Annotated in this window: 58 protein-coding genes and 2 pseudogenes (2 of these 60 cut by a window edge); 28 read left to right on the forward strand and 32 right to left on the reverse strand. The window is 64.7% G+C overall.

The window, feature by feature from the left end; all coding sequences use genetic code 11:
• The 3 genes from A3AS_RS0110650 to A3AS_RS0110660 form a co-directional block, all read right to left on the reverse strand.
• On the reverse strand, positions 1-267 hold the 5' portion of the coding sequence (locus A3AS_RS0110650; RefSeq protein ID WP_018317578.1) for a PaaI family thioesterase. The gene continues 201 nt to the left of window position 1, outside the view; the window shows 267 of its 468 coding nt (coding positions 1-267); its start codon is at positions 265-267; its stop codon lies off the left edge, out of view.
• Between the two features lie 11 nt (positions 268-278).
• On the reverse strand, positions 279-875 hold the full coding sequence (locus A3AS_RS0110655) for a TetR/AcrR family transcriptional regulator (RefSeq protein ID WP_018317579.1): 597 nt from the start codon (positions 873-875) through the stop codon (positions 279-281).
• 108 nt (positions 876-983) lie between these two features.
• Positions 984-1,955: a hypothetical protein gene (locus A3AS_RS0110660; protein WP_026201877.1), complete on the reverse strand. Its 972-nt coding sequence runs from the start codon at positions 1,953-1,955 to the stop codon at positions 984-986.
• 279 nt (positions 1,956-2,234) lie between these two features.
• On the opposite strand from A3AS_RS0110660, the gene A3AS_RS0110665 reads away from it, so the two are divergent.
• From A3AS_RS0110665 to alr, 3 genes are all read left to right on the forward strand, one after another.
• Positions 2,235-3,485 carry a cyclopropane-fatty-acyl-phospholipid synthase family protein gene (locus A3AS_RS0110665; protein WP_026201878.1) on the forward strand — a complete coding sequence of 417 codons (1,251 nt, stop codon included), beginning with the start codon at positions 2,235-2,237 and terminating at the stop codon, positions 3,483-3,485.
• A gap of 797 nt (positions 3,486-4,282) precedes the next feature.
• Entirely contained in the window at positions 4,283-5,791 is a 1,509-nt protein-coding gene (locus A3AS_RS0110680; RefSeq protein WP_018317583.1) for a replicative DNA helicase, read from the forward strand.
• A 46-nt stretch (positions 5,792-5,837) separates the two neighbouring features.
• Positions 5,838-7,115 (forward strand): alanine racemase, encoded by a 1,278-nt coding sequence (gene alr / locus A3AS_RS0110685; protein ID WP_020508661.1) that lies wholly within the window; start codon positions 5,838-5,840, stop codon positions 7,113-7,115.
• 138 nt (positions 7,116-7,253) lie between these two features.
• Here alr and A3AS_RS0110690 read toward each other — a convergent pair whose 3' ends face one another.
• Positions 7,254-7,475: a cysteine rich repeat-containing protein gene (locus A3AS_RS0110690; RefSeq protein ID WP_018317585.1), complete on the reverse strand. Its 222-nt coding sequence runs from the start codon at positions 7,473-7,475 to the stop codon at positions 7,254-7,256.
• Positions 7,476-7,515: 40 nt separating this feature from the next.
• Between A3AS_RS0110690 and A3AS_RS0110695 the strand changes: the two genes are divergently transcribed.
• Positions 7,516-8,286 carry an exodeoxyribonuclease III gene (locus A3AS_RS0110695; RefSeq protein WP_018317586.1) on the forward strand — a complete coding sequence of 257 codons (771 nt, stop codon included), beginning with the start codon at positions 7,516-7,518 and terminating at the stop codon, positions 8,284-8,286.
• 278 nt (positions 8,287-8,564) lie between these two features.
• On the opposite strand, the gene A3AS_RS0110705 is transcribed toward A3AS_RS0110695, so the two are convergent.
• A complete protein-coding gene (locus tag A3AS_RS0110705; RefSeq protein ID WP_018317588.1) occupies positions 8,565-8,933 on the reverse strand; it encodes a GFA family protein in 369 nt (122 codons plus the stop codon).
• Positions 8,934-9,136: 203 nt separating this feature from the next.
• Positions 9,137-9,913: a potassium channel family protein gene (locus A3AS_RS0110710; RefSeq protein ID WP_026201879.1), complete on the reverse strand. Its 777-nt coding sequence runs from the start codon at positions 9,911-9,913 to the stop codon at positions 9,137-9,139.
• Between the two features lie 463 nt (positions 9,914-10,376).
• Between A3AS_RS0110710 and A3AS_RS0110715 the strand changes: the two genes are divergently transcribed.
• The 16 genes and pseudogenes from A3AS_RS0110715 to A3AS_RS0110785 all read left to right on the forward strand — a co-directional run bounded on the left by A3AS_RS0110715 (position 10,377) and on the right by A3AS_RS0110785 (position 24,569).
• Positions 10,377-11,117, forward strand: coding sequence for a FadR/GntR family transcriptional regulator (locus A3AS_RS0110715; protein WP_018317590.1), 741 nt, complete (start codon positions 10,377-10,379; stop codon positions 11,115-11,117).
• The gene (locus A3AS_RS0110720; protein WP_371260667.1) at positions 11,118-12,071 is read left to right on the forward strand and encodes an NAD(P)-dependent oxidoreductase; all 954 of its coding nucleotides are present in this window, start codon (positions 11,118-11,120) and stop codon (positions 12,069-12,071) included.
• 10 nt (positions 12,072-12,081) lie between these two features.
• On the forward strand, positions 12,082-12,765 hold the full coding sequence (locus A3AS_RS0110725) for an amino acid ABC transporter permease (RefSeq protein WP_018317592.1): 684 nt from the start codon (positions 12,082-12,084) through the stop codon (positions 12,763-12,765).
• A 7-nt stretch (positions 12,766-12,772) separates the two neighbouring features.
• Entirely contained in the window at positions 12,773-13,441 is a 669-nt protein-coding gene (locus A3AS_RS0110730; protein WP_026201880.1) for an amino acid ABC transporter permease, read from the forward strand.
• Between the two features lies 1 nt (position 13,442).
• Positions 13,443-14,198 (forward strand): amino acid ABC transporter ATP-binding protein, encoded by a 756-nt coding sequence (locus A3AS_RS0110735; protein ID WP_026201881.1) that lies wholly within the window; start codon positions 13,443-13,445, stop codon positions 14,196-14,198.
• Positions 14,199-14,218: 20 nt separating this feature from the next.
• On the forward strand, positions 14,219-15,013 hold the full coding sequence (locus A3AS_RS0110740) for a transporter substrate-binding domain-containing protein (RefSeq protein WP_018317595.1): 795 nt from the start codon (positions 14,219-14,221) through the stop codon (positions 15,011-15,013).
• Between the two features lie 67 nt (positions 15,014-15,080).
• Positions 15,081-15,527 (forward strand): ribose 5-phosphate isomerase B, encoded by a 447-nt coding sequence (gene rpiB / locus A3AS_RS0110745; protein ID WP_018317596.1) that lies wholly within the window; start codon positions 15,081-15,083, stop codon positions 15,525-15,527.
• A gap of 13 nt (positions 15,528-15,540) precedes the next feature.
• A pseudogene (locus A3AS_RS49770) lies at positions 15,541-15,804 on the forward strand (PfkB family carbohydrate kinase); the annotation flags it as partial.
• Between the two features lie 74 nt (positions 15,805-15,878).
• Positions 15,879-16,457 (forward strand): PfkB family carbohydrate kinase, encoded by a 579-nt coding sequence (locus A3AS_RS49775; protein WP_256375080.1) that lies wholly within the window; start codon positions 15,879-15,881, stop codon positions 16,455-16,457.
• 57 nt (positions 16,458-16,514) lie between these two features.
• Positions 16,515-17,243, forward strand: coding sequence for a sulfite exporter TauE/SafE family protein (locus tag A3AS_RS0110755; protein ID WP_018317597.1), 729 nt, complete (start codon positions 16,515-16,517; stop codon positions 17,241-17,243).
• 16 nt (positions 17,244-17,259) lie between these two features.
• Positions 17,260-18,708, forward strand: a complete 1,449-nt coding sequence (radA, locus tag A3AS_RS0110760; RefSeq protein WP_018317598.1) for a DNA repair protein RadA — start codon at positions 17,260-17,262, stop codon at positions 18,706-18,708.
• 167 nt (positions 18,709-18,875) lie between these two features.
• Positions 18,876-19,505 carry a CvpA family protein gene (locus A3AS_RS0110765; RefSeq protein ID WP_018317599.1) on the forward strand — a complete coding sequence of 210 codons (630 nt, stop codon included), beginning with the start codon at positions 18,876-18,878 and terminating at the stop codon, positions 19,503-19,505.
• A 27-nt stretch (positions 19,506-19,532) separates the two neighbouring features.
• Entirely contained in the window at positions 19,533-21,056 is a 1,524-nt protein-coding gene (gene purF / locus A3AS_RS0110770) for an amidophosphoribosyltransferase (RefSeq protein WP_018317600.1), read from the forward strand.
• A gap of 154 nt (positions 21,057-21,210) precedes the next feature.
• Entirely contained in the window at positions 21,211-21,951 is a 741-nt protein-coding gene (locus A3AS_RS0110775) for an SDR family NAD(P)-dependent oxidoreductase (RefSeq protein WP_018317601.1), read from the forward strand.
• A gap of 79 nt (positions 21,952-22,030) precedes the next feature.
• Complete coding sequence (locus A3AS_RS0110780; protein WP_018317602.1) at positions 22,031-23,173, forward strand: hypothetical protein; 1,143 nt, start codon at positions 22,031-22,033, stop codon at positions 23,171-23,173.
• A gap of 169 nt (positions 23,174-23,342) precedes the next feature.
• On the forward strand, positions 23,343-24,569 hold the full coding sequence (locus tag A3AS_RS0110785) for an ABC transporter substrate-binding protein (protein ID WP_018317603.1): 1,227 nt from the start codon (positions 23,343-23,345) through the stop codon (positions 24,567-24,569).
• 155 nt (positions 24,570-24,724) lie between these two features.
• Here A3AS_RS0110785 and A3AS_RS0110790 read toward each other — a convergent pair whose 3' ends face one another.
• The 8 genes from A3AS_RS0110790 to A3AS_RS0110825 form a co-directional block, all read right to left on the reverse strand.
• A complete protein-coding gene (locus A3AS_RS0110790; protein ID WP_018317604.1) occupies positions 24,725-25,981 on the reverse strand; it encodes a TCR/Tet family MFS transporter in 1,257 nt (418 codons plus the stop codon).
• A complete protein-coding gene (der, locus tag A3AS_RS0110795) occupies positions 25,978-27,360 on the reverse strand; it encodes a ribosome biogenesis GTPase Der (protein ID WP_018317605.1) in 1,383 nt (460 codons plus the stop codon). The genes A3AS_RS0110790 and der overlap by 4 nt, the downstream gene beginning before the upstream one ends.
• Positions 27,361-27,408: 48 nt before the next feature.
• Positions 27,409-27,957: a hypothetical protein gene (locus A3AS_RS0110800; RefSeq protein ID WP_018317606.1), complete on the reverse strand. Its 549-nt coding sequence runs from the start codon at positions 27,955-27,957 to the stop codon at positions 27,409-27,411.
• Positions 27,958-28,016: 59 nt separating this feature from the next.
• A complete protein-coding gene (locus A3AS_RS0110805; RefSeq protein WP_018317607.1) occupies positions 28,017-28,670 on the reverse strand; it encodes a tetratricopeptide repeat protein in 654 nt (217 codons plus the stop codon).
• 166 nt (positions 28,671-28,836) lie between these two features.
• A complete protein-coding gene (locus A3AS_RS0110810) occupies positions 28,837-30,429 on the reverse strand; it encodes a class I adenylate-forming enzyme family protein (protein ID WP_026201882.1) in 1,593 nt (530 codons plus the stop codon).
• 73 nt (positions 30,430-30,502) lie between these two features.
• Positions 30,503-31,087: an NnrU family protein gene (locus A3AS_RS0110815; protein ID WP_018317609.1), complete on the reverse strand. Its 585-nt coding sequence runs from the start codon at positions 31,085-31,087 to the stop codon at positions 30,503-30,505.
• 70 nt (positions 31,088-31,157) lie between these two features.
• Positions 31,158-31,736 carry a hypothetical protein gene (locus A3AS_RS0110820; protein ID WP_018317610.1) on the reverse strand — a complete coding sequence of 193 codons (579 nt, stop codon included), beginning with the start codon at positions 31,734-31,736 and terminating at the stop codon, positions 31,158-31,160.
• A 98-nt stretch (positions 31,737-31,834) separates the two neighbouring features.
• Positions 31,835-33,457, reverse strand: coding sequence for a peptide chain release factor 3 (locus A3AS_RS0110825; RefSeq protein WP_018317611.1), 1,623 nt, complete (start codon positions 33,455-33,457; stop codon positions 31,835-31,837).
• Positions 33,458-33,623: 166 nt separating this feature from the next.
• Between A3AS_RS0110825 and sugE the strand changes: the two genes are divergently transcribed.
• Complete coding sequence (gene sugE / locus A3AS_RS0110830) at positions 33,624-33,938, forward strand: quaternary ammonium compound efflux SMR transporter SugE (RefSeq protein WP_018317612.1); 315 nt, start codon at positions 33,624-33,626, stop codon at positions 33,936-33,938.
• On the opposite strand, the gene A3AS_RS0110835 is transcribed toward sugE, so the two are convergent.
• From A3AS_RS0110835 to A3AS_RS0110865, 7 genes are all read right to left on the reverse strand, one after another.
• Positions 33,931-34,938 (reverse strand): inorganic phosphate transporter, encoded by a 1,008-nt coding sequence (locus tag A3AS_RS0110835; RefSeq protein ID WP_018317613.1) that lies wholly within the window; start codon positions 34,936-34,938, stop codon positions 33,931-33,933. The genes sugE and A3AS_RS0110835 overlap by 8 nt on opposite strands.
• Positions 34,939-34,949: 11 nt before the next feature.
• Positions 34,950-35,594, reverse strand: a complete 645-nt coding sequence (locus A3AS_RS0110840; protein ID WP_018317614.1) for a DUF47 domain-containing protein — start codon at positions 35,592-35,594, stop codon at positions 34,950-34,952.
• Positions 35,595-35,750: 156 nt separating this feature from the next.
• Entirely contained in the window at positions 35,751-36,719 is a 969-nt protein-coding gene (locus A3AS_RS0110845; protein ID WP_018317615.1) for a branched-chain amino acid ABC transporter permease, read from the reverse strand.
• 1 nt (position 36,720) lies between these two features.
• Complete coding sequence (locus tag A3AS_RS0110850) at positions 36,721-37,584, reverse strand: branched-chain amino acid ABC transporter permease (RefSeq protein ID WP_018317616.1); 864 nt, start codon at positions 37,582-37,584, stop codon at positions 36,721-36,723.
• 76 nt (positions 37,585-37,660) lie between these two features.
• Positions 37,661-38,881: an ABC transporter substrate-binding protein gene (locus A3AS_RS0110855; RefSeq protein WP_026201883.1), complete on the reverse strand. Its 1,221-nt coding sequence runs from the start codon at positions 38,879-38,881 to the stop codon at positions 37,661-37,663.
• 54 nt (positions 38,882-38,935) lie between these two features.
• Positions 38,936-39,682, reverse strand: a complete 747-nt coding sequence (locus A3AS_RS0110860; RefSeq protein ID WP_018317618.1) for an ABC transporter ATP-binding protein — start codon at positions 39,680-39,682, stop codon at positions 38,936-38,938.
• A complete protein-coding gene (locus A3AS_RS0110865; protein ID WP_018317619.1) occupies positions 39,675-40,430 on the reverse strand; it encodes an ABC transporter ATP-binding protein in 756 nt (251 codons plus the stop codon). Before A3AS_RS0110865 ends, A3AS_RS0110860 begins: the two co-directional genes overlap by 8 nt.
• Before the next feature lie 355 nt (positions 40,431-40,785).
• On the opposite strand from A3AS_RS0110865, the gene A3AS_RS0110870 reads away from it, so the two are divergent.
• The gene (locus A3AS_RS0110870) at positions 40,786-41,433 is read left to right on the forward strand and encodes a hypothetical protein (protein ID WP_049814849.1); all 648 of its coding nucleotides are present in this window, start codon (positions 40,786-40,788) and stop codon (positions 41,431-41,433) included.
• 3 nt (positions 41,434-41,436) lie between these two features.
• Here the strand turns inward: A3AS_RS0110870 and A3AS_RS0110875 are convergent, their stop codons facing one another.
• Positions 41,437-41,796 carry an ArsC family reductase gene (locus A3AS_RS0110875; protein ID WP_018317620.1) on the reverse strand — a complete coding sequence of 120 codons (360 nt, stop codon included), beginning with the start codon at positions 41,794-41,796 and terminating at the stop codon, positions 41,437-41,439.
• Positions 41,797-41,900: 104 nt separating this feature from the next.
• On the opposite strand from A3AS_RS0110875, the gene A3AS_RS0110880 reads away from it, so the two are divergent.
• The 3 genes from A3AS_RS0110880 (at position 41,901) to A3AS_RS0110895 (ending at position 43,904) form a co-directional block, all read left to right on the forward strand.
• Complete coding sequence (locus A3AS_RS0110880; protein WP_018317621.1) at positions 41,901-42,272, forward strand: tRNA-binding protein; 372 nt, start codon at positions 41,901-41,903, stop codon at positions 42,270-42,272.
• A gap of 213 nt (positions 42,273-42,485) precedes the next feature.
• On the forward strand, positions 42,486-43,118 hold the full coding sequence (locus tag A3AS_RS0110890) for a TetR/AcrR family transcriptional regulator (protein ID WP_018317623.1): 633 nt from the start codon (positions 42,486-42,488) through the stop codon (positions 43,116-43,118).
• A 3-nt stretch (positions 43,119-43,121) separates the two neighbouring features.
• Positions 43,122-43,904, forward strand: a complete 783-nt coding sequence (locus tag A3AS_RS0110895; protein ID WP_018317624.1) for a sulfite exporter TauE/SafE family protein — start codon at positions 43,122-43,124, stop codon at positions 43,902-43,904.
• A gap of 2 nt (positions 43,905-43,906) precedes the next feature.
• Here the strand turns inward: A3AS_RS0110895 and A3AS_RS0110900 are convergent, their stop codons facing one another.
• From A3AS_RS0110900 to A3AS_RS0110910, 3 genes are all read right to left on the reverse strand, one after another.
• On the reverse strand, positions 43,907-44,611 hold the full coding sequence (locus tag A3AS_RS0110900; protein ID WP_018317625.1) for a glutathione S-transferase family protein: 705 nt from the start codon (positions 44,609-44,611) through the stop codon (positions 43,907-43,909).
• 125 nt (positions 44,612-44,736) lie between these two features.
• Positions 44,737-44,883: a hypothetical protein gene (locus A3AS_RS48255; protein WP_018317626.1), complete on the reverse strand. Its 147-nt coding sequence runs from the start codon at positions 44,881-44,883 to the stop codon at positions 44,737-44,739.
• Between the two features lie 369 nt (positions 44,884-45,252).
• Positions 45,253-45,918 (reverse strand): DUF429 domain-containing protein, encoded by a 666-nt coding sequence (locus A3AS_RS0110910; RefSeq protein ID WP_018317627.1) that lies wholly within the window; start codon positions 45,916-45,918, stop codon positions 45,253-45,255.
• 208 nt (positions 45,919-46,126) lie between these two features.
• Here A3AS_RS0110910 and A3AS_RS47135 point away from each other — a divergent pair, with 208 nt between their 5' ends.
• From A3AS_RS47135 to A3AS_RS0110920, 3 genes are all read left to right on the forward strand, one after another.
• Positions 46,127-46,405, forward strand: coding sequence for a hypothetical protein (locus A3AS_RS47135; protein ID WP_157644254.1), 279 nt, complete (start codon positions 46,127-46,129; stop codon positions 46,403-46,405).
• A gap of 686 nt (positions 46,406-47,091) precedes the next feature.
• A complete protein-coding gene (locus A3AS_RS0110915) occupies positions 47,092-48,417 on the forward strand; it encodes a TROVE domain-containing protein (protein WP_018317628.1) in 1,326 nt (441 codons plus the stop codon).
• A 116-nt stretch (positions 48,418-48,533) separates the two neighbouring features.
• A complete protein-coding gene (locus A3AS_RS0110920) occupies positions 48,534-49,874 on the forward strand; it encodes an RtcB family protein (RefSeq protein WP_026201885.1) in 1,341 nt (446 codons plus the stop codon).
• Positions 49,875-49,948: 74 nt separating this feature from the next.
• Here A3AS_RS0110920 and A3AS_RS0110925 read toward each other — a convergent pair whose 3' ends face one another.
• The 7 genes and pseudogenes from A3AS_RS0110925 to A3AS_RS0110955 all read right to left on the reverse strand — a co-directional run.
• A complete protein-coding gene (locus A3AS_RS0110925; RefSeq protein WP_018317630.1) occupies positions 49,949-50,470 on the reverse strand; it encodes an RNA polymerase sigma factor in 522 nt (173 codons plus the stop codon).
• The gene (locus A3AS_RS0110930; RefSeq protein ID WP_018317631.1) at positions 50,467-50,676 is read right to left on the reverse strand and encodes a DUF2892 domain-containing protein; all 210 of its coding nucleotides are present in this window, start codon (positions 50,674-50,676) and stop codon (positions 50,467-50,469) included. Before A3AS_RS0110930 ends, A3AS_RS0110925 begins: the two co-directional genes overlap by 4 nt.
• Before the next feature lie 96 nt (positions 50,677-50,772).
• Positions 50,773-51,957: a serine hydrolase gene (locus A3AS_RS0110935; RefSeq protein ID WP_018317632.1), complete on the reverse strand. Its 1,185-nt coding sequence runs from the start codon at positions 51,955-51,957 to the stop codon at positions 50,773-50,775.
• Positions 51,958-52,023: 66 nt separating this feature from the next.
• The gene (locus A3AS_RS0110940) at positions 52,024-52,716 is read right to left on the reverse strand and encodes a GNAT family N-acetyltransferase (RefSeq protein WP_018317633.1); all 693 of its coding nucleotides are present in this window, start codon (positions 52,714-52,716) and stop codon (positions 52,024-52,026) included.
• 4 nt (positions 52,717-52,720) lie between these two features.
• Positions 52,721-53,068, reverse strand: coding sequence for a Lin0512 family protein (locus A3AS_RS0110945; protein ID WP_026201886.1), 348 nt, complete (start codon positions 53,066-53,068; stop codon positions 52,721-52,723).
• Between the two features lie 48 nt (positions 53,069-53,116).
• Positions 53,117-54,918 (reverse strand): annotated as a pseudogene (locus tag A3AS_RS0110950) (chloride channel protein).
• A gap of 118 nt (positions 54,919-55,036) precedes the next feature.
• Positions 55,037-56,027, reverse strand: the 3' portion of a protein-coding gene (locus tag A3AS_RS0110955; protein ID WP_026201887.1) for an acetolactate synthase large subunit. It continues 665 nt past the right edge of the window; 991 of the gene's 1,656 nt are visible here — the last part of the coding sequence; its start codon lies beyond the right edge, outside the window — the gene reads right to left on this strand; it ends in the stop codon at positions 55,037-55,039.

Genomic DNA, 56,027 nt, shown 5'->3' on the forward strand with positions numbered 1-56,027 from the left:
CTTGTATTCCGCCGTCAGGGCCGGCTGGCCGCGCGAGGTCGCGGCTGCGATCGTCGTGGCGTTGTCGACCAGGAAGGCGGTGACGCCGCCGTGGAAGAAGCCGTGCTGCTGCAGGAGCTCCGGCCGGCGGTCCACGGCGATCGTGCAGGTGCCGCGCGACAATTCCGAGAGCTCGGCGCCGACCAGGTTCATGAAACCCTGCCGGCCGACATTGGCATGGATGTGCTCGGCGATCGGTGCAAATTCAGGATCTGCGTCGTTGCGCATGCGGCCTCTCCTTATTGTTTGTTGATGCGATCGGGCGGGACCAGCGCGCGGATTGCGCAGGCGATCAGCGTATCGGCCTCGACGCGCGGATCGGCGCGGTCGCGTCCCGACAGGAATGCACGGCAGAAGATCTGCGCGGGACCGATGAGCTGGCTGACGAACATCACCGGCGTCATCGGCAAGAGTTCGCCATTTGCAACCAGCGGCGCGCGCCAGCGCTCGATGCCATCGGCGAGCCGCGCATTCTGCGCGCGCTGGGCGTCGCGAACTTCCTCCCCCCACTCGCTTCGCGAAATCTCGAACAGGTAGCGCGCCTCGCGCCGGCTGGTCACGACCCACTCAAGATGTGCCCGGATCAGCCGGTCGATGCCCTGCTCCGCATCGGGCACGGGATCGAGCGCCGCCAGCACCGCGGCGTGATAGTGCCGCAAGACCTCAAGAAACAGCGCACCGGCAAGCTCCTTCTTCGAGCCGAAGGCGTGAAAGAAGCTGCCATTGGAGGCGCGCGCCCGGGTGCGGATCGCCGCCACCGTCGCGGCTTCGAAGCCGACGCGGTCGAACGCGATCAGCCCGGCTGCCAACAGGTCGTCCCGCACGCTCGCCGTCATTGAGGCCTCCTAGAGTAGCACTCTAGAGCAATACTCTAGGTGCGGTCAATGCAATGCGGAGGCCGCGATGAACGCGGCCTCCGCATGTCGATCAAAAACGTCGCTGGCTTAGCGCGAGATAGGCGGCGTTGGCGGACCGGACTGCTCGGCCGGCGCAGCAGGTGGGGCTGCAGCGGTCGCGGGCGGTGCGGGCTGCGGCTTGGCCGCCGGTTCGGAGCTGGCCGCAGGCGCGGCCGGCTTGGGAGCAGCCTCTTCCGCCGGCTTGGGTGCGGCTGGCTCGGCAGGCTTTGCAGCCGGCGTTACCGCCGGGACCGGATCGGGCCGCAGCGCCGGAGCTTCGCTGCCGCGGGGCTCGACCTTGGCGCTGTCGGGCCTGGTCTCAACGGGCTTCTCGGATGCCTTGCCGCCGTCGGGCTTGGCCTCGTCGCGACCGGGCTCGACCTTCGCCGCGTCGGGCTTGGACTCAGGCTTGGATTCGGACTTGGATTCAAGCTTGGGCTCGCTCTTCTTCTCGTCAGTGGCTGGCGCGGCGGCATCGACCTTCGGCGCCTCCTCGGTGCCGGGCTTGGCGCGGCGCTTGCTCTTGCGTCCCTCGGGCGCAGCCTGTCCCTCGGGCTTCGTGCCCTCCTCGGCCGGGCGTGCGGCGCGCTTCTGGCGCGCACCCTCGGCTGCGGGAGCAGCAGCCTCGCCGTCCGGCCTGGCCGCGTCCTGGGCGCGCGGGCGGCGGCCCTGATGCTCGGGATTGGTGCTCGCGTCCTTCTCCCTGGCGCCGTCCTTCTTGCCGTCCTTGGCCTGGTAGCGGGTGTCGGTGGCACCGTTGGAGACGAGATAGGAGGCGAGGATGCCCGCCATGTCCGAGCTCGTGGTGTAGTGCTGGCGCAGGAAGCCCGGCAGCGAGCCCGGCGCGACGGACTTCAGAAGTCCGCGCGGGCTCTTGTGGCACGCATTGCAGGTCTGCGCGAAAAGCTGGGACGGGGTTTTGCCGGCCTCGAGGTTGGTCACCTGCGCAAAAGCGGTATCGGCCGCGCCGAAGCCGATCAGAAGCAATACCGTCGCGAGGCTGAGCGCTCGGCTCGACATTCCCATCATCTCCATTGAATTCCGAGAGGTGCAGCCGGCGTCCGGCGCGGCAGCGGTCACCTTTTATCCGATTGAGCCACGAATGGAAGCAGGCACCACGCGCAAGGATGTGATTAAGCGGTTTGCGAATATCGGCTGTGAACTCAGCGCATTAGCGTAGCCGATCCTGCCTCCCTAAATTTGGATGCAAGCGCATAGGAACCGCCGCGTCACCTGGGCGTCAGAAGTGAAGGCCGGGTTAGTCGCATCCCTTCGGGTTCGCTCGAGAGGAAGGTGTCGATGGACCTCTTGTTGCGTAGATTTCTGTCTCAATTCATCCGCCGCGGCACGATGACGGTGACCGGCTCGCGCGGATCGAAGTTCACCGTCGGCGACGGCACTGGCGAGCCGGTCGCGGTGCGCTTCGTCACCGCGGAGGCGGAGCGGAAGATCCTCGTCAATCCCGAGCTCGGGCTTGGCGAGGCCTATATGGACGGCGAGTTCGTCGTCGAGCGCGGCACCATAGCTGATGCCCTCGCGATCCTGCTCGATCAACCCGACCTATTGCCGCAGTGGGCAAAACCCTGGTGGCGCCTGCGCTACCTGACGCGGCATCTGAAGCAATTCAATCAGCGCTCGCGCTCCCGCCACAACGTCGCGCATCACTATGATCTCGATGCCCGGCTCTATTCGCTCTTCCTGGACGCCGACAAGCAATATAGCTGCGCCTATTTCGAGACGCAGGACGCGACGCTCGACGACGCGCAGCTCGCCAAGAAACGGCACATCGCCGCAAAGCTGCTGGTCAGGCCCGGCCAGCGCGTCCTCGACATCGGCTCCGGCTGGGGCGGGCTCGGGCTCTACCTCGCCGAGATCGCCGGCGTCGACGTCACCGGCGTGACGCTGTCGCGCGAGCAGTTGCAGCTCGCCAACGCGCGCGCGGCCGAAAAGCGCCTGACCGGCTCGGCCAGATTCCTGCTCCAGGACTATCGCGACGTCGAAGGCCCGTTCGACCGCATCGTCTCGGTCGGCATGCTCGAGCATGTCGGCGCCCGCTTCTACGACACCTACTTCCAACGCTGCGCCGAGCTGTTGAGCGAAAACGGCATCATGCTGCTACACGCGATCGGCCGTTCGCAGGGCCCGGACTCGACCAATCCCTGGATCGCCAAATACATCTTCCCTGGCGGCTACATCCCGGCGCTGTCGGAGGTGCTGCCGGCGATCGAGCGCGCCGGCCTCCTGGTCTGCGATATCGAGATCCTGCGCCTGCATTACGCGGAGACGCTGAAGGCCTGGCGGGAACGTTTCATGGCGCGGCGCGAGGAGGCCGTGCAGCTCTACGACGAGCGCTTCGCGCTGATGTGGGAATTCTATCTGGCGGCCTGCGAGATGACGTTCCGCAAGCAGGCCATGATGAACTTCCAGATCCAGCTCACCCGGCGCCAGGGCGTGGTGCCGATGACCCGCGACTACATGCCGCGTGAAGAAGCCCGGCTGCGAGCTCGCGAACGCACGAACAAGCCCAGGCTGAAATTGGCTGGTGAATAGGTCTTAGTCTGGTGAATAGATCCTAGTGACGCAGGGTCGAAATTTGGGAGGAGCGGAAACTGGCCGTTAACGCCAGTTGCGCCCTCAGCGCGACCAGGATTTCCGGGGCGACCGGCTGGCGACGTATTTCCGGCCGTTCCGCGTGCTCCATGGCCGCAATCAGCCCCGAGAGCCAAAGCCGGCTACCTGCCTCGCTCCGCCAAATCTGGTGCTGCCGTTCTGGCCGCATCGCCTGCCTCGTTCCCTGTTGACGGATCGCGGGAGACAATTCCCTCCCCCGCCTGCCTGTTCCCGTCTTACCCCCGAAAGATTCCGGGGAGATGTGATCCAATTCACATAAGTCTGGTCGGGCCTGGCCTAGACCGTCGCCATGAGCAAAGAGACCCAAACCTCATTCGACGTGCAGGACGACCTCCGCACCGATTACGCCCTGATCGTTACCGGCGTCGGGGCGGCTCTGGTTGCGCTGGTCTACCTCCTGCTGGTCTGAAGGCGAGCCCAAGGCCGCCAGCGTGCGTCATTTCGCGCGCCTCTGGATTCGTCTGCGCGCCAATCCATCAGGTTCATGCCATAAGGCTCATCGTTTCTGGATTTTTCCATGGCGCGGTCGCGGCCGCATCCTGGCCGGGGCGAGTTCCGCAAAAATCCGTCAAGCGCGACGCGTGCTGCGAGCGCTAATCATCCACCATTTTAACTGAGCGGTTGATAGCGGTCAGCTTTCGCTTCCGCTTTGCACCGAGGCGGCGCTTTATCCCGGCCCCGCATCCGCCCAAGAAAATTGCTAAGCACGTCCGACCATGGCCCTGACTGATTCGAACGTCCTCAAACTCGCCCCCGAGCCCGGAACTCCCGCCTATCGGAGCGCGCCGCATAATATCGAAGCGGAACAGAGCCTTCTGGGCGCAATCCTGGTCAACAACGATGCGTTCTACCGTGTCTCCGACTTCCTCGAGCCGAAGCATTATTTCGAGCCGCTGCACCAGACCATCTACGAGACCGCCGGCAGCCTGATCCGGATGGGCAAGATCGCCACGCCCGTGACGCTGAAGACGTTCCTGCCCGCCGACACCGATGTCGGCGGTATGACCATCGGGCAGTATCTGGCGCGCCTCGCGGCCGAAGCGACCACCATCATCAATGCCCAGGACTACGGCCGCACCATCTATGACCTCGCGCTGCGACGCGACCTCATCGGCATCGGCGAGGACATGGTCAATGTCGCCTATGACGCCCCGGTCGATTTCGCGCCGCGCGCGCAGATCGAGGACGCCGAGCGCCGTCTCTACGAACTCGCCGAATCCGGCCGCTATGACGGCGGATTCCAGAAATTCTCGCAGGCGCTGGCGGTCGCTGTCGATCTCGCTGCAAAGGCGTTCCAGCGCGACGGCAAGCTGTCCGGCATCTCGACGGGCATGCGCGACCTCGACACCAAGATGGGCGGCCTGCAGCACTCCGACCTCATCATCGTCGCGGGCCGTCCCGGCATGGGCAAGACCTCGCTGGCGACCAACATCGCCTACAATGTCGCGCAAGCCTATGTGCCGGAACTCCAGGCCGACGGCACCACGAAGGCCGCCAATGGCGGCGTGATCGGCTTCTTCTCCTGTGAAATGTCGGCCGACCAGCTCGCGACCCGTATCGTGGCCGAGCGCACCGGCGTTCCCTCCTCCCACATCCGCCGCGGCGGCATCTCGGAAGCCGATTTCGAAAAGATTCGCGAGGTCTCGATCGAGCTGCAATCGCTGCCGTTCTATGTCGACGCGACCGGCGGCCTGTCGATCGCGCAGCTGATGGCGCGCGCGCGCCGGCTGAAACGGCAGAAGGGCCTCGACCTGCTCGTGATCGACTACATCCAGCTGCTGTCGGGCTCAGGCAAGCGGAGCGATAACCGCGTGCAGGAAATCACGGAGATCACGACCAGCCTGAAGGCGCTGGCGAAGGAACTCAACGTTCCCGTGATCGCGCTGTCGCAGCTTTCACGACAGGTCGAATCCCGCGACGACAAGCGGCCGCAGCTCTCGGACCTTCGTGAATCCGGCTCGATCGAGCAGGACGCCGACGTCGTGCTGTTCGTGTATCGTGAGGAATATTACCTCGCCATGAAGGAGCCGCGCCCGGGCACGCCTGAGCACGAGAAGTGGCAGCTTGACATGAGTCTTGCGCACGGAAAGGCCGAGGTCATCATCGGCAAGCAGCGTCACGGCCCCACAGGCACCGTCGACCTGGCCTTCGAAGCCTCGGTCACGCGGTTTGGCGACCTCGCCCCTGACAGTCAGCTTCCGGTTCGCAGCGGCAACGACTACTGAGTTCCTTGAACAGGACCTGCCTCTTGCGTAAAACGGCGTCATGACAATGGCGTCCGACCCGAAAACCATCTCACAATCCGGCCTTCTCTCCGCGGAGGCCAACCAGGCTGCCGCGCTCGCTGCCTATGGCGGCGTGCTGACCGTCGATCTCGACGCCATCATTGCCAATTGGCGCAAGCTCGAGAAGACCGCGGTGCCGGCCGAATGCTCGGCGGTGATCAAGGCCGATGCCTATGGCTGCGGCGCCGCCGAGGTCGCGCGCGCGCTGAGCAAGGCCGGCTGCAAGACCTTTTTCGTCGCCACCATCGAGGAAGCGCGCAAGGTGCGCGCAGCCGTGCCGGAACCCACGATCTACGTGCTCGGCGGCTATTTCCAGAATACCGGCGAGCATTACGCCAAGATCAATTGCCGTCCGGTCATCGGCGACCTCAACGAGCTCGCCGAATGGGACGTGTTCTGTCGCCGCACCGGCTGGACCGGGGGCACGGCGGTTCACATCGACACCGGCATGAACCGGCTCGGCCTGACGCTATCGGAAGCGCAGGCCATCATCCCACGCATCAATGCCGGCGATCACGGCATCACGCTGGTGATGAGCCATCTGGTCTCGGCCGAGCAGCTCAACAGCCCGGTGAACGCCAAGCAGCTGGCAGCCTTCCGCGGCATCGCCAGCGAATTCTCCGGCGTGCCGGCGGCGCTCGCCAATTCCTCCGGCATCTTCCTCGGCGCGCCCTTCCAGTTCGATATGGTGCGGCCGGGCGCTGCGCTCTATGGCGTCAACCCGACGCCGGAGGCCGACAATCCGATGCAGCCGGTGGTCGACCTCAAGGCTCGCATCGTGCAGATCCGCACCATCGAGCGCGGCGAAACCGTCGGCTATGGCGGCACCTGGACCGCGCGGCGGCCGACGAAACTGGCGATCATCGCGGTCGGTTATGCCGACGGCTATTTCCGCGCCGCCAGCTCCAATGACGGCACCCGCGGCGCCGAGGTTATCGTCGCCGGCAAGCGCTGCCCGGTCGCCGGCCGCGTCTCCATGGATCTGATCGCGATCGACATCACCGATCTGCCGCCGAATGCAGCGCGGCGCGGCCACATGGTGACGCTGCTCGGCGAGGGCATCACCGTCGACGAGCTCGCGCATCATTTCGGCACCATCGGTTATGAGGTGCTGACCAGCCTCGGCCACCGCTACGCCCGCCTCTACAAGGGCGGCAATGTGGAGGAGCCGCTGGTGAAGCCGGCGGCCGCGCAGACCGCCGAGCAGCCGCCCTCCCCGCCGCCGATCGAGCAGCCGGCGGCCCCGCCGCCGCTGCCGGGCTGAACTCTCGTGCCCCGGACGCGGCGCGCGCGCCGCACTTCACATGCACTGCAGAGCCGGGGCCTATCTCTCTACATCTGACCGTGTCGCCTTCTAGGTCCCGGCTCGCGCTGCGCGCGTCCGGGACACGGAAGGGATCGCTTACTTCTTCTTCCTGTTGTCCAGCGCCGCCTTGCAGGTCGCGCTGAGCTGGTCGCGCTTGTCGGTGAGGCAGGCGACGACGCGCCCTCCACCCGGCGCGATGCCGGCGCAGAATTTGTCATAGTCTGCCTTGCACGCGCCGCGCGGGTCGGAAGATTGTGCCGACGCGGCCCCGGAGAACGCGAGGGCGACGATGATGGCGGCAAAGTTCAACTTGGACATTGTATCTCCGGGTACGGAAGGCAGGAGCCGGTAGCTCTACATGAAGATCGCGACATTCAACATCAACAACGTCAACCGCCGCCTGCCCAATCTGTTGGCATGGCTGCGCGCCGCAAAGCCCGATGTCGTCGCGCTTCAGGAATTGAAGGCAAGTGATGGCGAATTTCCGGCGGCCGCGATCGAAAAGGCCGGCTATGGCGCGGTGTGGCGCGGACAGAAGGCCTGGAATGGTGTCGCCATCCTCGCCCGCAATGCAGAGCCCATTCTCACCCGCGACCGCCTGCCTGGAAAACCGAGCGATCTCGAAGCCCGCTACATCGAAGCCGCCGTGCGCGGGATCATCGTCACCAGCATCTATTTGCCGAACGGCAATCCGCAGCCGGGACCGAAATTCGACTACAAGCTGGACTGGTTCGCGCGCCTCAGGCGCCACGCCAAGAGCTTCATCAAGCAGGATCTGCCGGTCGTTCTCGCCGGCGACTACAACGTCGCGCCTACAGAGATCGACATCTATCCGACGCGCTCATGGGACAAGGATGCGCTGATCCAGCCAAAGAGCCGCGCAGCCTTTGCTTCGCTGGTCGAGCAAGGCTGGTGCGATGCGATCCGCGAGCTGCATCCGGAGCAACGCATCTACACGTTCTGGGACTACAAGCGGAACCGCTGGCCGCGCGATGCGGGGCTGCGGCTCGATCATCTCCTGCTCAGCCCTGCCCTCGCCCCGCGCCTGGCCAAGTCCGGCGTCGACAAGAAGATCCGCGGCGAGGATGGCGCCAGCGATCACGCACCGGCATGGGTGGTGTTGAAGTAACCTCAATGGTGGGCAAAGCGACTTGTCCGCCGTAGCTCGACGAGCGAAGGCGGAAGCGTGCCCACGCAATCCCGGCTTACGGAGACAGATGGTGGGCACGGCGCAAGTGCGCCTTTGCCCACCCTACGAGATCACGCGAGTTCAGCGCCCATAATAGTCCTGCACCGTCTCCCACGCCGCCTTTTGCAGAAGCTGCGCCGTCCCCGCATCCAGCCCCATGGTGTAGGAACTGTCGACAAGAGCACGAACGTGCTGCGGACATCGGCGCGCATGCATGCTCACCACAAGTTCTTGCCGTCGATCATGTTGACCGGCACCGCCTCCAGATCGAAATCGTCGAACAGACGCGCGTTCACCACGACCTTGGGATTGTCGAAATCCGGCTTGCCGGTCGACCAGTCCGGCGACTCCGAATAGGTGCCGCAGCCGCAACTTGCACAGAAATGATGTTTGACGGTGCGGCTACCCCAGAGATAGGTCGCGACATTGTCCGGCGGTGACAGCAGACGAAACTGCGCCGGCGTGCAATAGGCCCACAGCGCGCCGCGCTTGGCACCGAGCGAGCAGGTGCAGCGCGTCACGCTCGAAGGCACCTCCGTCACCTCGAACACCGTCTCACCGCAATGACAACTTGCCTCGATCGGCATGACCCGCTCCCCGTTGTGTCAGAGCTGGGGCATAGCCAGCTCCTGCTGCCAACATGCTGTCAGCAGCAGGACGCCTCAACCAAAATATGAAAAACAACCCCATGCACAGTAGCCGACCGCTGTCGGATCAATGAGTTACTGATTCCGCAATTCGACCTGCCTGCCGTCGGGCAAAACACCGGCACGATGCCTCTGTCGAGGATTCAGGTGGCGCCTTCGTCGGGAATATTGAGAACAACGCCACAGGCCTTGCAATGCACGGCGTCGGCATCGTGCCTCTGGAGCCCGCAAGCCGGGCACGGAAATCGCACCTTGTGGGGACTGAGGAGAGCGCGTGCGAGATTGAAGAACAGCGTCACGCCGAAGATCATGATCACGACGGTGATCAAGCGACCGAGCGTGCCCGGCAGGGTAATGTCGCCAAAGCCGGTCGTTGTCAGCGCCGTGACGGTGAAATACAGGGCATCGGCATAGTTCCGAATCTCATCGTTGCGAAACTTCTGAGTCTCGTAAACGATCCCGGTCATGACGAAGATGAAAACGGCCAGGTTCGTGACGGCGAAGATGACGTCTTCGTTGCGACGGAAGAACGGAGAATCGATGCGCAATCTCACCAGCATCTGGTAGTCGCGAAGCAGGCCCAACGTACGCAGGATCCGGAAAAAGCCGCCCGCCTCGCCGGCAAGCGGTGCCAGGAACGATACGATCGCAACCATGTCAGCCCAAGTCGCAAGTTGACTGAATTTTCGAAACGGATGCCGATCGACCAGAAGCCGCGCCGAGAAGTCGGCAAGTAACGTGACGCCGAACAGGACATCGAGCGTTTCAACGATCTCGCTGGGCGGCAGGAACGAGGTCGCGATGATGAACAGCACCGTCACGATGTCGAAGGCGAGCAGCGCGTAGCGGAAGCGCACGCCGCTCGGCGTTGCGCCCTCGTAGAGGCGACGGACATTGCTTCTGAGAGAATTGAGAGTCACGGCATCATGATCGCGGTTTGCACGGATGATGGCAACTCGGAGAGCGCGCCGCAACGTGACCAATGACCATTTCTTCAAGATGCGTTTCCGAAACTCCGCCCCGCAATGGGTGTCAGTATCGCTGCGAGGATCGTCCGCTGAATTGAAGCCGACGCGATCGACATTGTTGCGGGTGTCAGATCGGTAACTCGTCGTTGTCGAGAATGAACGTCTTCGTCGAATAGGTGCTGCCAAGGTCGATGTGGAGATAGTCGAGCTTCGCCGTCCAGTTTGCCGCGAGCGCCGCCTCGATGCCGCCCCGACGACCCGATCACGGACTGGGCGATGTCGACATCGACGGCCAAAAAGCCGCTCCGCCGGTGGACCAAGGCCGGAACCGAGGCCGGCTTGAGAGCTGAACCTCTTGACCTCAGCCCATTGGTCAGCATACTGGTCTGACCAAGATCAGACCAGTGGGACGGGAATGGAGCTGAAGCGGGCCACCGAAGGCGAAAAAGGGTTCGAGAAGGTGTTCGCCTTCCTGCGCGAACGCCTGCTTGCGGGCTCGCTCAAGCCCGGCGACCGCCTCATCTCGGAACGCGAGCTGGCAACTCTCCTGGGCGTCAGCCGGCCGATCGTGCGCGAGGCGCTGCGCGCCCTCACGGTGCTCGGCATCGTCGAGATCCGCGACCGCATCGGCACAGTGGTGACCCGGCCGGATGTCTCGGTGCTGAACGACTTCTTCACCTTCGCGCTGGCCCAGCAGGCCGACATGCTCGACGACGTCATGCAGGCGCGCGTCGCGATCGAATGCCAGGCGATCCGCCTCGCCTGCGAGCGCGCCAACATTGCCGATTTCGAACGCCTGCAGCGCGCGCTCGCGAAGATCGGCGAGACGATCGACGAGGCCGATGCCGGCGGCATGGCCGACTTCGACTTCCACCGTGCCATCGTCGTCGCCTCGCATTCGGAGACGCTGACGGTCCTGCATGGTTCGTTGGCCGGCCTGTTGACGCATTCGCATCGCAGCCGCCGCGAGCTGGTGCAGGCCTTCCCGTCGATGAAGACCTATCTGATCGACGATCACCGCCGCATCTTCGAGGCCGTGATTGCGCGCGACCCGGAGCGGGCGGACGCGACCTTGCGCAAGCATTTTGCCATCGGCGACGAGTACCGGCGGCGCGCCATCGTCGGCGACATCGACAAGACCAGCGCCTCGGGATGATTGCGGCAGCGCGGTCAACCAAGAAGCCAATCAACCAAGAAACGGACTGATCACATGGGACGGAACGACAAGGGCAATGTCGGCTTCATCGGCATCGGCACGATGGGCCGAGAGATGGTGCGCAACTTGCTGAGGGCCGGCCACGCAGTTCGCGTGTTCGATCTCAATGAGGCGGCACTTGCCGACAGCGCCAGGGAAGGCGCGACTCGCGCCAACAGCCCTGCCGATGCCGCGCAAGGCGCCGACATCGTCATCACCATGCTGCCCGACACGCCCCATGTCGAGGCGACCATCTACGGCGAGCAAGGCCTGCTGAAGTCGCCGCCGCCGGGCAAGCTGATCGTCGACATGAGCACGATCTCGCCGGTCGCGGTCCGCAAGATCCACGCCGACCTGCAAAAGGGCGGCGTCAGCTTCATCGATGCGCCGGTTTCGGGCGGCCCCGTGGGCGCCAAGAACGCCGCGCTCTCGATCATGGCCGGCGGCGACGCCGACGCGTTCGCCAAGGCCGAGCCGTTCTTTCGTGCGATGGGCACCACCATCACGCATGTCGGCGCATCGGGCGCCGGCCAGACCGTCAAGCTCTGCAACCAGCTGATCTGCGGCATCAACATCCAGGCGATCTGCGAGGCGCTGGCGCTTGGCCGCGCCTCGGGCCTCGATCTCAATCTGCTGCGCCGGGTGCTGCTCGGTGGCTCCGCCGCCTCCTGGATGCTCGACAAGCTCGGCCCCCAGATGATCGCCGGCGACGTCTCCGCCGGCTTCCGGATCGATCTCCAGCTCAAGGACCTTCGTCTGGTCCAGGAGCATGCGCAGGCGCTCAGCGTGCCGCTCCCCGGCACCGCGCTCGTGACCAGCCAGTATGTCGATGCGCGCGCGCATGGCGAAGGAAGCAACGGCAACCAGGCGCTGTTCCGCGTCTACGACCGCATGACCAACCAGACAACCGGCTGAACGGGCGGCGATGAGCCTTCAACTCGACTTTCCCGCAGTGCTGGAGCGTTGGCCGAGCTTTCTCGCCGGCGCCGTCCTCACGCTGGAGCTTGCCGCCTTCGCGACGGTGCTCGGCGCCCTCCTCGGCACGCTCGCGGCGGTCGGGCGCGGAACGCACAACGCGCTGATATCAGGCGCCTGCAAGGTCTATGTCGAGACCATCCGCAACACGCCGCTCTTGGTGCAGATCTTCCTGGTCTATTTCGGCCTTGCCAGTCTCGGGCTGAAATTCTCCGCTTTCGCGGTGGCCGTGGCCGCGCTGACGATCAATGTCGGCGCCTACACCGCCGAGATCATGCGCGCCGGCTTCGAGGCGATCCCGCGCGGACAGATCGAGGCGGCCGAGGGCCTGGCGCTGTCGCGCCTCCAGATCTACTGGCACATCATCCTGCTGCCGGCGATCGAGAAGGTCTATCCGGCGCTGACCAGCCAGTTCGTGCTGCTGATGCTGGCCTCTTCGGTCTGCTCGCAGATCTCGGCCGAGGAGCTCACCGCGGTCGCCAACTACATCCAGTCGGATACCTATCGCGCGTTCGAGACCTACATCATCGTCGCAGTTCTCTACGTCATCCTGTCGCTGGTGATGCGCGCCGGCTTCTGGGGCCTCGGCCTCGTGCTGTTTCCGCGCCGTCGCCGGCTCGGCACGCCATTGTGAGATGATCATGGGCGGACATCTCAACATCAATCATCTGATGTTCCTTGGCCAGGGCGCGCTGTGGACCATTGGCCTATCGGTGATCGCGCTAATCGGCGGCGGAATTGTCGGCTTCGTGATCGCGCTCGCGCGGATATCGCCGCTGAAATCGGTGCGGATTGCCAGCGCCGTCTATGTCCAGCTCATTCAGGGCACGCCGCTGCTCGTCATCCTGTTCCTCGGCTATTTCGGCCTCGCCGCGATCGGCCTCAAGGTCTCGCCGCTCGCTGCTGCCGGCGCCTCGCTGACGCTGTACGTCGCCGCTTATCTCGGCGAGATCTGGCGCGGCTGCATTCAGTCGGTGCCGAAGCCGCAATGGGAGGCCGCCGAAGGCCTGGCGCTGAGCCGGACCCAGCGCATGATGAAAGTTATCCTGCCACAAGCCATTCGCATCGCGACGCCGCCCACCGTCGGCTTCATGGTGCAGATCGTCAAGAACACCTCGCTCGCCTCCGTCGTTGGCTTCGTCGAGCTGATGCGCTCCGGCCAGATCGTCAACAACTCGCTGTTCGAGCCGTTCGCCATCTACGCCATCATCGCCGTCATCTATTTCGCCATGTGCTATCCGCTGTCGCTGTTCAGCCAGAGGCTGGAACGGCGGATGGGGCGTGGCAGATCCAACCTCGCGCCGGCCTGACATGCAACAGAACCCCTCCTCTGATTCAATCGTGTCGCTCCGCGACGTGCAAAAGAGCTTTGGCTCGCTCCGGGTCCTCGATGGCGTCAGCTTCTCGGTCGAGCGCGGCGAAGTGCTGGCGCTGATCGGCCGCTCAGGCTCCGGCAAAAGCACAGCGCTGCGCTGCATCGACCGTTTCGAGAAGGTCGACGGCGGCGAGATCGTCGTTTGCGGGCATCGGGTCGACCGTCCCGACGTCGATCTGCGCGCGCTACGCCAGGACGTCGGCATCGTGTTCCAGAGCTATAACCTGTTTCCACACCTGACAATCGAGCAGAACATCACGCTGGCACCCTGCGCGGTGAAGGGCCTGGCGCACTCGCAGGCCAAGGACCTCGCGCGAAAGGTGCTGGCGCAGGTCGGGCTCGAGGAGAAACTGCACGCCTATCCCGAGCAATTGTCGGGCGGCCAGCAGCAGCGCGCCGCGATCGCGCGCTCGCTCGCCATGCAGCCGAAGGTGATGCTGTTCGACGAGGTCACCTCTGCGCTCGACCCCGAGCTCACCGCCGAAGTGCTGAAGGTGATCGAGCAGCTGGCTGCGGACGGCATGACCATGGTGATGGTCACGCACGAGATGGGCTTTGCCAAAGGGATCGCCGACCGGATCGTGTTCATGCATCGCGGCAAGGTTCACGAGACCGGCCCCGCCTCGATCCTGACATCGCCGACGACGCCGGAACTCACGCAATTCGTGGGCACCGGAAATCTAAAATCATAACAGGGAGAGGAGAACTAGGAATGACCAACAAGACACTGCTTGGGACCGCCGCCGCGCTGCTCGGCCTCGTCATTTTGTCCACCACGCCGGCATCGGCCGACCTGCTCGACGACGTGATGAAGGCCAAGAAGATTCGCATTTCAACCGACCTTGCGATTCCGCCCTCGGGCATGATGGATTCCGGCATGAAGCCGACCGGCTCCGACGTCGAGGTGGCTCAGCTGCTCGCCAAGGACTGGGGCCTCGAGCTCGAATTCATCCAGACCACCGGCGCGACCCGCATCCCGAACGTCCTGACCGGCAAGGCCGACATCATCATCTCGACCCTGTCGGTGACGCCCGAGCGCGCCAAGGTCATCGACTTCACCAAGCGCTATGCGACGCTGCAGTCCGACGTCGGCTGCCTCAAGTCGATGAACGTCAAGGACTGGCCCGACCTGAAAGGCAAGACCATCGGCGTTTCGCGCGGGACCACGCAGGATACCACCCTGTCCAACATGAAGGACAAGGAGCTGACGATCGCCCGCTATGACGACGACGCCACGGAAGTCACGGCGGCCGTCTCCGGTCAGGTCGATTGCGTCGGCACATCGGCCACGATCATCAACCAGATCGGCGTCAAGAATCCCGCCCGCATCTTCGAGTCGAAGATTCCGCTCGCAACCTTCGACCTCGCCATCGGCCTGAAGAAGGGCGAGCAGCGCCTGATGGACAAGCTCAACGGCTGGATCACCGAGAACGTCAAGAACGGCAAGCTCAACGCGATCTACAAGAAATTCCACGGGGTCGAGCTGCCGCCCGACATGCGTAGCTGAACGAAGAGAAGCCGTGACAGCCGCTTTCCGGCTGTCACGGTCAATGCAAAATCAAGAAGGACACCACATGCGTCTCGTCATCGGATCCGACCACGCCGGCTGGCCGCTCAAGCAGACCGTCATCGACCACATCCGCAAGCTCGGCCACGACATCGTCGATGTCGGCTCCCATGACGACAAGCCGGTGGACTTCCCCGACATCGCGCGGGCCGTGGCGCAGAAGGTGACGTCGGGCGAAGCCGCGCGGGGCATCATGGTCTGCGGCACCGGGGTCGGAGCCTCGATCGCGGCCAACAAGATGAAGGGCATCCGCGCCGCGGTCTGCCACGACGTTCATTCCGCCCATCAGAGCGTCGAGCACGACGACGTCAACGTCATGTGCATCGGCGCGCAGATCGTCGGCGCCTGGCTCGCCGTGGATCTCGTCTCGTCCTACCTCTCCGCGGAATTCTCGACCGACGAGGATTTCCGCCGCCGGGTCGAGAAACTGCGCGTCATGGACGAGCAAGGCTGAAGGCCTCTCCGCCATGATCCTGGTGTTCGGATCGCTCAACATCGATCTCGTCGCGAAGGTCCCGATCATTCCCGGCCCCGGCCGGACGGTGCTCGCGCCGTCCTACCAGATTCATTTCGGCGGCAAGGGCGCCAACCAGGCTGTCGCCGCCGCGCGGATCGCGCGACCGGGACAAGTCCGGATGGCGGGCCGCGTCGGCCGGGACGGGTTTGGCGACAGCGCGATCGAGAACCTCCGGACAAACGGTGTCGACACCGGTCTCGTCGTCGCGGCCGACGAGCCGACCGGCTGCGCCTTCATCACGGTCGATCAGGCCGGCGAGAATGCGATCACGGTGGCAGCGGCGCCAACATGGCCGCGAGTGCCGGAGATCTTGGTGCCGCACTCTTCACGCCCGACACGGTGCTGGTGCTTCAGATGGAAGTGCCCTTCGCGCAGGCGCTCGAGGCTGCGCGCAGGACGACATTGGCCGCCGGCACCGTCGTCTGGAATCTCGCGCCCGTCCCGGAGAGGATGACCCGCGAGATGGTGACAAAGCTTCTTGCCGTGACCGACCATCTCCTCGTCAACAAGCACGAGGCGCTGGACGCCGCCGCAGCCATCGACCTCGCTACGTCCAGTTACGAGGCCGCTGCCGCGGACCTCGCCAGGGCCGGCGACCTCACCTGCATCGTGACCGCCGGTGCGCAAGGCGCGCTGGCCGTGACGGCCGACGGCACCCGCCTGCGAGCGCCCGCCCCGCGCATCACGCCGGTGGACACGACCGGCGCTGGCGACACCTTTGTCGGCGCGTTTGCGGCCATGCTGAGCGAAGGCGTGTCGCTGCAGATTGCGCTCGATGTGAGCTGCGAAGCCGCCGCATTGAAATGCCTCAAAGCCGGCGCCCAGACCGGCATGCCGATGCGCAGCGCAATAGGTTCCCTCGCCTAGCACGAATCGCCCATATCGCTGCCCGCGGCTAAACTCTCCCGATTCGTGGAGAGCGTTTTGGCCTTCCTCTTCGTCCTCACCGTCGGCCTCGTCGCCGGCACCATCTCAGGCATCGTCGGCACCGGCTCGTCGATCATGCTGATGCCGGTGCTGGTCTACGCCTATGGGCCGAAGGAGGCGGTGCCGATCATGGCGGTGGCGTCCGTGATGGCGAACTGTTCGCGGATCCTGGCCTGGTGGCGCGAGGTCGACTGGCGGGCCTGTGCGGCCTACTCGGTCACGGGCATTCCGGCGGCCGTGCTCGGCGCACGGACGCTGCTGGCGCTGCCTTCGCATGCGGTGGACCTCGCCATCGGCATCTTTCTGATCGCGATGGTGCCGGTGCGGCACTGGCTGGCGCGGCACGACCTCAAGGCCAATCTCTGGCATCTCGCCGTCGGCGGCGCCGTGATCGGCTATCTCACCGGCATCGTGGTCTCGACCGGCCCGCTCAGCGTGCCGCTGTTCCTGTTCTACGGACTCAGCAAGGGCGCTTTCCTCGCCACCGAGGCGGCCTCCTCGCTCGGCCTCTACTTCGCGAAATCCGTGACCTTCGAGCGCTTCGGCGCGTTGACCGGCGATGTCTTCATCAAGGGGCTGATCACGGGCGCCTCACTGATGTCGGGCGCCTTCATCGCAAAACGCTTCGTGCTGCACCTGAAGCCGGACATGTTCCGCCTGCTGATGGACGCGATCATGGTCGCGGCCGGGCTCTCCATGCTATGGAACGCGACGCAATCTCCGTGAGCACGATTGACGCCCCATGGCCAAGAACACCCTTTCCTTCGTCTGCCAGAACTGCGGCGCGGCCTATAACCGCTGGCAGGGCAAGTGCGAATCCTGCGGCGAGTGGAATACGCTCGCGGAAGAAGACACCAGCGGCAGCGTGCCGGTCTCGATCCGCTCCAAGCGCAAGGGACGAACGTTTGCGCTGGAGAGCCTCTCGGGGAAAACCCAGGATGCGCCTCGCCTGTCCTCAGGGATGACCGAGCTCGACCGCGTCACCGGCGGCGGTTTTGTCCGCGGCTCGGTGCTGCTGGTCGGCGGCGACCCCGGCATCGGCAAGTCGACCTTGCTGACGCAGGCCACCAGCATGATGGCGCGCGCCGGCCACCGCATCGTCTACATCTCCGGCGAAGAGGCGGTCGCGCAGGTGCGGTTGCGCGCCGAACGGCTGGGGCTGTCGGATGCGCCGGTGCAGCTCGCCGCCGAAACCTCGGTCGAGGACATCGTCTCGACGCTGTCGGAGGGCGCGGTCCCGCGGCTGATCGTGATCGATTCGATCCAGACGATGTGGACCGACACGGTGGAATCCGCGCCCGGCACGGTGACCCAGGTGCGCGCCTCGGCACAGGCGCTGATACGTTTCGCCAAGAAGACGGGCGCTGCCATCATCCTGGTTGGTCATGTCACCAAGGACGGCCAGATCGCCGGCCCCCGCGTGGTCGAGCACATGGTCGATGCCGTGCTGTCGTTCGAGGGCGAAGGCTCGCAGCAATTCCGCATCCTGCGCGCCGTGAAGAACCGTTTCGGCCCGACCGACGAGATCGGCGTGTTCGAGATGACGGGCCTTGGCCTGCGCGAGGTCACCAATCCCTCCGAGTTGTTCCTGTCCGAGCGCGATCTCGGCACGCCCGGCACCGCAGTGTTCGCAGGAATCGAGGGCACGCGGCCCGTCCTGGTCGAATTGCAGGCACTGGTGGCGCCGACCTCGCTCGGCACGCCGCGGCGCGCGGTGGTGGGCTGGGATCAGAGTCGGCTCTCGATGGTGCTGGCGGTGCTGGAGGCCCATTGCGGGGTCAAGCTGTCGGGCCACGACGTCTATCTGAACGTGGCGGGAGGTCTGCGCATCCACGAGCCCGCGGCCGACATGGCCGCCGCGGCCGCGCTGGTGTCCTCCCTGGTTAATGCGCAGTTACCCACCGATGCGGTCTATTTCGGCGAGATTTCACTTTCTGGCGTGATCCGGCCGGTGGCGCAGACCCCGGCCCGGCTCAAGGAGGCGGTCAAGCTGGGCTTCAAGCGCGCCGTGCTGCCCGAATCGGCCCGAGGCGGGGATGCCGGCGGCGACGCCGGACTGTCCCTGAATGCGGTCAACAGCCTGACGACATTGGTCGCAGAGATTGCCGCCAAGGGCTCCCGCCGGGGCGAATCGAACGCGCCGGCAGAGAAAAATGCCACACCGGCAAGATTCCGCCGTGGAGAGGGTTAGGTGGAGGTGACGTCGGAGGCCCCCGCCGCTATACAGCCGTCACAAAAGCAGCATGGGATTGCGTGGTTGCGGCCTTGCCGGGAACGCCGTCTGCCCCTCTTTTAGGGCAGCGGCCAAACACCGATTCGCTAGAGCACCTTCGACGTACGAGCGGACCAGACCAGCCGATGCCAGTAACACTCCTCGACCTGATCCTGCTCGGTGTGATGCTGATCTCGGGCCTGCTTGCCATGGTCCGCGGCTTCATGCGCGAAATCCTGTCGATCGCGGCCTGGGGCGCCGCGGCGATCGTGACGCTGTACTCGTTCTCGAAGCTGCTGCCGACCGCCAAGACCTATTTCAACAACGACACCGTCGCGAGCGTGGTCGTGGTCGCCGGCGTGTTCGTGGGCACGCTGGTCGTGGTTTCCGTGATCACGGTCCGGATCTCCGACATGATCCTGGATTCCAGGATCGGCGCGCTGGACCGCACCCTCGGCTTCCTGTTTGGCCTGGCTCGCGGGCTTTTGATCGTCGTGGTCGCCTTCCTGTTCTTCACCTGGCTGGTTCCGGACAAGCAGCGCCCGGACTGGGTGACGGGGGCCAAATCCCGCGTCGTGCTCCAGGGAACCGGGGATTGGCTGATGGCCCTCTTGCCTGACGACCCCGAGAACACCATCTTGAAGAGATTCAAGAAAAACAAACCAGATGATGATCAAGCTGAATCCGAGCAGCAGCCTTCGGGCAGTGGTGACGGATACAGTAAACCTGCTCGTGACAGTTTGAAGAAACTGATCGAGAAACCTGCGGCGCGTTGATTGCCCTTAAAGAGAGGCGCGGACGAGATGCGACACCCTGACCAGGACGCCCAACTTGATCTCGATCCAAACGCCGGTCCGGGTCCGGCCGCACTAGAGGTTCAGGACGACCTGGAAGGAGATACGCTGCGCGAGGAATGCGGCGTCTTCGGCATCTATGGCCACCCCGACGCCGCCGCCATCACCGCGCTCGGTCTCCACGCCCTTCAGCACCGCGGCCAGGAAGCCGCCGGCATCGTCTCCTACGACGGCAGCCGCTTCCACAGTGAACGCCGCCTCGGCCTCGTCGGCGACACCTTCTCCCGCCGCGAGGTGATCGACCGCCTCCCCGGCAATATGGCGGTCGGCCATGTCCGCTATTCCACCACCGGCGCCACCATCCTGCGCAACGTGCAGCCGCTGTTCGCCGAGCTCAATGCCGGCGGTCTCGCGGTCGCCCATAACGGCAATCTCACCAACGGCCTGACGCTGCGCCGCGAGCTCGTGAAGCACGGCGCGATGATGCAGTCGACCACCGACACCGAGGTGATCCTGCACCTGGTCGCGCGCTCCAGGCGCGCCCGCTTCATCGAGCGCTATATCGACGCGCTGCGCGAGATCGAGGGCGCCTATGCGCTGGTCTCGCTGACCAACAAGAAGCTGGTCGGCGCGCGCGATCCGCGCGGCATCCGTCCCCTGGTGCTCGGCGAGCTCGACGGCTGCCCGATCCTGACCTCGGAGACCTGCGCGCTCGACATCATCGGCGCGCGCTTCATCCGCGACATCGAGCCGGGTGAAGTCATCGTGTTCGACGAGAACGGCCAGGACATCCACAAGCCGTTCCCGCCGATGGCGCCGCGTCCCTGCATCTTCGAATACATCTATTTCGCCCGCCCGGATTCCATCGTCCACGGCCGTTCGGTCTACGAGGTGCGCAAGGCCTTCGGTGCGCAGCTCGCGCGCGAGAGCCACGTGCCGATCGACGTCGTCGTGCCGGTGCCGGATTCCGGCGTCCCCGCCGCGGTCGGCTACAGCCAGTATTCCGGTGTGCCGTTCGAGCTCGGCATCATCCGCAACCATTATGTCGGCCGCACCTTCATCCAGCCGACGCAGGCGATCCGCGAATCCGGCGTGCGCATGAAGCATTCGGCCAACCGTGCCGCGATCGAAGGCAAGCGCATCATCCTGATCGACGACTCGCTGGTGCGCGGCACCACCTCGAAGAAGATCGTGCGCATGATGCGCGATGCCGGCGCCAAGGAAGTGCACTTCCGTCTCGCCTCACCGCCGATCCTCTATCCCGATTATTACGGCATCGACCTGCCCGATCGCGGCGGTCTTCTCGCGGCGACGCATTCGCTGGAGGAGATGCGCGAGATCATCGGCGCCGACTCGCTCGCCTTCCTGTCGATCGACGGCATGTACCGCGCCATGGGCGAACCCGGCCGCGATCCTGCCAATCCAAAATTCTCGGATCACTGCTTTACCGGCGCCTATCCGACCCACCTCACCGACCAGACCCAGACCGAGCAGCAGCCCCGGCAGCTGTCTCTGCTGGCGGAGGCGAGCTGACCCTCGGCTGTCATTCCGGGGCGTGCGCAGCGCGATCCCGGAATCTCGACGTAGTCCTGTAAGCTCTGGATTCCGGGTTCGATGCTTCGCATCGCCCCGGAATGACGGCGTGATGGGGGCTTGTCCCGGCCAGCCACGGCTGTAAAACCCCGCCATGACCAATCCTCTCGCTGACCGTATCGCTCTCGTCACCGGCGCCTCGCGCGGCATCGGCTATGCCACCGCCATCGCGCTCGCCAAGGCCGGCGCGCATATCGTAGCGGTGGCGCGCACGCAAGGCGGGCTCGAAGAGCTCGACGATGAAATCCGCAAGATCGGCGGCAGCGCCACGCTGGTGCCGCTCAACCTCACCGATTCCGACGGCCTCGCGCGGCTGGGCGCCGGCCTGCACGAACGCTACGGCAAGCTCGACATCCTCGTCGGCAATGCCGGCGTGCTCGGCCCCTCCTCGCCGATCGGTCATATCGAGCTGAAGACCTTCAACGACGTGATGGCCGTCAACGTCTCCGCGAACTTCCAGCTGATCCGCTGCATGGAGCCGCTGCTCAAGCAATCCGATGCCGGGCGCGCCGTGTTCATCACCTCGGGCGCCGCCAACAAGGCGACCGCCTATGTCAGCCCCTACGCGGCGTCCAAGGCCGCGCTGGAGACGCTGGCTCGCGCCTGGGCGCAGGAGACCGCGAACACGAAGTTGCGCGTCAATCTGTTCAACCCGGGACCGGTCCGCACCCGCATGCGCGCGACGCTGATGCCGGGCGAAGACCCGGCGACGCTCGACACCGCCGAGCAGGTCGCCGAATTCATCGTGCCGATGTGCGCGCCTGACTGGACCGAGACCGGCAAGTTCTACGATTACAAGACCCGCAGCCTGATGAGCTTCCGCTCCCCAGCCTGATTGACTCGACTGCCTCCCCGCGATTGACTGCCCGCGCGCAAGCGGCAGCAAGCCGCACGCCAACAAAAGGGAGGTTGCCATGGCGCCATGGCACGATCGCGCCGGCCCTGCGTCCGCGCTCGCACGTCACGCTCTCTCCATTCTGATCGCAGCCGTCGCCTTTGCTCTTCCGGTTGCGTCGAATGCTGGCGACGTCCCGACTTTTGCGGTCGATCCCTCCTGGCCAAAGCAGCTGCCGAACAACTGGATCCTCGGCCAGGTCGGCGGCATCACCGTCGACTGGCAGGGCCATATCTGGGTGATCCATCGCCCGCGCTCGCTTACCGACGACGAGAAGGGCGCAAGCCTCAATCCGCCGCGCTCGAAATGCTGCGTGTCGGCGCCGCCTGTGCTCGAGTTCGACGTCGACGGCAATCTGCTGCGCTCATGGGGCGGTCCCGGGCAGGGCTATGAATGGGTCGGCCGCGAGCACGGCATCGAGGTCGACGAGCGCGGCTTCGTCTGGGTCGGCGGCAATGCCGACAACGACAACGCCATCGTGAAGTTCACGCTCGACGGCAAATTCGTCGCCCAGATCGGCAAGTTCGCCCCGAGCCTCGGCAGCAACGATACGACGCAGCTCGGCAAACCCGCCGAGACCGCGCTCGACAAGGAGGCCAACGAAATCTACGTCGCCGACGGCTATGGCAACCGCCGCGTCATCGTGTTCGATGCGACGACGCTCGCCTACAAGCGGCACTGGGGGGCCTACGGCAACAAGCCCGATGACAACAAGCAGGCGCCCTACGATCCCAAGGCGCCGGCGTCGCAGCAATTCGGCAACCCCGTCCACTGCGTGAAGCTCGCCAATGACGGCCTCGTCTATGTCTGCGATCGCATCAACAACCGTATCCAGGTGTTCAAGAAGGACGGCAGCTTCGTGAAGGAGTTCTTCTTCGAGAAGAACACGCTCGGCAACGGCGCGGTGTGGGACATCGCGATCTGGCCCGATCCGAAGCAGACCTATCTGCTCAGCGCCGACGGCGAGAACAACGAGATCCGGGTCATCAAGCGCGAGGACGGCAGCGTGGTCGGCAGCTTCGGGCATAACGGCCGCAACGCCGGTCAATTCCACTGGGTGCACGCCATGGCTATCGACGCCGGGGGTAACGTCTATACCGCCGAGGTCGATACCGGAAAGCGCATCCAGAAATTCAAGCTGACATCGGACGCGCTCAAATAGCGTCTCAACGCATTTTTCCCAAAAAGTTAACCGACGGATGACGCTACGACGCAGCGTCATCCGGCTTTAGGCGCATTGCCGCCGGCCCTGGGACAGGCTAGAGCCAATCAGCCGGAACAAGGCTCCGCAAGAGAGCAGTCCGCATATTTGACAATGGAGGAAACCTTTTATGACGACGACGTTCGCGCGCCGCTCCGCCGCCCTTCTGGCCTGTGCCGCCTTCGGTTTTGCAACATCCGCCTACGCGCAGGACAAGACCGTCAAGATCGGCGTGCTCAACGACATGTCGAGCCTCTATGCCGACATCGGCGGCCCCAACTCCGTGGTTGCGATCAAGATGGCGGTCGAGGATTCCGGCTTGCTCAAGAAGGGCTGGAAGATCGAGGTGCTGAGCGGCGATCACCAGAACAAGCCCGACGTCGGCGTCAACATCGCCCGGCAGTGGATCGACAACGACAAGGTCGATGCGATCGCGGACACGCCGAGCTCCGGCGTCGCGCTGGCGGTCAGCAACCTCGTCAAGGAAAAGAATGCAGTGCTGCTCAATTCGGGCGCTGCCACCGCGGATCTCACCGGCAAGGCCTGCACGCCCAACACGGTCTCCTACACCTATGACACCTACATGCTCGCCAACGGCACCGGCAAGGCGCTGACCAAGGCCGGCGGCGACAGCTGGTTCTTCCTCACCGCCGACTACGCGTTCGGTCACGCGCTGGAGCGCGACACCAGCGCCGTCGTCACCGCCAATGGCGGCAAGCTGCTCGGCGGCGTCAAGCACCCGCTCAACACCGCGGACTTCTCCTCCTTCCTGCTCCAGGCGCAGTCGTCGAAGGCCAAGATCATCGGCCTCGCCAACGCCGGCGGCGACACCACCAATGCCATCAAGCAGGCGGCCGAGTTCGGCATCGTCCAGGGCGGCCAGAAGCTTGCGGCGCTGCTGCTGTTCATCAACGACGTGCACTCGCTGGGGCTCAAGACCGCGCAGGGCCTGACCTTCACCGAATCGTTCTACTGGGACCTGAACGACAAGACCCGCGAATGGTCCAAGCGCTTCTCGGCGCTGGCCAGCAAGAACGCGATGCCGTCGATGACGCAGGCCGGCAACTACGCGATGGTGCTGCACTATCTCAAGGCGATGGACGCGCTCGGCGGCAATCCGCATGACGGCGCCAAGGTCGTCGCCAAGATGAAGGAGCTGCCGACCGACGATCCGCTGTTCGGCAACGGCCCGCTGCGCCAGGACGGCCGCCGCCTCATCCCGGCCTACCTGTTCGAGGTGAAGAAGCCCGAGGAGTCGAAGGGGCCGTGGGACTATTACAAGCAGATCGCCACGATCTCCGCCGAAGACGCAGCAAAGCCGCTCAAGGACAGCGATTGTCCGCTGGTGAAAAAGTGACCGCGTAGCGGTCATCCCGGGGCGATGCGAAGCATCGAACCCGGGATCTCGCGCGGCCTTCTCCGCTGCCGTAGGGTGGGCAAAGCGAAGCGTGCCCACGACTTCTTGCTATCACGAACAGAGGGTGGGCACGGCGCTGCGCGCCTTTGCCCACCCTACGATCCCGTCTTCGCCGCCCCCAGCGTCCGCACCGCGATCGCTACGCAGACCACCATGAGCGCTGCCGCGAGCAGGAACGGTGCGCCGGGCAGATGCAGCGGCGCCCCGGCGCTGATGAAATAGGAAAAGGTCAGCGTGAACAGGAACGGGCCGACGAGCTGCGACACGCTCTGCACGCTCGCGGTCGCGCCCTGGAGCTGGCCCTGCTGATCGGCTGAGACCAGCCGCGTCATCAATGCTTGCGACGCAGCACCCGAGATGCCCCACAGCGCCAGAATGGGAATCCCGATCCAGGACAGCGGCCCGGTCGGCGCAGCGCCCAGGACGACGAAGCCGAGCGCGCCACAACACAGGCCCAGCAACAGCGCGTTCCGCTCGCCGAGCACGCGCACGATCGGGCCGATCGCAAGCCCCTGCACCACCATGGCGCAGATGCCGACCATCGCCAGCGTCAGTCCCACGGTCTTGGAATCCCAGCCGTAGCGATAGGTCGCATAGAGCACGAAGGTCGAGGGCAGCACGACATGCGCGACCTGCGCGATGAAATTGACGACGGACAACGCAGCGAGCACCGCATTGGAGCGCAGCAGGCGGAGCGCGCCGAGCGGACTGGCACTTCGCCAGCGGAACGGCGCGCGCTTGTCGGGCGCGAGCGATTCCGGCAGGACGAACAGACCGTAGAGGGCATTGGCGAAGCTGAGGGCCGCCGACGCCCAGAACGGCAGGCGCGGATCGATGTCGCCGAGCAGGCCGCCGAGCGCTGGCCCCAGGATGAAGCCGGCGCCGAACGCCGCTCCAATCCGGCCGAAGACCGCCGCGCGCCGCTCCGGCGGCGTGATGTCGGCGATATAGGCAAACGCCGTCGAGATGCTGGCCGAAGTGATCCCCGAGATGACCCGGCCGACGAACAACCACACCAGGGACGGCGCCAGCGCCATCAGCACGTAGTCGGCCGCGAGCCCGAAATTCGACAGCAGGACCACCGGCCGCCGCCCGAAACGATCCGACAGCGCGCCGAGCAACGGCGAGAACACGAACTGCATCAGCGCCCAGGCGGTACCGAACAGGCCGAAGATGCGGGCGGCGTGGGCGGTATCGTTGTCGACGAAGCTCTCGATCAGCTTCGGCAGGATCGGCATGATGACGCCGAGCGCGAGCATGTCCAGGAGGATGGTGACGAAGATGAAGGCGACCGCACCGCGCTGGACCGGCACAGCGCCTTGCGCCGCCGCCTCGCTGGCGCCGTCACTCACGACGGCCGCTTGCGCTTGTGCGCGAAGGGATTGGCCTTCTCGCGCAAGGTGATGCGCACCGGCGTGCCCGGCAGCTCGAAGGTCTCGCGCATGGAATTGATGAGGTAACGCAAATAGGACTGCGGCACCGCGTCAGCGCGCGAGCAGAACAGCACGAAGCTCGGCGGGCGCGCCTTGGTCTGCGTGATGTAATTGAGCTTGAGCCGTCGGCCGGACACGGCCGGCGGCGGATTGGCCTGAACCGCCTGCTCGAACCAGCGGTTCAATGCCGACGTCGACACGCGCCGGTTCCAAAGCGCGTAGGCGTCCTGGATCGCCTGCATCAGCCGATCGATGCCCTCGCCCATCAGGCCCGAGACCGCGACGATCGGCACGCCCTTGATCTGCGGCAGCCAATGGTCCGCATCGCGACGCAGACCCGAGATCGCACCGCCCCCCTTGCTCTCCATTAGGTCCCATTTGTTGACGGCGAGCACCACCGCGCGGCCCTCGCGCTCGATCAGATCGGCGATGCGCAAATCCTGCTCCTCGAAGCGGTTCTGCGAATCCATCATCATCACGACGACTTCGGCAAAACGGACCGCGCGCAGGGCGTCGGCGACCGAGAGCTTTTCCAGCTTCTCCTCGATGCGGGAGCGCCGGCGGAGACCTGCAGTGTCGAACACGCGAAACTCGCGGCCCTTCCAGTTGATCTCGACCGCGATGGAATCGCGCGTCGTGCCGGCCTCCGGGCTCGTCAGCAGGCGTTCCTCGCCGAGCAGATGGTTGATCAGCGTCGACTTGCCGGCATTGGGCCGGCCGACGATGGCGACCCGGATCGGGCGCGTCGCGGCCTCTTCCTCGGTGAGCGGCTCGTCGTCCTCGGTCTCGTCGTCGTCGACGGGCTCTGGCATCAGCTTGGCGAGCTCATCGTAGAGCTCGCCCATGCCCTCGCCATGCTCGGCCGAGATCTGGATGGGATCGCCAAGGCCGAGCGCGAAGGATTCCATCGCGCCGGCATCGCCGTGCTTGCCCTCGCTCTTGTTGGCGACCAGCAGCACGGGCTTGTTGGCCTTGCGGGCGAAATCGGCGAAGGCGCGGTCGGTGGGCGTGAGGCCGACGCGGGCATCGATGACGAAGAACAGCGCATCGGCCTGCGCGATCGCGGTCTCGGTCTGCTCCTGCATGCGCGCGGTCAGCGAGCCCTTGGCGCCCTCGTCGAGGCCTGCGGTATCGATGATGGTGAATTCGAGATCGCCGAGCCTCGCCTCACCCTCGCGGCGGTCGCGGGTGACGCCCGGCAGATCGTCGACGAGCGCGAGCTTCTGTCCGACCAGGCGGTTGAACAGCGTCGATTTGCCGACATTGGGCCGGCCGATGATGGCGATCGTGAAGGACATCGGTCATTCGTGCGCTGCCGGGGCTGCGCCTGTCAATGAAAGGAAAAATTAGCGCGAGAAGTTGCCGCTCGGCAGCGGCGCCGGGAAGCCGCCCTGCGTCTGCTGCTGCGTGGTCTGGGTCGGTTGCGCCTGCTGGACCGGCTGATCCGGCGGCGGCGCAGTGGTGCGCTTGCGGACGATCTTGTGCTTGGGCGGCGGAGCGGCCGTGGCCGGCGCCGCTTCCGGCTGGGCCTCGCCGTCAACTTCGCCAGCGGGCGCGTCCGTCGGCGCTGCGGCTGCGGCGGCCGGCTGCCTCGTGTGCTTCGCCTTGGCACCCTTCGCCGGCTTGGCCTCGGGCGGCGGTTCGGCGGGCAGAGCCGCGACGGCGGGCGCGTTCGGATCGGGCTGCTGCTGCGCGCCCTTGTACAGGTCCTTCGGAACGCCCTGCTCGAGGCCCGGCACGCCCTCCGGGAAGACCGGCTTGCGGTCGCCCGGCAGCTTCTTCTTGGTGTCGAGGAAGTCGAGCATGTCGCTTGGATCGAAGCTGGAGCAGCCGCCCAGGACGCCCGTGAAGGCGATCAGGACGGCGGCTGCGATCAAGCGTGGCGTGCGGCGCATATCGTGTCTCGTCTAGGTCAGGGAGCCGTCGTCAGCTCTTCTTGCTCAGCTCTATTTGCTCAGCTCTTGGCGACGGGCGGCAGCAGGGCCTGGAGCGCCTCGGCGCGTGAGCGCAGGCCGGGCGGCGTTTCGCCGTCTTCACCAATCGCGTCGAGCCATTTGCGGGCCGCCGTCATGTCGTTGTTGCGCCAGGCCGACAGCGCCAGCATCTCGCGGGCGGTGTGGCGGAAGGTCGATTTGGGGGCGGCGGAAGGCTCCAGCCGCTGCTGCATGTCGGCATAGCTGGCGCTGTCGAGCACCAGGCCGGCGGCGCGGATCTTGGCCAGATCCTGCCACTCACCACCGACGCTGCGGTCGGCAGCGATGTCGTCATACATCTTGGCCGCAGCCTTGGCGTCACGGGGCGCCGCCTCGGCTGCGGCGCGCAGCCGCGCCAGGGTGCGATAACCCGAGGGCGCCTTGGCGGCGAGCTCGGTGAAGGCGGCCTCGGCCTCGGCATGCTTGTCCTGGTCAGACAGCTCCGCCGCCTTCTCGAAGGCGGCACCGGCCTCGGCGGCCTTCTTGGCTTCCAGATATTGATAACCGCGCCAGCCGCCGACGCCGGCAACGACCAGCACCATCAGGGCGATGAAGTAGATCGAAAATCTATCCCACAGCTTCTTGAGCTGTTCGCGACGTACTTCCTCGTCGACTTCGTCAAATAATTCAGACACTTATGCTAATCCCATGCCCGTCCGGGTACGCGCGCCGAAGCGTTCGCGTCAGGAATCCCATCCCCCACGTGGCGGCGAGGTACCCTAACGATATGGCGGTGGCAAGGCAAAGCGAGCCCGATCAAGGCGTTAACCGCCCAGGAGAGCCCGGATGGCCCTGCCCGGCTCAAGGGCCCAGGAGCTCCCGGAGCTGCCGCTTCAGCACCTTGCCGTTGGCGTTGCGCGGCAGCGGCTCAGGTGTGATCGCCAGGGTCTCGGGAACCTTGTAGTCGGACAGACGCTCCGCGCACCAGGCGCGCAGGGCCTCGCCGGCGACCGGCGCGCGCGTCACCACCACGGCGTGGACGCGCTCGCCCAGCACCGGGCACGCCTTGGCGATGATCGCGCTCTCGATCACGGCGGGATGGCCGGCCAGCACGGATTCCACCTCGGCCGAATAGATCTTCAGGCCGCCGCGATTGATCATGTCCTTCTGGCGGTCGAACACGCGGACGAACCCTTCCGCATCGACCGAGCCGAGATCGCCGGAGTGCCAGAACCCGCTGGTGAAGCTCTCGGCGGTGGCTTTGGGATTATTCCAATAGCCCTTGATGACGGAGGCGCTCTGGATCCAGAGCTCGCCGATCTCCCCGTGCGGCAGCTCGCGCCCGCTCGGATCCATCGCGACGATGCGCGCGCCGGGGCAGGGCAGGCCGACGCTGTCGATGTGGCTCTCGGTCAGCTCGCCCGGCATGATCGTCGAGGGCGACGTCGTCTCGGTCGCGCCGTAGCAGTTCATCAGCTTCAGGCCGGGAATTGTCGCCTTGAGCTTCTCGATGGTCGCGACCGGCATCGGCGCCCCGCCAAAGCCGCCGATGCGCCAGCTCGACAGATCGTAGCTGTCGAAATCCGGCTGCAGCAGGCAGAGATTGTACATCGCCGGCACCATCACTGTGTAGGTGACGCGCTCGCGCGCGGCGAGCTTGAGGTAATCGGCGGCCTTGAACTCGGGCATGATGATCAGCGCCCCGCCGCAGCGGATCATCGTCGTGATGTTGGCGACGATTCCGGTGACATGGCCGAGCGGCACCGCCGCGATCGAGCGATCCGTTTGCGTCAATTGCAGGCAGGACACGAACACCATCGAGGAATGGACGATGTTGCAATGGGCCAGCATCGCGCCCTTCGGCCTGCCTGTCGTGCCCGAGGTGTAGAGGATCATCGCGGTGTCCTCTTCGCTCACCTCGATCGGCGCAGGCGCCGACGGGTTGTCGGCGAGCTCGGCGAAACGTGAGCGAGCCGGATCGTCATCGACGGCGATGCGGTGGATCACATCGGGCACCTCCTCCGCATCGGGCAGCCGCTCTGCGAGGCCTGCTTCGTGGATCAGGATCTTGGCGCCGCAATCGGCGAGGACATAGGCGATCTCCGGCTTCTGCTGGCGCGTGCTGAGCAGCACGGTGACCAGCCCCTCATGCGCGGCGGCAAACAGCAGCAGCGGGAATTCGATGCGGTTGCCGAGCAGGATCGCGACGCGGTCGCCCCGTTGCAGGCCAAGCTTGCGGAAGCCCGCGGCGATCCGCGCAGCCTGCTCCACGGCCTGCCGCCAGCTCAGCCGGACATTGCCTGCGATCAGTGCCTCGCCTTCGGCATTGCGATCGCGCGCCTCCGCGATCATCGCCCACACGCTCGCCGGCCGATCCGAAAATGCCGGCACCACCCGGTCGCCGAAGCGCGCCTCGAACCGCATCGGCGGGATCTGAGATTGCGACCAGTCCATCGAAGGGCCCTCGGTTTGTTGCTCTTATCAGCTTCCGCGCATGGACATCGGGGTTTCGTCTTGTGCTGACCGGCTAGACCCCGATCACGGGAACACCGATCACGACCGGATGGAACGCGAAGGCTAGCGCGAGATAGGCGACGACGCCGACGACGACCGCAATCAGATCATTGCTGACGCCGCCCACCGGGATCGGGGGGCCGCCGGCGTCGGTGCGATGCTTGAGCGAAATGCGGTCATACACCGCCCAGCCCAGGAACGAGCCGAACAGGATGATGGAGCCGAGATCGCCGTTGGCCAAAAGATGCGCCGCCGCCCACAGCTTGATGCCGGCCAGCATCGGATGCTTCAGCGTCGCGTAGATCCGGCCGCGCAGATAAGAGGCGACCACCAGGATGACCGCGGGCAGCATCAGCGCGAGCGTGATGTGCTTCATCGCCTTCGGCGGATACCAGACGTCGATCCAGCCGGAGCTGCGGTAATGCGCAAAGCCCCAGATGATCAACGCGAGACCCGCGAGCGAGACCACGGCATAGAGGATCTTGTAGGTCCCCTCGCCCAGCCTTGCGATTGCCTGCGCACGCGCCTCACGTTTGGTGGTGAAAACATGGGTGGCGAAGAACAGCACCAGCCCCAGGATCATGACCAGCAGACCCACGACATCCTCCCCGCAATGCAGCCCCCGCCACTGAGGTATCATCGATTGGCGGCTGCTCGCAACTCGTGCGCTACTGGCCGATCTGCCGATTGTCGACATATCGGATCGCGATCGGCCGCCCGGCCAGGGCACCGGCGAGTCCGCCAGTGAATTTCAGCGGCAGGCAGGCGTTCAGCGAGGCGTTGATCGCCTTCAGATAGGTCGCGCGGGTGTCGGCCGGAACGCCGGTGGTTGCGAATGTCAGGCGCGGCGGACCGATCAGGCCGCCCGCCTTGTTGAAACTGAAACGCACCGACATCTGCATGCCCGCGCGCGCACCGTCTGATGGCGGCGACCAGCAGGTGCGTAGCTCGGCGAAGAGATCGCCGATCGTGTCGAGATCGTGATCCGGCTTCCGATACTTGGCGCGATCGACTTCGGAGGGCACGCTCTCGATCGTCAGCTGAAGATTTTGCCCATAGGGATAGTCGATCTCGGGAATGCAGGGGCCGGGCTCGAGCGGGCTGCAATAGGACGGCGTGCAGGGCCGATAGTCGAGCACGCTGCACGGCTCGTGCGCAAACGGGATTGGATTGATCTGGCGTCGCTGCGCGTCGGCGGCGATCGTCGAGATCGTCAGCAGGAGAAAAACAAGGAAGCCGCGCCACATGGAGTGAGCTCGCAATGCCACCAGAAAAGGTGGCATTGTCCATGAATGCGTCAAGTCCGCGCGCGTTCACATGCTCGCGCGCGAGCGGCAGGCCCACCCTACCCCTTCTTCTTGACGTCCTTGACGTTGGTGAATTCGATGCCCTCGGCGCGTTCTTTGGTGTAGCCGAGATAGAATTCGTTCCGCGCCAGATACACGGGATCGCCGTCGACGTCGTCGGCGATGCTGGAGGTGTTGGCGGCGATGAAGGTGTCGAGCTTCTTGCGGTCCTCCGAGGAGACCCAGCGCGCGAGCTGGAATTCGCTGACCTCGAACTCGACCGGCAGTGAATATTCCGCCTCCAGCCGTGCCTTCAGCACGTCGAGCTGGAGCGCGCCGACGACACCCACCAGCGCCGGCGCTCCGTCGCGCGGGCGGAACACCTGCACCACGCCCTCTTCCGACATCTGCTGCAGCGCTTCCTTCAGCTTCTTGGCCTTCATCGCGTCGGTGAGACGGACGCGGCGGACGATTTCCGGCGCGAAACTCGGCACGCCGACGAAGTTGAAATCCTCGCCCTCGGTCAGCGTGTCGCCGATGCGCAGCGTGCCGTGATTGGGAATGCCGACGACGTCGCCGGCGAAGGCTTCATCCGCGACCGAACGGTCCTGGGCGAAGAAGAATTGCGGGCTCGACAGCGGCATGCTCTTGCCGGTGCGCACCAGCTTGGCCTTCATGCCGCGGCTGAGCTTGCCCGAGCAGAGACGCGCAAACGCGATGCGGTCGCGGTGGTTGGGATCCATGTTGGCCTGGATCTTGAACACGAAGGCGCTCATGCGCGGATCGGTGGCCTCGACCTTGCGCTGGTCGCTGTCCTGCGCGCGCGGCTCGGGCGCGAACTTGCCGAGGCCTTCCAGCAGGTCGCCGACGCCGAAATTGCGCAGCGCGCTGCCGAAATAGACCGGCGTCAGATGGCCCTCGCGGAACGCGTCGAGCTCGAACGGTTTTGACGCTTCGGTGACGAGCTCAAGCTCGTCCTTGACCGCGGAGACATCGAGATTGGCATTGAGCTTGGCGAGCTCGGCGATCTCGATCTGCTGCGCCGCGCCGGTCTTGGCACCGCCGCCTTCGAGCAGGCGCACGCCGCCATTGGCGACGTCGTAAGTGCCGAGGAAGTCGCGGCCGCGGCCGACCGGCCAGGTCATCGGCGTGGTGTCGAGCGCCAGCGTCTTCTCGATCTCGTCGAGCAGCTCGAACACGTCGCGGCTCTCGCGATCCATCTTGTTGATGAAGGTGATGATCGGGATATCACGAAGACGACACACCTCGAACAGCTTTCGGGTGCGCGCCTCGATGCCCTTGGCGGCGTCGATCACCATCACGGCGGAATCGACCGCGGTCAGCGTGCGATAGGTGTCTTCCGAAAAGTCCTCGTGGCCCGGCGTGTCCAGCAGGTTGAACACGAGCCCTTCGAACTCGAAGGTCATCACCGAGGTCACGACAGAGATACCGCGCTCGCGCTCGATCTTCATCCAGTCCGATCGCGTGTTGCGCCGCTCGCCCTTGGCCTTGACCTGGCCGGCCAGGTTGATGGCGCCGCCGAACAGCAGCAGCTTTTCGGTCAGCGTGGTCTTGCCGGCGTCGGGATGGGAGATGATCGCAAACGTGCGCCGCCGCGCCACTTCAGCGGCAAGCGGGGAACGGGCCGGCGATTCGGCTGTGGTGGTGGCGATGTCGGACATGGCGGGAGCGTGTGGCAGGGAAAACGGGCCTGATCAAGCCTCATTTGGTGATTGCGGAGCCTTCCGGCCAGCCCCATATCGGCCTTGGCCATACTGGCCTTGGGGGGAGGACGGCCTCCCCGCCCATCAGCCGCGGGGACGACCCTGCCTTGAAGGGAGGGTCGTCATGGCCTGGAGCATCCTGTTCGTCGCGGGTCTTCTCGAGATCACCTGGGCGATCGGCCTGAAATACACCGAGGGTTTTAGCAGACTTGTTCCGTCCGTCGTCACGCTCGCGGCCATGGCTGGCAGCGTCATCCTGCTCGGCCTCGCCCTCAAATCGCTGCCCGTCGGAACCGCCTATGCGGTGTGGACCGGCATCGGCGCGGTCGGCACCGCAACGCTGGGCATTGTCCTGTTCGGGGAGCCGGCCACCGCCCTTCGTCTTGCCAGCATCGCCCTGATCGTTGCCGGGATCGTCGGGCTGAAGCTGGTTACTTGACGAAGATCTTGACCGCCCACCAGGTCAGCGCCGCTACGACGGCCGAGGCCGGGATCGTGATCACCCAGGCGTAGACGATCGAGCTGGCAACGTTCCAGCGCACCGCCGAGACGCGGCGGGCGGCGCCGACGCCGACGATGGCGCCGGTGATGGTGTGCGTGGTGGAGACGGGAACCCCAAGATAGGTCGCCATGAACAAAGTCGCGGCCCCGCCGGTCTCGGCGCAAAAGCCCTGCATGGGAGTCAATTTGGTGATGCGCAGGCCCATGGTGCGGACGATGCGCCAGCCGCCCATCAGCGTGCCCAGCGCCATCGCCGCCTGGCAGGACAGCACCACCCAGAACGGCACCGAGAAGTCGCTGCCGAGATGGCCCTGCGAATAGAGCAGCACCGCGATGATGCCCATGGTCTTCTGCGCGTCGTTGCCGCCATGGCCGAGCGAATAGAGCGAGGCGGAGGCGAATTGCAGGATGCGGAAGGCGCGATCGACCGCGAACGGCGTCGAGCGCACCGAGGCCCAGGACACGATCGCCACCAGCATCATCGCCAGCAGGAAGCCGATCAGCGGCGACAGCACGATCGCCAGTACCGTCTTGCTCAATCCGCTCCACACCGCAGCCGAGATCCCGGCTTTGGCCATGCCGCCGCCGACGAGCCCGCCGATCAGCGCATGCGACGACGAGGACGGGATGCCGAGCGCCCAGGTCACGAGGTTCCAGACGATGGCGCCGACCAGGGCCGCGAAGATCACCTGGGCATCGACGATCGAGGGATCGATGATACCGGTGCCGATGGTCTGGGCGACGTGCAGTCCGAACACCATGAAGGCGACGAAATTGAAGAACGCGGCCCAGAACACCGCGAATTGCGGCCGCAGCACGCGGGTCGAGACGATGGTCGCGATCGAATTGGCGGCGTCGTGCAGGCCGTTCAGGAAATCGAACAGCAGCGCGACGGCGATCAAGCCGACCAGGACGGGAAGACCCAACGCGGCATCCACAGCGGCCTGCCCTAAACTTGCTCGATGACGATGCTGTTGATCTCGTTCGCGACGTCGTCGAAGCGATCCGCCACCTTCTCGAGGTGGTCGTAGATCTCGACGCCGACGATGAAGTCCATCGCATTGCCGTCGCGATGCTTGAGGAACAGCTCCTTCAGACCGATGTCGTGGAGATCGTCGACGCGGCCCTCGAGCTTGCCGAGCTCCTCCGTGATCGCGGTCAGCATGGCGACGTTCGGGCCGATTGATTGCATGAGCGGCAGCGCGCGGCCGACCAGATTGGCGCATTCGATCAATAGCCCGCCGATCTCGCGCATGGGCGGCTCGAAGGTGCGGACCTCGAACAGCATCACCGCCTTGGCGGTCTGCTGCATCTGGTCGATGGCGTCGTCCATCGACGTGATCAGGTTCTTGATGTCGCCGCGGTCGAACGGGGTGATGAAGGTGCGGCGCACCGCCGTCAGCACCTCGCGGGTGATGTTGTCGGCATCATTCTCGAACTGGTTGACGCGCTGGCAATAGACCGGCGTCTCCTCGCCCCCGTTCAGCATGCCCTGGAGCGCGATGGAGCCCTGGATCACCGTCTGGGCATGCCGGTCAAACAGGTCAAAGAACCGTTCTTCCTTGGGCAGGAAAGCACGAAACCATCGCATCATGGGGGTAGGCTACCGGTTGGAAATGGCCCGGCCCTGTCAGGCCGTCATGAAACTGTCATAGACCATTTTCGATCCGCGCGCGTGTCATCTCACGCCCGTGGAGCCGGATCATCCACCGCTTTCAAGCGGCCGGCAAACCGATTTCAAATCAACCAGTTAGAGCGATCTCCGGAAGTAATGCGCGATTTCGCCGATGACGCCGCGGCGGAAGGTGAGCACGCAGACCACGAAGATCGAGCCCTGGATCACCGTCACCCATTGGCCGAAGCCGGCGAGATATTGCTGCATGGCGATGATCGCGAAGGCACCGACCACGGGGCCGAAGATGGTTCCGAGGCCGCCAACCAGCGTCATCAGCACGACCTCGCCCGACATCGACCAATGGACGTCGGTGAGCGAGGCGTTCTGCGCCACAAAGACCTTCAGCGCACCGGCAAAACCGGCCAGCGTTCCCGACAGCACGAAGGCCAGGAACTTGTACTGGTCGGTGCGGTAGCCCAGCGAAATCGCGCGCTGCTCGTTCTCCCGGATCGACTTCAGCACCTCGCCGAACGGCGAGTTGATGATGCGGTAGATCAACAGGAAGCCGGCAAGGAACCCGACCAGCACGACGTAATAGAGCACCGTCGGCTTGGACAGATCGAAGACGCCGAACATGCGTCCCTGCGGGATGCCCTGGATGCCGTCCTCACCGTGGGTGAACGGGGCCTGGAGGTAGATGAAGTACAGGAGTTGTGACAGAGCCAGGGTGATCATCGAGAAATAGATGCCCTGGCGGCGGATCGAGATGTAGCCGGTGATGATCGAGAGCACGAAAGCCGCGGCGATGCCGACGAGGATGCCGAGCTCAGGCGGCAACGCCCACACTTTCAGCGCATGCGCGCAGCAATAGCCAGCGGTCCCCAGGAACATGGCGTGGCCGAACGACAGCAGGCCGCCATAGCCGACCAGCAGATTGAAGGCGCAGGCGAGCAGCGCAAAGCACAGCGCCTGCATCACGAAGAACGGGTAGACGCCCGTGAATGGTACCGACGCCAGCAGCAGCGCCATCACTACGAAAGCGATCATCTCGTCGCGCATCGCGCGAGGGGGCACCGGCAGCGTGTCGTCCGTCAGGGTTGTCATATCAGGCCGCCCTTCCCGTCAATCCCGTTGGCTTCACCAAGAGCACCAGCACCATCAGCACGAACACGACGGTGTTGGAGGCCTCGGGATAGAAATACTTGGTCAGACCCTCGATCACGCCGAGCGCGAAGCCGGTGATGATGGAGCCCATGATCGAACCCATGCCGCCGATCACGACCACCGCGAACACCACGATAATCAGGTCGGCGCCCATCAGCGGTCGCACCTGGTTGATCGGCGCCGACAGCACGCCCGCGAGCGCGGCAAGGCCGACGCCGAGACCATAGGTCAGCGTGATCATGCGCGGCACGTTGATGCCGAAGGCACGCACCAGCGTCGGATTTTCGGTGGCGGCGCGCAGGTAAGCGCCGAGCTGGGTCTTCTCGATCAGGAACCATGTCGCCAGACATACGACCAGCGAGAACACGACCACCCAGCCGCGATAGATCGGCAAGAACATGAAGCCCAGATTCATGCCGCCCTTGAGCTGGTCCGGAATGGCGTAAGGCAGGCCGGAGGAGCCGAAATAATTCTGGAACACGCCCTGCACGATCAGCGCGATGCCGAAGGTCAGGAGCAGGCCGTAGAGATGGTCGAGCCCGGTCAGCCATTGCAGCATGGTCCTTTCCAGGATCATGCCGAAGATGCCGACGATCACGGGTGCGATCAGCAGTGCCCACCAGTAGTTGATGCCACCGAGGCTCAACAGGAAATAGGCAACGAAGGCGCCCATCATGTAGAGCGCGCCATGGGCGAAATTGATGATGTTCAGCATGCCGAAAATCACGGCAAGCCCGAGACTGAGCAGCGCGTAGAACGAGCCGTTGATCAGTCCCACCAGTAGCTGAGCGTATAGAGCCTGCATCGATCCCGCACCCGGTCCCTTCTCGTCGTTCCCCAAGAGCAAGCCGGCGCCGTAGCGCCGGCTCGCATCATCACACTTACTTCTTCACGAGCGGACAGACGCTCTCGGACAGCGGCCGGAACGCCTGATCCGCGGCCGTCGTGCCGATCAGCTTGTAATAGTCCCAGGGCCCTTTGGATTCCTCGGGCTTCTTGACCTCGAACAGATAGGCGGGATGCAGCTTGCGACCGTCCCCGCGGATCGTTCCCTTGCCGAACAGCGGATCGTCCGTCGGCGTCTCCTTCATCTTGGCGACCACCTTGGCCCCGTCATGCGGATTGCCGCCCATCGCCTCCAGCGCCTTGAAATAGTGCAGCAGACCCGAGTAGACGCCGGCCTGCACCATCGAGGGCATCGCCTTGTTCTTCATGCGCTCGGAGAAGCGCTTGGAGAACGCGCGCGTACCGTCGTTCATGTCCCAATAGAAGGTCTCGGTGAAATTCAGGCCCTGCGCCACCTTCAGACCGAGCGAGTGCACGTCGGTGATGAAGAGCAGCAGGCCCGCAAGCTTCTGGCCGCCCGAGACGATGCCGAACTCCGCCGCCTGCTTGATGGTGTTGGTGGTGTCGCCGCCGGCATTCGCCATGCCGATGATCTTGGCTTTGGAGGCCTGCGCCTGAAGCAGGAACGACGAGAAGTCGGCAGTATTCAGGGGATGCTTGACATTGCCGATCACCTTGCCGCCCGACTTCACCACGACTGCGGCGGTGTCGCGCTCGAGGGCATGGCCAAAGGCGTAGTCCGCGGTGAGAAAATACCATGTGTCGCCGCCCGCCTTCACCAGCGCCTGCCCGGTACTGTTGGCCAGCATATAGGTATCATAGACCCAGTGGATCGTGTTCGGTGAGCATTGCGCGTTGGTGAGATCCGACGTCGCCGCACCCGTGTCGATCAGGATCGAATTCTTCTCCTTGACGACATTGTTGACCGCGAGCGCGACGCCGGAGTTCAGGACATCCATGAAGATGTCGACCTTCTCGACGTCGATCCATTGCCGAGCAATCGTGGAGCCGATGTCGGGCTTGTTCTGATGGTCGGCGGAGATCAGGTCGAGCTTCCAGCCCTTGGCAGCGAGCCCGGAATCCTCGATCGCCATCTGTGCGGCGACGGTCGAGCCAGCGCCACCGAGATCGGCATAGAGTCCCGAATTGTCGGTCAGCACGCCGATCTTGATGTTCTTGTCCTGCGCGACTGCGCCACCTGCCGCGCCCAGCGCCAGGGCCGTCCCGAGCAACATTGCCGAAATGCTGTGCTTCATAATCCGCCTCCCAATATTCCTTTGATAGTTACTCTTGCACGTCCGCCTGCTCGGCTACACACCGAGATAGGTGTGGAGCTTGTCCATGTTGGCTGCAAGATCCGCATTGGAAAATCCGTCAATGATCTTGCCGTGCTCGACCACGTAGTAACGGTCGGCGACGGTGGATGCGAAGCGGAAATTCTGCTCGACCAGGAGGATGGTGAAACCCTCCTTCTTGAGCCGCGCAATGGTGTGGCCGATCTGCTGGATGATGACCGGCGCAAGGCCCTCGGTCGGCTCGTCCAGCATCAGGAAGCTCGCACCGGTGCGCAGGATGCGCGCGATCGCGAGCATTTGCTGCTCGCCACCGGACAGCTTGGTGCCCTGGCTGTTGAGCCGCTCCTTCAGGTTCGGAAACAGCTCGAAGATCTGATCGAGCGGCAGCCCGCCTTCGCGGACCACCGGCGGCAGCATCAAATTCTCCCGCACGTCGAGACTGGAGAATATGCCCCGCTCTTCCGGGCAGAATGCGATGCCCATGCGCGCGATCTTGTCGGAGGTCGCGCGGATGATCTCCTGGTTGTTGAACTTCACCGAGCCGGTACGCTTGCCGATGATGCCCATGATCGACTTCAGCGTGGTCGTCTTGCCGGCGCCGTTACGCCCGAGCAGGGTGACGACCTCGCCCGCGTTCACGTCGAAGTTGATCCCGTGCAGGATGTGAGACTCGCCGTACCAGGCTTCCAGGTTGCGGATTTGAAGGATGTTTCCGCCGGTCGCAGCCTTGGCCGGAGCCTCGGCGATCGCAGTGTCAGGCATGACCGGCTCCCAGATAGGCTTCCTTGACGCGCTCGTCCTTGGTGAGCTCCGAGTAATGGCCCTGCGCGAGCACCTGGCCGCGCGTCAGCACGGTGATGATGTCGGACAGGTTGGCCACGACGCTTAAATTATGCTCCACCATCAGGATGGTGTATTTCGCCGAGATGCGCTTGATCAGCGCCGCGATCTTGTCGATGTCCTCGTGGCCCATGCCGGCCATCGGCTCGTCCAGCAGCATCATCTCCGGGTCGAGCGCGAGCGTGGTTGCGATCTCCAGTGCACGCTTGCGCCCGTAGGGCATCTCGACCGCGGGCGTGTTGGCAAACTCGTTCAGGCCGACATCGTTCAACAATTCGCGCGCGCGATCGTTGAAACGGTTGAGCACCGACTTGGAGCGCCAGAAATCGAACGAAGAGCCGTGCTGGCGCTGAAGCGCGACACGGACGTTTTCCAGCGCCGTGAGATGCGGAAACACCGCCGAAATCTGGAACGAGCGAACCAGCCCCATGCGGGCCACGTCGGCCGGCGCCATCGCGGTGATGTCCTGCCCCTTGTAGAGGATTTTTCCGGCGGACGGTTTCAGGAACTTGGTCAGAAGATTGAAGCAGGTCGTCTTGCCGGCCCCGTTCGGGCCGATCAACGCATGAATGCTCCCACGGCGAACCTTGAGCGCAACGTCGCGGACGGCGAAGAAGCCCGCGAACTCCTTGGTCAAGCCTTCCGTTTCGAGAATAAACTCATCGGCCAAACAGATTTCCCCCTGCCCGCGCGAGCCGCGTGGCTATCCTTGTTGCTTCGGCTCTCCGGGGGCCTTGGAGCCTATCCTTGGAGCCCATCCGGAACGCCGCCTCCGGGCGCGGAATATGCCGGAGGTGACGGGGGTTAGGCAAGGCGGAAAGCTGAGCAGATCAGGTCTCCGGCTGGGATACAAATGCTCCCTTAGTCGGAGATGTTTTGATGTCGTGCCTGCCCGGCCTCCCGGTTCGCAAGGCACCGGTCATCAAGCCGTCGTTAACGGTCTTTCGTCCGGCACGCCAGCCTTCATAGAAAATTTTCCCGCACACGGCATCATGTGCGGGTTTTGACGTTCCGGGATTATCGTTTTGGATTTCGCCAGCGCCGCTCCGTCCGTCGTCAAGTCGATCAGGCAGCGTGATCTCCTGAACACGTGGCTGCGACTTTACGCGAGCCAGCAGATCGCGCCGGCGGTTTGGGAATATCAGCCTGCGCGGCTCGAGGAAGAACTGTCCGATCTCATCTATTATACGGTGGACGCTTCGACTCCGGCGCCACGCCTCACCATCCAGAGCGAAGGCACGCGCATCTCCCGTGCTTATGGGCATACCGGCAAGGGTGTTCTGCTCGACGATTATCTCGGGCCGCGGCTCGCCCCCTTCGTGATGCCGGTTTACTATGAATGCGTGGCACGCGGGCTGCCCGTCTACAGCGTTGCCGATGTCGACGACATCTACGGACGCATCGTCGCGTATGAACGGCTGCTGCTGCCTTTCCAGACCGGCGGCCAAGTCTGCCACGTCATCGCCTCGGTCAAGACCTTCTGCGAGGACGGCGGCTTCGAGATCAAGAATCTGATGCGCGGAAATGACGCGCTGCCGCACCCGAAGTTACGTGCCGTGATCGATCGCGATCTCTTCCATCGCGCGCCTGGCCGCATCGCGACGGCCGACGTGGTCGAATTCGCGGACCAGCCGACTCCCGGCGTCACCAACGAGATCATCGAGCTGAACTAGCTTCTAACGCGTCTTGGCTCCGACTTCCTTGGCATAGATGTCCGGCTTGAAGCCGACCAGCAGCTTGCCGCCGATTTCCAGCACCGGCCGCTTGATCATCGATGGTTGCGCTAGCATCAGCGCCAGCGCCTTCGTCTCGCTCAAGCCTTCCTTGTCGGAATCGGGCAGTTTCTTGAATGTCGTGCCGGCGCGATTGAGCAGCGTCTCCCAGCCGACCTTGTCGCTCCACTGCTTGAGCTTGTCCTTCTCGACGCCCGCCGCCTTGTAGTCGTGGAATTCATACGCGACGCCATGGGTATCGAGCCAGGCGCGCGCCTTCTTCATGGTGTCGCAGTTCTTGATGCCGTAGATGGTGTTGGGCAAGATGTTCCTCGCGCATGGCGTATCGTGATGTTCGCAGCGTTGTACGAAACTCCGCTTCGCGCGACAATATTGCGAACGAAGCCAACTCTCCGAACGGACACTTTATGCACGTCACTCACGATCCCGCAGCCCCCGCCACGCCGACCATCGACTTCAACAGCTTCCTCGCGGTCGATATCCGTGTCGGGACCATCGTCGAGGCAAAACCGTTTCCGGAAGCGCGCAAGCCGGCCTTTCGACTGTGGATCGACTTCGGCCCGGTGATCGGCGTGCGCAAGAGCTCGGCCCAGATCACCGAAAACCATCCGCTCGAGACTTTGGTGGGACAACAGGTCGCGGCCGTCGTCAATTTCCCGCCGCGCCAGATCGGACCCGTCGTCTCGGAGGTGCTGACGCTCGGCTTCCCCGATGCCGACGGCAAGGTCGTGCTGGTGCAGCCGAGCAGGCCAGTGCCGAACGGCGGACGGCTGTTCTAGCCGCGCGCGATCGAGTGCAGCGTCGCCTCTGTCGACGCATTCGCAACGGACATCATCTCCTCCTTCCCGGCCCGAGACCGGCCAGACTTGACCAAAATCCTCTTGTACAATAAAAATGACTGACTGATCGTTTTTTATCCTGATCAGCTTGTCCTCGGCCCAATATGGATCGACGATAAAACGATCGATCTGTCAGTTACTTAGGACGGCCAGATGCCCAAGATCAGCGACAAGCAGCGCGAAAGCCGGCGGCAGCAAATTCTCGAAGCTGCCCTCGCCTGCTTCTCCGAAGACGGTTTTCACCAGACCGGCATGGCCGACATCGTGAAGCGGTCCGGACTGAGCCATGGCGCGGTCTATCTCTACTTCCAGAGCAAGGACGATCTGATCGAGGCGCTCGCCGACGACCGGCATCGCCGCGAAGCCGTGCTCAATTCGGTCGCGCAAGGATCCGGCGATCCGATCGAAGGGCTTCACGCGCTGATCCGCGTTTACGCGCAATGGCTGACTGACCCCGCCGGTGAAGCGCGCCGCCGTGTCGGCATCCACGGCTGGGCCGAAGCCCTGCGCAACCGCCGCGTCCGCGCCAGCGTCATCGAGGGCATCGACATGCCGCGCGCTCTGATCGTCGCGCTGGTCGAGCGCGGCCAGCACGACGGCCTCCTCAGGCGCGACCTCGGTGCGGAAGCGATCGCGCGCGTGCTGATCGCGATCTTCCAGGGTTTTGTGCTGCAAAAATGCTGGGGCGACGCATTCGACGTCGAGGCCTGCATGGCGGCCGTGGCCGGGGTGATCGACGGCTTTCGCTCGACCAGGCCCGACATCAAGCGGCGAACCAGGACGTAAGCGATGTCAGGGATCCACGACCTGCTTGCTGGCGCAGGCGTCGGCCTGATCAGCGGCCTGGCATCGGGCTTCACGGGGACGAGCCCGGGTGGCGGGCTCGTGATCTTCAGCGTGCTGCTGCTCGGCGCGGAACAACACGTCGCACAAGGGACGTCACTGATCACACAGGTCCCGCCGACGGGCCTTGCCGGCGCGCGCCGCTATTGGCAGAGCGGCAATCGCAGCCCCTTGCCGTGGATTATCTGGATCGGCATCGGATTTCTCGTCGGCGGCGCCGGTGGCGGTTACGCCGCGGCGGCGGTTTCCGACCAGGTCTTGCAATGGACTTATGTCGTCTATCTCGTCGCGCTGATCGTCCTGCTGATCCTGCGTCGCGATCGCAAGGACGGCGGCCGTGAGCCCGGCGACCAGGACCAACTGCCCCGGTTACCGCTGCTGCTCATCGGCCTGCTTGCCGGATTTTCCTCCGGCTTCATGGGCATCGGCGGCGGCCTTGCGATCACCGTCGGCCTTGCTGCAGGCCTGCGCGTGCCGCAGCATCAGGCGCAGCTTGTCAGCCTCGTCTTCTCGATCCTCCCGACCAACCTTCCGGCGGCCTGGATCCACTGGAGCAAGGGCCTGCTGGTCGGCTGGCCGGCCATCACAGGCATTCTGGCCGGCCTCTGGATCGGCACCGATCTCGGCGCACGCCTGGCCAATGGCGTCAGCAAATCGGTACTGCGCCGGGTCATGATCGCCTTCGTCTCCCTGATGGCGCTCTACATGACCCACAAGGCGCTAACCTGATCTTACGGCCGCGGCGGAATGTTCAGCCCGCGCTGCACCGCCGGACGCGCGAGGCCGCGTTCGAGCCAGGCACCGACCGATTTGAACTGGGTGAATTCGACGAGATCGCCGGCACCGTAGAAGCCGATGAGATTGCGCACCCAGCCGAGCATCGAGATGTCGGCGATGGTGTAGTCGTCATCCATGAACCATTGCCGCCCTGAAAGATGCGTCTCCATCACGCCGAGCAGGCGCTTGGCCTCGGCGACGTAGCGGTCACGGGGCCGCTTGTCCTCAAAATCCTTGCCGGCGAATTTATGGAAGAAGCCAACCTGGCCGAACATCGGTCCGATGCCGCCCATCTGGAAGTGCACCCACTGGATGGTCTGGTAGCGGCGCGCGGCATCCTCGGGCAGCAGCTTGCCTGTCTTCTCGGCGAGGTATTGCAGGATCGCCCCGGACTCGAACAGTGGCAGCGGCCTGCCGCCCGGACCATTGGGATCGAGGATCGCCGGGATCTTGCCGTTCGGATTGAGCGAGAGGAATTCAGCCGTCTTCTGATCGTCCTTGCCGAAATCGACGAGATGGACCTCGTAGGGAAGTCCGATCTCCTCCAGCATGATCGAGACCTTGACGCCGTTCGGCGTCGGCAGCGAATAGAGCTGAAGCAGTTCGGGATGCTTGGCCGGCCAGCGTTTGGTGATGGGAAAGGCGGACAGATCAGACATCGGCACTCCGGCTGCGTTGGTGAGATGCCGCCTAATCTAGGCGAGCAAGCGAACGGCGCAAGGCCAGCCGATTATCTGGAAGATCAGGGGAAGGCGTGGATTAGCAATTGACGCCCTTGAAGGGACTAGAGCGGCAGCGTCGCGATCTTGACGACCGGCGTCATGGTTTCATGCTGCAGTCGATACTGGATGAACCATTGACCCGTGATCAGCAGCGCAGCCGTGAAGGCAATCGCGAGGGTCGCGGTCGCCCATTGGCAGACATCGTGCATGGTATTTGTCCCTCAACTCCTGTGGCTTAAACGCCCGCTGACATGCCGTGTTCCAACTCGGCAGGAAAATTTTGCCGGTTTTTCCCGTTTTCTCAGACGAGACGTTGCGTTGTTTCGAGGGACCATCGAGCAACTTGCGCGTTGTGACGGGATGAACATTGAGAAGCGCGCCCTGCTCGATCACGCTCAGCGCTGTCGCCGCGTCGCGGACGATCTCGCCCATCGCGAAGCCGCACGAAGGCTGCGAGCAATGGCCGATGTGTACGAAGCGCGAGCAGCAAGGCTGGGCGATGAGGGTGGCTCCTTGAAGCCGAGCCATTGTGGTCGTGGTCACCTTGCCGGTACAAGCGATCGGCAGAGTTGATCTGGTCAGTAGTTGATCTCCATCCGCAATCCGCGTGGATCGATCTCCTCGCCGCCGACACGCTGCGTGCTGTCGCGCGCCGCCACCGCGCAGGCACAGGCGTCGATGAGATCGTCGCGGCCGATGCCGGTGCCATGGCGAAGCGTCAGCCACCTTTCGACCTTGGTGAAACCCCGAGCTATCAGCAGCGCGATGCGCTGCTCGCGGCCTTGCGCCGACGTCTTCGGTTCAAGCCGCACTCGCCCTGCGAGATTCCAGAACACCAATTCCGGATGCGCTTCGCCGATCGTCGACTGCCGTGCCGGAGTCATGATCTCATCGACGTCCCTGATCTTCTCCCTGATATTCCAGAGCTGCGCCGACACGCCCCTGCCCTTGCCTTCATGCGTCCAGTAGTGACGATTGGCCGCCGCCATATCGGGAAATGTCCAGAGATCGCGGCGCGCACCGAGAAACACGGCGGGGCCAATCAGCTCACGCGCATGCAGGTCGCACAGGCGATAGCCGGCCGGATTCAATCCGATCGGCATGTCGATCATCGCGCGCGCATGCGGCAACGCGAGCAAGCGTATCAGGCCCGGCGAATAATCGAAGCCATGATTGTCGCGCTCGTCGATCCAGGCCGCGACCCAGCCGAAACGAAATCCGTCGAGGCCGAGATAGTTTGGCACGTCATGCGTCCGTCATTTTCATTTTTCCACGCGCGCGTCGCTTGACATCCGCAAGTTGCGGGCGTATGTCCCGCGCCCTCGCAGAACACTTCCGTTTGCGACAAGCACACCATGAACCGAGCGATGTCACACCGCTACGAAAGAATTGTCCGCATGCCGAATAGCTCAAAGCTATTCGACGTCGCATGCCCGGCTCATAGGAGCGATCTTGCCTGACCGCAAGATCGACAGTCCGCTTCTCACGGACCCTCCCGAGCCTGCCGCTCCGGAGGGTTTTTTATTGCTCGCCGCGCGGCCCAACCGAACATCCCGGCAATCGCCGGAACGAGAGACCCGGATCTCGGGGCTCGCGCTGGAGAGGCGCGTGCCCAAGCGCGCGGGGCCTGCCGGAGGGAACGAGGCGATGAGCCGGACACCGATGGCAGAGCGAACCCTGATGGTTCGCAACATGCGGCGCGTCGACAGCGCCGCGATAGAATTTTTGTAGTTCGGTTTGCCGCTGTCGTCGCGGCTCAACCGACGCTGGTGGTGAAGATCTCGGATACTTCTCCACACGGCAAAGCGGGTATGCCTCCCGCCTTTGACGCACGCACCGGGATGCGGCCTCGGAAAAGGTTCGCACGCGGCCCGGCGCAGGATCCGTTCGCAAGAAGGGTCCTGTGTTGTCGTCACTGAAAGCCGAGATCGCCCGTTCCCCAGCGTACCCATCAACGGCCGACGCGAGAGCGTCGGCCTGGCGGTGGTGAAGATGTCTGTTACTTCGGACCGCGCAGGGTCGACTCCTGCAAGAGCAAGGGGCGGATCGCCCGCAAGGGCAGCAACAGCATCGCTCGTTCCCCGCCAAACCATCACGGTCCGTGGTGAAGATTTCTGTTACTTCGCCTATCACGCGAGAGGTCGCGGGTTCGAATCCCGCCCGGTGTACGATGCACCGGTAGCTCAGTGGCCAGAGCGCTTTCCGGCGGGCTTTCGCTCGCCGGGTCACAGAATCGCCTGTTCCCGGATCGTGTCCCTTCGTCGCCACCGCCGGTGGTGAAGAGCGCTGTTACTTCGCGGTCGGAGGTTCGAGCCCTCCCGGACATCAGTCCGTAGCTCAGTTGGTAGAGCACGTTCAGCCTCGCTTGTTCCCCGGCACCCGCTTCCATTCCATCATCAACCCAAGAGGAGGCCGTCATGGTCAGGCTCAACAAGATCGTTCGCGCCTTCACGCGTCAGCGCGCCCGTGCCGTGCGCTTCACGCCCGAGATGGAGCTGAAGCGCGCGCTGATGAACTGCCTCCTGTGGGAGGACCAGTTCTACGAGGACGGCGTCGCGATCGCCGATCGCATCAGGGCCCTGGTGCCGAAGGTTGCTCCGGCGCGCGTGGCGCAGCTTGCGATCGAGGCGCGCGAGGTGATGAAGCTGCGGCACGCGCCGCTGCTCGTCATCCGCGAGATGGCGCGGAGCGAGAAGCACCGCGCCCTCGTGGCCGACACACTTCACCGGGTGATCCAGCGTCCCGACGAGATGACGGAGCTGCTTGCGATCTACTGGGCGGATGCGCTCGGCCCTCAGCAGCAGCGCAAGCGTCAGCCGGTCTCGGCGCAGGTCAAGAAGGGCCTTGCCCGCGCGCTGACCAAGTTCGACGCGTACCAGCTCGCCAAGTGGGACCGCGACGGCGCGGTGCGGATCAGGGACGTGCTGTTCCTGGTGCACGCCAAGCCGAAGGACGCCGACCAGGCCAAGGTGTGGAAGCAGCTCGTCGATGGCGAGCTCGCCTCCCCCGACACCTGGGAGGTTTCGCTCTCGGCCGGCAAGAACAAGCGCGAGACCTTCGAGCGGTTGATCGCCGAGCGCAAGCTCGGCGGGCTGGCGCTCATGCGCAATCTGCGGCTGATGCAGAACGCGCAGGTCCCGCGCGAGACCATCGCAGGCGCGATCGACGCGATGCGGACGGATCGTATCCTTCCCTATCGCTTCATCACGGCGGCGCGCTATGCGCCGGACTTCGAGCCCGAGCTCGAGGCTGCGATGCTCAAGTCGGTCAAGGATCATGTGCGGCTCCCGGGCCGCTCCCGGCTCCTGATCGACGTGTCGGGCTCGATGTTCGCGACGCTCTCCGCGCAGTCGGAAATGACGCGCGCGGAGTCGGCGTGTGGCCTGGCCATCCTCGCCCGCGAGATCTGCGACGAGGTCGAGATCTTCACCTTCTCCGACAGGGTGGTGAAGGTCCCTCCCCGCCGCGGCTTCGCGCTTCGAGATGCGATCATCAACTCGCAGCCGCATGGCGGAACCTGGCTCGGCAAGGCGGTGGCGGAGATCGACCGCAAGGGCGATCGCCTCATGGTCTTCACCGACGAGCAGAGCCACGACCAGGTGCCCGAGCCCAGGGCGCGCGGCACCATCGTGAACGTGGCCTCGTATCAGCACGGTGTCGGCCACGGCGCCTGGACCCGCGTCAACGGCTTCTCTGAGGCCGTGGTCGCGTGGATCGCGGCGTCGGAAACGGCGTTGAACTGATGCGCAACGACAACGGCCCCGGACGCAGGGTACTGCGCCCGGGGCTTTCAAAATCTCTGAAATGATCCGTCCGCCCGGCTATGGTGCGTGCGGAATGCAAAGCAGGACACACGACCATGCGACGATCCGATCCCTACATGGAACGCGCCCGCGAGCTCTGCCTCGCCGCCGGCATCGATCCCGACTCGCGCGTCGGCGAAGGACGCGGCCAGCCCGCCTGGTGCCTGTACAAGGACGCCGCGCGCAAGGAGCATCTTGCCCGCGAGGCCAATGCGACCGCGAACTCGATCGCCGAGTTCCGGATGCAGGACGCCCGCTTCCAGAATGCGCCGCTGAAGATTTTCGGCCCGCACGAGGACGCGACGATCGCGCAGATGCAGAACTGCATGGCGGTCGGCAACGTCGTATCCGGGGTGATCTGCGCCGACGGCCATCTCGGTTACGCCCAGCCGGTCGGCGGTGTCATCGCCTATGAGAAGCAGATCAGCATCTCCGGCGTCGGCTTCGACATCGGCTGCGGCAACATGGCCGCCCGGCTCGACACGCGCTTCGACGACATTGCAGGCCTCATCCCCACGATCATCCGCGACGTCGCCAAGGTGATCTCGTTCGGGGTCGGCCGCGCCAATGCCGAGCGGGCCGAGCACGACCTGTTCGACGACGCAGATGCCTGGCACGAAAGCGACATGGAGGCCTACCGTCAGAAGGCGGTGAGCCAGCTCGGCACGGTCGGATCGGGCAACCACTATGTCGACCTCATGCGCGACGAGGAAGGCTTTGTCTGGATCGGCGTCCACTTCGGAAGCCGCGGTCTCGGACACACCTCCGCGACGCGCTACCTCAAGGCCGCCGGGGGCAAGGACGGTATGAACGTCCCGCCCGCGGTCGTCGACGAGGATTCCGAGCTCGGCCGCCGCTACATCGCGGCGATGCAGCTCGCCGGGCGTTATGCCTATGCGGGCCGCGAGTGGGTCGTCGAGCGCGTCCGCCAGATCATCGGCGGCAGCGTCACTGAGAGCGTGCACAACCACCACAACTATGCCTGGCGTGAGACCCACGACGGCAAGGATCTGTGGGTGGTGCGCAAGGGCGCGACGCCGGCGTTTCCCGGCCAGAAGGGATTCGTCGGCGGCTCGATGGGCGACGACGCCGTCATTCTCGAAGGCGTCGACAGTCCGGAGGCCAAGGCTTCGCTCTATTCGACCGTGCACGGCGCCGGCCGGCTGTTCGGACGCAAGGAGGCGAAGCGGCGCTTCTCGCGCGCGGAGATGGACCATTGGCTCAACGAGCGCGGCGTCACCTTGATCGGTGCCGACCTCGACGAGAGCCCGATGGCCTATCGCCGCCTGCCGGACGTGCTGGCGCAGCACGCCGGCACCGTGCGCGTGCTACACACTCTGCGGCCGTTCGCCGTCGCCATGGCCGGCGAAGGCGAGTTCGATCCGTGGAAGGACTGACACAAGCAGCGGGCGGGAGGCACCACCTCCCGCCCGCATCATTCGATTCTCCTCCTCCGGTATTCACTCATGTCTCATCTCGTCAGATACTCGCGCATCAAGGCGCGGGCGCGGTGCAGTCGCGCCTTCACGGTCTGCCTGGATGCACCGAGCGCCGTGGAGATTTCGTCGATGGTCATTTCCTTGACGTCGCGCATCAGGGCGACATCGCGGTAGTGCGGCGGCAGCGCCTCGAACGCCGCGGCCACATCGAGCCGCAGATCGGCTTCGGGGCGAGCCAGCAGCAGCGCCTCCGCCTCGACGTCGTCGATGGCGGCGACGACACCGGCCCGACGCGCCAGCCGCAGGCATTCGCGGCGAACGACGCTGAACAGCCAGGCCGAAAACGCCAGCAGCGAGCGGATCGTGCCGACATGGCGGAACAGGATCCACAGCGCCTCCTGCGTCGCATCCTCGGCATCCGCCGAGCTGCGACAGGTGGCGCGCGCGTAGCGGCGGATATCCGGCTGCGCCGTCTCGAGCAGCGAGGCGATCGCGTGGGGATCGCCGAGCCGCGCGGTTTCGAACAGGTTTGGCGAGATCGCAGCCGCACTCACGAGACGCCCCCTCGCCCGATCCCCGCCATCGCGCACATCGGGCAATAGCCGACGAAGCCGGTCAGCGCGAAGCCGGCGCCGCCCAGCGCGACCAGCCACGCCGTCGTACCCGCCAGATAGACCAATGCCGCGACCATCACCGCGACGCCCAAGGCGATCCGCACTGCCTGATGCAGGCCGCCGATGTTCTTCCTGTAAAACGCCATCTCATCCTCCGAGTTAGGCCGCGGCAAAATGCCTCGACCACTAAGAGGACGCCCCGGCCGAAAAGGATTCGCGGGCGCGTGCAATTTTTTCGCGGGTCAGCCTCCGACGGCCTGATAGGCCAGGCGCTTGAACTCGAAGAAGTATGGATTCCAGAAGCCCATGTAACGCTGGGCCATCAGGACCCCCGCGGTATTGGCCTCAGGGCAGATCCACCAATGGGTGCCGGCGAGCCCGCCCCACTGGAATTCCCCGGTGGAGTTCGGCGGATCGAACGGCGTCGGCGCGAAGGTGACGGCGCCGCCGAGGCCAAAGCCCTTGCCGGGGATCGGGCCGAGATTGGCGAAGCGGATGGTCTGCCCTGCCGGGAGCTGGTTCGTCATCATCTGCCGCAGCGTCTCCGGCTTCAGCAGCGCATCCGAACCGGGCAGCAGCGCGCGGACCAGTGCGAGCATGTCGGGCAAGGTCGAGACCAGACCACCACCGCCCGAGAGCCGCGGGAACGGCCGCCGATAGGCTTGCGGAAACGGCAGATTGTCGGCCCGCGTGAGGCCGGGCTTCATCGGAACGAGCACATCAGCGCCATTGTAGAGCGCAACCAGCCTGCCCTGCTGCGCTTCCGGAACATGAAAGCCGGTATCGGTCATGCCGAGCGGATCGAAGATGCGCGCCTTCAGGAAGGTATCGAGCGCCTGGCCGGAGACGACCTCCACGATACGGCCGAGCACGTCGGTGGCCACCGAATATTCCCAGGACGTCCCCGGGTGATAGGACAGCGGCAGGCTGGCGAGCTGGTCGATCATGTCGGCGAGCGGCGTCAGCGGATTGAGTACGCGCGCCTCGTTGTAGGCTTTGAACAGCACCGTGCCGGGATCGAAGATGCCATAGCTGAGGCCGGAGGTGTGGGTCAGGAGCTGGCGGATCGTGATCGGGTTCTTCGCCGGCTCGACATCGGCAAGGCTCGAAGCGTCCGGCTTCAGCACCTTGCGACCAGCGAGCTGCGGCAGGAATTTCTCGATCGGGTCATCGAGCCCGATGCGGCCCTCCTCGACCAGCAGCATGATCGCGCAAGTGACGAAGATCTTGGTGTTGGAGAACGCGCGGAAGATATGGTCGGGACGAAGCGCGGTCTTGGCTTCGCGGTCGGCAAAGCCGACGCATTGCTGGTCGACCACCTCGCCCCCGCGCAGCACGGCCCAGGATGCGCCCGGAATGATCTCCTGATCGACGTAGCGCTGCATCGCCGTCCGCGCGGCGGAAAATTCCGTAACCTTGGCGTCCATGAGTCTCCCCCAATTGTGGTTCGGACGGATATAGCGCGCTTTCGCGGGAAATGAAGGCCGCAGCGCCTATTGCTGCTTCATGAACGCGGTGACGTGCAAGCAGCGACGGATGCGCATGCCCTGCCGTTGGTACAGCGCGATCGCCGACACGTTGCTGGAAAACACGTGCAGGAACGGAATTTCCCCGCGCGCCTCGATCCCGCGGGCGACGGCCGCAAGCAGCGCCTGCGCATAGCCGCGGCCGCGATAGTCGGGATGCACGCATACGGCCGTCATCTCCACGAACTTACCCGGCTTCATGCGCTCGCCCGTCATCGCGACCAATTGATCCCCGGCGCGGATGCCGAGGAACGTGCCGAGCTCATGGGTCCGCCGCGCGAACGGACCGGGCTTCGTCAGCTCCGTCAGCGCCATCATCGCCGGAACGTCGTCGGCACCCAGAGTGACGATCTCGGCATCGCGGAGCGGACTGTCGGCGGGCGAGCCAATCATCTGCTCGCAGGGCCCGGCGATCACGACCTTGAAACCGGCGGGTACCTCGACCGGATCCGGCGTGAACAACGCGGCGACCTGCGTGCCCGACAGCAGATCACCGAGCGCGGCAAAGCTCGCCGCGGACATGTCGACCATGTCGGCGAACGGCGTCATGTCGACGGGATAGCGCAGCGCCCGCGGGCCGCCTTCGGCCAGATGCTTGTGGCTGGTCGTCAGCGCGCTCCAGATCGGACGATCCAGCAGCGCCTCATCGCTGTCGGACACCGGCCTAGTCCTTGTCGAAGCTGACGATGACGGCAGCATTGGCGATGAGGATGGGATCGTTGGCCACTTCGGTTGCCGAGGGAATCTCCAGCCCGCCCTTGACGGCGGTGACGGTCACGGTGCCGTAAGGAAGCTCCTTGGCCACAGCCTCCTTGTCGACGGCTTCCGGATTGGGCACCGCGATCGTGACATCGACGAACATGTCGTTCGCAGTCTTGCCGATCATCCGGAAGAAGCCGAGGCTCGAATGCCTGATGGCATCCGACACGGCGCGCTTGGCCGCCTTGGTGGCGTCCCTGCCGTGGACATCGACGCCCATACCCATCTCGGTGACGCAGCGAACACGAGTCATGTTCATTCCCATTAGTGCTGGAGTTCAGAAGGCCCGACCTTCCGCGATCTACGCCTCCGGCACAAGCGCCTTTTCGCGCAGGAAATATGCGTTGCGGTCTTCCTCCTGCGCGTTCACGACCGCGCGAATTCGCAACAAATCCTTGCGCGCAACCAGGCCCACCACGCGATGAGTGCTGCGTTCGACCACCGGCAGGCGCCCGAGATCGGAGGCGACCATGAGATCGGCGACACGCCCCAGCACGTCGTCGGGATGCGCCATCACGGCCGATGAGTCCGAGACCACGTCGTCCAGCGTTGCGGCCTGATGATCGCCCTCGGTGCGCCAGCGCAGCACATCGGCGCGCGTGACCATGCCGGCCAGCCGTCCATCGGCAGTGACGACGGGATAGGATTTGTGACGGCGCTGGTCCGAGGTGAAGAACGCGACCGCTTCGTCGATGGGCATGTCGACCGGCAGCGTGTCGACATCAGTGACCATGACATCGGCGGCGCGGAGCAACTCGAACGGATCGATCGCGTATTCGCGCGTGATATGCTGGCCGCGGCGCGCGATCTTCTCGGTCAGGATCGAGCGCTTCAGCAGCAGCACAGTGACGGCATGCGCTGCGCCGGTCGCCGCCAGCAGTGGCAGCAACATGTCGATATTGCCGGTCAGCTCGATGGCGAACATTACGCCCGTCAGCGGCGAGCGCATCGTGCCGCCCATCATCGCGGCCATGCCGACCAACGCCCAGAATGACGCGCCACCGGGCAGCGCCAGCCCCTCCATCCAGCCAGCCGTGCCGCCGAGGATCAGCAGCGGCGCCAGCACGCCGCCCGATGTGCCTGAGCGAGCGCAATCACCCAGATCGCGGATTTCACCAGCAGCAGCCGGATCGCCTCATCGCGCGCCATGTGGCCCGACAAGAGATCGGCGATGACGTCGTAGCCGACGCCAAGCGCGCGGGGATCGACGAGGCCGCCGAGGCCGACGATCAGTCCGCCAAGCATCGGCCACCACATCCAGTGCACCGGCAGGCGGTCGAACAGGTCTTCGATCGCGTAGAGCAGCCGCGTCATCAGCCCGGATTGCAGGCCGGCGACGATGCCGACGCCGATCGCTGCCGCCAGCCCCCACCACGGCAGGTCTGGCCGCTCGGCAAACGGAAACAAGGGTCCCGTCCCGAACAGCAGCGGACGCCAGGCGGCCGAGATCACGGCCCCCGTCACCACGGGCAGGAAGCTGCGCGGCTTCCATTCGAACAGCAGCAGTTCGACCGCGAGCAGGACGGCCGCGATCGGCGTGCCGAAGATCGCGCTCATGCCGGCAGCCGCGCCCGCGACCAGCAGCGTCTTGCGCTCGGCGGCGGTAAGATGAAAGCACTGGGCGAAGATCGACCCGATCGCGCCGCCCGTCATGATGATCGGCCCCTCGGCGCCGAACGGACCGCCGCTCCCGATCGACACCGCCGAGGACAGCGGCTTCAGGACCGCGACCTTCGGCTGCATCCGGCTGCCGCCGATCAGGATCGCCTCGATCGCCTCGGGGATGCCGTGTCCCCGGATCTTCTCCGAGCCGAAGCGCGCCATCAGCCCGATGACGAGGCCGCCGAGCGCCGGCGCCAGCACCATCCAGATCCCGGGACGGGCATTCGCCAGCGAAACGTTCTCGGTGCTGAAATGACCGAACCAGACCAGATTGGTGACGAGCGCGATGAGCTTCAGCAGCACCCACGCGGCGCCCGCCCCGAGGCTGCCGACCAGCAGGGCCATGCCGATCAGGATCAATACGCGGCGGTCGGCGGTGAAGTCTCCGGGCTTGCCGCGAGGACGCGGGAGGCCGCCGGTGATGTCCAGGGTCTGGCGCATGGCTAGCTCTTGTCGGGAGATTTTGACGGGAGGGTCCTTGGCGCTGCCAATATATCGTGTCACGATATATATCAAGGAATGGCTGGTATGATCCTCCGGGCAAACGCCGGCCGGAGCGCTACCTCTGCCGCGCCCGCAGCTCGTCTACGAGCACCCGCACGTTCTCCGAATAGTCGATCGGGATCACGACCAGATGCACGCCGCCCTCTTTGAAAGCGGCATCCAGCGTCGGGCCAAAGCTGTCGATGCTCTCGATCCGATGCCCCTTCGCGCCATAGGCCTTCGCGTAGAGGACGAAATCGGGATTGCCAAAGGTCATGCCGTAGTCGGCGAAATGATCGACGGCCTGCTTCCAGCGGATCATGCCGTAGGCATTGTCCTCCAGCACCAGCACGACGAGATTGAGCTTGAGGCGGACCGCAGTCTCCATCTCCTGGCTGTTCATCATGAAGCCGCCGTCGCCGGCGACCGCGAGCACGCGGCGGTCGGGATAGAGCATCGCGGCCATCATCGCCGACGGCAGCCCGGCGCCCATGGTCGCCAGCGCATTGTCGAGCAGCAGCGTGTTGGCGACGCGGGTGCGGTAGTTGCGCGCGAACCAGATCTTGTACATGCCGTTGTCGAGCGCGACGATGCCGTTCTCCGGGATGACCTGGCGGATGTCGTGCACGATCCGCTGCGGCGTCGGCGGCCAGCGCGCCTCGGTGGCGCGGTCGGCGATGTGGCCGAGAATCTTCTCCCGCAACGGCAGCAGCGCCGCAGCCTGCGGCAGCTTGCCTTCGAGCCGGTCAGCGAGCAGCTCCAGGCTCGGGCCGACGTCGCCAATGACCTCCGCGTCGGGAAAATAGACCAGCTCGACGCTGGCCGATGTGTAGCTGACGTGAATGACCTTCGGCCCTGAGGGCCCCATGATGAAAGGCGGCTTCTCGACGGGGTCGTGACCGATCGCAATGATCAGGTCGGCGGCATCGATCGCGTCATGAACGTAATCGCGTTCGGACAGCGCGGCGGTCCCCATGTAGAGATTGGTGCCACCGGGCACGGTGCCCTTGCCCATCTGCGTGGTGAAGAACGGAATGCCGGTCCGCCGCACGAAGCTGGCGATACCG

The organism is Bradyrhizobium sp. WSM2793 (assembly GCF_000379585.1).
Taxonomy (GTDB): domain Bacteria; phylum Pseudomonadota; class Alphaproteobacteria; order Rhizobiales; family Xanthobacteraceae; genus Bradyrhizobium.

Excerpts from the sequence above, each read along its gene's own strand:
- A3AS_RS0110655 (WP_018317579.1), bottom strand. The coding sequence starts at position 875 with ATGACGGCGAGCGTGCGGGACGACCTGTTGGCAGCCGGGCTGATCGCG.
- A3AS_RS0110660 (WP_026201877.1), bottom strand. The coding sequence starts at position 1,955 with ATGTCGAGCCGAGCGCTCAGCCTCGCGACGGTATTGCTTCTGATCGGC.
- A3AS_RS0110665 (WP_026201878.1), top strand. The coding sequence starts at position 2,235 with ATGGACCTCTTGTTGCGTAGATTTCTGTCTCAATTCATCCGCCGCGGC.
- A3AS_RS0110680 (WP_018317583.1), top strand. The coding sequence starts at position 4,283 with ATGGCCCTGACTGATTCGAACGTCCTCAAACTCGCCCCCGAGCCCGGA.
- alr (WP_020508661.1), top strand. The coding sequence starts at position 5,838 with ATGGCGTCCGACCCGAAAACCATCTCACAATCCGGCCTTCTCTCCGCG.
- A3AS_RS0110690 (WP_018317585.1), bottom strand. The coding sequence starts at position 7,475 with ATGTCCAAGTTGAACTTTGCCGCCATCATCGTCGCCCTCGCGTTCTCC.
- A3AS_RS0110695 (WP_018317586.1), top strand. The coding sequence starts at position 7,516 with ATGAAGATCGCGACATTCAACATCAACAACGTCAACCGCCGCCTGCCC.
- A3AS_RS0110705 (WP_018317588.1), bottom strand. The coding sequence starts at position 8,933 with ATGCCGATCGAGGCAAGTTGTCATTGCGGTGAGACGGTGTTCGAGGTG.
- A3AS_RS0110715 (WP_018317590.1), top strand. The coding sequence starts at position 10,377 with ATGGAGCTGAAGCGGGCCACCGAAGGCGAAAAAGGGTTCGAGAAGGTG.
- A3AS_RS0110725 (WP_018317592.1), top strand. The coding sequence starts at position 12,082 with ATGAGCCTTCAACTCGACTTTCCCGCAGTGCTGGAGCGTTGGCCGAGC.
- A3AS_RS0110730 (WP_026201880.1), top strand. The coding sequence starts at position 12,773 with ATGGGCGGACATCTCAACATCAATCATCTGATGTTCCTTGGCCAGGGC.
- A3AS_RS0110735 (WP_026201881.1), top strand. The coding sequence starts at position 13,443 with ATGCAACAGAACCCCTCCTCTGATTCAATCGTGTCGCTCCGCGACGTG.
- A3AS_RS0110740 (WP_018317595.1), top strand. The coding sequence starts at position 14,219 with ATGACCAACAAGACACTGCTTGGGACCGCCGCCGCGCTGCTCGGCCTC.
- rpiB (WP_018317596.1), top strand. The coding sequence starts at position 15,081 with ATGCGTCTCGTCATCGGATCCGACCACGCCGGCTGGCCGCTCAAGCAG.
- A3AS_RS49775 (WP_256375080.1), top strand. The coding sequence starts at position 15,879 with ATGGCCGCGAGTGCCGGAGATCTTGGTGCCGCACTCTTCACGCCCGAC.
- radA (WP_018317598.1), top strand. The coding sequence starts at position 17,260 with ATGGCCAAGAACACCCTTTCCTTCGTCTGCCAGAACTGCGGCGCGGCC.
- A3AS_RS0110765 (WP_018317599.1), top strand. The coding sequence starts at position 18,876 with ATGCCAGTAACACTCCTCGACCTGATCCTGCTCGGTGTGATGCTGATC.
- purF (WP_018317600.1), top strand. The coding sequence starts at position 19,533 with ATGCGACACCCTGACCAGGACGCCCAACTTGATCTCGATCCAAACGCC.
- A3AS_RS0110775 (WP_018317601.1), top strand. The coding sequence starts at position 21,211 with ATGACCAATCCTCTCGCTGACCGTATCGCTCTCGTCACCGGCGCCTCG.
- A3AS_RS0110780 (WP_018317602.1), top strand. The coding sequence starts at position 22,031 with ATGGCGCCATGGCACGATCGCGCCGGCCCTGCGTCCGCGCTCGCACGT.
- A3AS_RS0110785 (WP_018317603.1), top strand. The coding sequence starts at position 23,343 with ATGACGACGACGTTCGCGCGCCGCTCCGCCGCCCTTCTGGCCTGTGCC.
- der (WP_018317605.1), bottom strand. The coding sequence starts at position 27,360 with ATGTCCTTCACGATCGCCATCATCGGCCGGCCCAATGTCGGCAAATCG.
- A3AS_RS0110800 (WP_018317606.1), bottom strand. The coding sequence starts at position 27,957 with ATGCGCCGCACGCCACGCTTGATCGCAGCCGCCGTCCTGATCGCCTTC.
- A3AS_RS0110810 (WP_026201882.1), bottom strand. The coding sequence starts at position 30,429 with ATGGACTGGTCGCAATCTCAGATCCCGCCGATGCGGTTCGAGGCGCGC.
- A3AS_RS0110820 (WP_018317610.1), bottom strand. The coding sequence starts at position 31,736 with ATGTGGCGCGGCTTCCTTGTTTTTCTCCTGCTGACGATCTCGACGATC.
- A3AS_RS0110825 (WP_018317611.1), bottom strand. The coding sequence starts at position 33,457 with ATGTCCGACATCGCCACCACCACAGCCGAATCGCCGGCCCGTTCCCCG.
- sugE (WP_018317612.1), top strand. The coding sequence starts at position 33,624 with ATGGCCTGGAGCATCCTGTTCGTCGCGGGTCTTCTCGAGATCACCTGG.
- A3AS_RS0110840 (WP_018317614.1), bottom strand. The coding sequence starts at position 35,594 with ATGATGCGATGGTTTCGTGCTTTCCTGCCCAAGGAAGAACGGTTCTTT.
- A3AS_RS0110845 (WP_018317615.1), bottom strand. The coding sequence starts at position 36,719 with ATGACAACCCTGACGGACGACACGCTGCCGGTGCCCCCTCGCGCGATG.
- A3AS_RS0110850 (WP_018317616.1), bottom strand. The coding sequence starts at position 37,584 with ATGCAGGCTCTATACGCTCAGCTACTGGTGGGACTGATCAACGGCTCG.
- A3AS_RS0110855 (WP_026201883.1), bottom strand. The coding sequence starts at position 38,881 with ATGAAGCACAGCATTTCGGCAATGTTGCTCGGGACGGCCCTGGCGCTG.
- A3AS_RS0110860 (WP_018317618.1), bottom strand. The coding sequence starts at position 39,682 with ATGCCTGACACTGCGATCGCCGAGGCTCCGGCCAAGGCTGCGACCGGC.
- A3AS_RS0110880 (WP_018317621.1), top strand. The coding sequence starts at position 41,901 with ATGCACGTCACTCACGATCCCGCAGCCCCCGCCACGCCGACCATCGAC.
- A3AS_RS0110890 (WP_018317623.1), top strand. The coding sequence starts at position 42,486 with ATGCCCAAGATCAGCGACAAGCAGCGCGAAAGCCGGCGGCAGCAAATT.
- A3AS_RS0110895 (WP_018317624.1), top strand. The coding sequence starts at position 43,122 with ATGTCAGGGATCCACGACCTGCTTGCTGGCGCAGGCGTCGGCCTGATC.
- A3AS_RS0110900 (WP_018317625.1), bottom strand. The coding sequence starts at position 44,611 with ATGTCTGATCTGTCCGCCTTTCCCATCACCAAACGCTGGCCGGCCAAG.
- A3AS_RS48255 (WP_018317626.1), bottom strand. The coding sequence starts at position 44,883 with ATGCACGATGTCTGCCAATGGGCGACCGCGACCCTCGCGATTGCCTTC.
- A3AS_RS0110915 (WP_018317628.1), top strand. The coding sequence starts at position 47,092 with ATGGTCAGGCTCAACAAGATCGTTCGCGCCTTCACGCGTCAGCGCGCC.
- A3AS_RS0110920 (WP_026201885.1), top strand. The coding sequence starts at position 48,534 with ATGCGACGATCCGATCCCTACATGGAACGCGCCCGCGAGCTCTGCCTC.
- A3AS_RS0110930 (WP_018317631.1), bottom strand. The coding sequence starts at position 50,676 with ATGGCGTTTTACAGGAAGAACATCGGCGGCCTGCATCAGGCAGTGCGG.
- A3AS_RS0110935 (WP_018317632.1), bottom strand. The coding sequence starts at position 51,957 with ATGGACGCCAAGGTTACGGAATTTTCCGCCGCGCGGACGGCGATGCAG.
- A3AS_RS0110945 (WP_026201886.1), bottom strand. The coding sequence starts at position 53,068 with ATGACTCGTGTTCGCTGCGTCACCGAGATGGGTATGGGCGTCGATGTC.